Here is a 57,671-nt window from a genome sequence, read left to right as displayed (position 1 = left end):
ACTTTATGATGTAGATATTATAATGGTAACAGCCTATCAAACCTTTGAATATGCGCAGCAAGCGTTACGTATTGGAGTAAAGGACTATCTAACAAAGCCTGTTATTGCTAGTGAATTAAATGCTATTGTGGAGAAATATAAAGTATGGAGCTCTAACCATGATGCGATCCAAAGCGCTCTTTCCTATATTCATGAAAACTTTCATGAAAAACTGAGTTTAAATATTATTGCTGAAAAAATCCATTTGAACCCTAGTTATTTAAGTCGTAAGTTTTTGGAGGAGCAATCCATCGGCATTAATGAATATATTAATAATTATCGCCTAGAGATGGCCGTGAAGAAAATAAGTGAAAATCTGGATGCTAGTATGTCAGCAATTGCGGAGAGCTGTGGTTTTAATAGTCAACACTATTTTAGTGTAGCTTTTAAGAAAAAATATAATCAATCACCTCGTCAATACAAATCCTCTAAAACGAGTAAAGGTAATTGAAGATATGCTAAAGAAATTTTCATTGCTCGTACCATTTGCAAGTTTAAGCACAGCAGCAGGTGTCATCATACTTTTAGCGAGATGGATTAATGGTAATTTACTATTGTCCTCTCCTTCTGCCCTAATTTCGTATGGCTTTATGGCGGGCATTTGTTATACATTAGCGACAGCTATTTCATTTGTCATACTGGGCTCATTATTAAAAAAGAGTGATTACACACAAAACCAGCATACCCAAAGCTTTTTACTCTTTACGATACAGAAAAAATTGAGTGGTATAAATTTAAAAGTTATACGATTTTTTTACCTTTTAACAGGCATTGAACTTTGGTTAATACAATTAATAAGCATTAGTGTGTTATCTGAAATTATGTTAACCATACCAGTCCCTATCACCATTTTTTTATTTTTGGTGGGAATGTTACTTCTGGATCGCATGATGTCAGTGAAAAGTATATTGTGGCTAGAAATATTATTTATCATCGCTTTATTTTCTTTACTTATTTTTATCCCTATTTATTATTTTGTACAAAATGGTGCTAGCACCGTTTATGAAGGTATTCGCTTGTATCACCCTTATTTATTTTATTTTAAAAATAGTGAAATCCTGCTGTTCTATGTCATTATTCAACTAGCCGTTTTAGGACAAGTTCTCTTTGATAAATCCACATGGTATTTAATCGCCTTTATTAAGCCAAAAAAAGTACGTCGCAGCCTGTTTTCTTCAGGTGTGATTTTAGCTTTATTAACGCTATCCTTTACAGCAATTTTAATGATTGCTTTATACAGTGGCTCATTTGGTCAGTTTCAAATTCTAATTTTCACGTTTTTATATGAAGTACAGCCCGGGTTTCTGACATTTGCTTTCCTTGTCATTGTACTGTTGGCCATTGTCACAACCTTACTTGTAGATTTGCGGGCAACCAAACGATTTTTTGTGAAGAAAAGGCCCTATTACTTTTATTTAATTGGTCTACTCATCCTTTTATTTACCTTTTTCTTATCTATCGATTTAACGATTTTAGGAGTTATTTATTCTTTCGCATTTCTTCACATTACCATGCTACCATTTATGTTTATTCTTTTATTTACGAATCGTCATATTCATAAACATAACTGGCTTGTCATACTGTTTTCCATCATCATAGGGATCGGTGTTGGTTTAAGCTTCAATGCCCTTTACGGATTAGCAGCTAGCTTTATGATATCTAGTATTTATCAATTAATGCTACAAACAGAAACGGAAGATAAAAACGCCTGAATTCGCAAAATAGCGTGTTCAGGCGTTTGTCTTCTTTTAACTGATACAAATAATGAATATGCCAAATAATAGTAGACCAACAATGGCTGAACTAATGGAAATATAATGTCTTTTTTCTTCTCTACCATAGTAATAGTCAATGAAAATAGAACTGAAAACTATAACAGTTAGATAGCCTATTATTACGACGGTCAATAGGATCAACCCTTTCAGTACGAACAAACAGACCAAAACAATATTTACAATTTTAATGATCCAACTGACTCGCTGATGACCTTTATTAACATACCCTTTTGGAATGTTGAACTTTTTTCTCATTAATTTTTCGACAAAAAAATGACTAACGAATAAGACTACTAGAAATATAGATAAGCCCTTCATTCCAAAAGCTATATCATCTTCTTTTAGGGCAAGGTCTAAATAAGCCTTTGCCAAATCTTCATTATTTACTCGATAAAAGGATTTATTGTGATAATCCTCTATAACGATATATTCCTCGTTTAAAAATATTTTCATTTTAATTACTTGGCCATTTTCAAACTCTGCCCATACATCACGCATGGCTCCAAATCTAAATGGATTATCCCCATACATCTGTGTCACAGTGGCCTGCTGTAATAACTGTTGTAATAAATCCTTGTCATCATTCAGCTCAAATATTTTCTGGCCAATCGTCCATCCAGGTCTCCCTGCCATAAAGGTCTCCATATCCGCGTTGAAAATCATTGTATACCTTTTTATTGTTTCTTGCTGTGCTAACTCTACAAATGAAGTTTGTTTAGCTTGTTCGCCCCGTCCTAGTGGACCGAGTTCTATGATAAACAATAGCATAACAATCGTACCTAAAATAATTAATGGATATTGCCAGCGTCTTGTTGTAGGATTTACTCGGTGTACCTGTTGTGAAATATTTTTCTGTAATGACTGTGTAAATCGTGGCGTTGTGCCAAGCTCTTTATCCAACCTCTCCTTAAAAGCTGTCATCCATTAACACCTCCCAATCACTAGGGTTTAATTTAGACTGCAACATTTTCCTTGCTCGATGGAGCCTAGTTTTAACTGTATTTTCTGCACATAAAAGTATGTCAGCTATCTCTCGAACCTTTAATTCTTGATAATAATAAAGAATAATGACTTCTCTAAAAGTAATAGGTAAAGCAAATAATGCTATCGTTAATGTATTTTGCTCATCCTTCGCTAATAATGTCATTTCTGGTGTACGTTTATTTGCCCCTATATGTATTTTTTCAAATAATTCATGTCGCTTATTTTTCCAACTTCTTAAATAGTCATGACTTTTATGTACAGTGATTTTTACTAAATACGTCTTTAGAGAAGATCTTTGTTCGAAGCGATCCCGTTGACGATAATAGGCAAAAAATACATCTTGAACAATTTCCTCAGCTATCGCCCAGTCCTTTACATATAAATACGCCACTCGTAAACAATATTCTCCATGCTCCTCCATGACCTCCTCTAAATGCTCACTCACTGTAACACCTCCCATGTATATTCACTTTATAGTCGTAGTGAAGGGCCATTTGGTTTCCAAAAAAGAAATAATCTTTTCAAAAACTATGTTTCATTTAAACGATGGACATAATATTTCAAAAACATCACACAATAAAATGTGTTTCAACATTTGAAGGTGATGTTATTTTGAATAGATGTGAATAACTTATGCAAGAAGTAGTTTTGAGTTCATCCATTCAGGGAAATCATCATGTAAATAAGTATTATAAAGATTTGATTTAGTTGTTTTGATAGTGGATTTGTCCTTTTCGTATGCCAAGTCGCATACTTTTTTTCTTTTAACTCTTGAATAGCTAGTTAAAAAACTGTTATAGTGAGATTGTTTGTCTGACGTCTGACAAATTAAGTTCTTTGGTTGTTCTGCAAATTTTTAGATAGAACATAATGAACAAAAGAATATTTGTTGTCTTGAATTCAAACGCCCTAAATTATACTTATGGAGGAATTTATGAAATACTTAATATCCCTTTGTGGATTGCTACTTGTTTTTGGTTTAGCTCTGTTAATGAGTAAAAACAAAAAAGAAATAAAATATAAATATATATTGATTATGTTAATCATTCAATTTATATTAGCGGCTTTACTTCTAAATACAACGATTGGTTATGTTCTAATCAAAGGTATAACAAATGTATTTGATCATTTATTATCCTACGCAAATACAGGTATATCATTTGTTTTTGGTGGTTTAGCGAATGAAGGAGAATCCCCATTTTTCTTAGGTGTTTTATTACCAATTGTCTTTATATCTGTGCTAATTGGGATTTTACAGCATTTCAAAATCCTTCCTTTCCTCATGAGATGGATCGGTTATTTTTTAAGTAAAGTAAGTGGCATGGGAAAATTGGAGTCCTATAATGCTGTTGCTTCTGCAATGGTAGGTCAATCTGAGGTATTCATTACAGTCAAAAAACAACTAGACAAGGTCACTCCTCAGCGTATGTATACATTATGTGCATCCGCGATGTCGACCGTCTCGATGTCAGTTGTTGGCGCGTACATGACGATGATTGAACCAAAGTATGTCGTAACGGCGATTGTTTTAAACTTATTTGGTGGTTTTATAATTGTTTCCATCATTAATCCGTATACGGTAAAAGAAGAGGAAGATATCTTAACCATTGAAGATGAGCAGAAGCAAGCTTTCTTCCAAATGCTTGGTGAATATATTATGGATGGCTTTAAGGTAGCCATCATTGTTGGAGCCATGCTAATTGGTTTCGTAGCATTAATGGATTTAATCAATTCATTGTTTGATATGATTATCGGTGTTTCCTTCCAAGAAATATTAGGCTATATTTTTGCACCAATAGCTTTCCTAATGGGTATCCCATGGGCAGACGCTGTTTCAGCTGGTGGAATAATGGCCACTAAATTAGTAACGAATGAATTTGTTGCTATGATCAACCTTGGAGAAATTGAGAACACAATGAGCGAACGTACGCTAGGTATTATTTCAGTATTCCTAGTATCCTTTGCTAACTTTTCATCCATTGGTATTATTTCTGGGGCAGTCAAAGGGTTAAATGAAAGACAAGGAAATGTTGTTGCACGTTTCGGCTTAAAGTTGCTTTATGGAGCGACACTTGTAAGTATTTTAACGGCAATAATTGTTGGCTTGATTATTTAAATTGAATATGGGATTATTCTTAAAACTGCACTCGATGGTTGGGTGCAGTTTTTTTGTATTGTAACTTCCTATCATCTCACTTTGGCAAGACAAAATAGATATGTGGAAACGAGTATGCATTTAATTGTAATTTTATGGCAAAGGAAATTTACTTGTAGTATAAGTAAAGGTATGGGCACACGTGAACTGGAATAGCATAAAAAAGAACACTCATTTGTTTTAACTATTAAACAAATGAGTGTTCTTTCAGCTTTTCAACGTTCTGAATAATAGTTTAAAGAGGTTCTGCTCTTGAATGGGATCTATCCATTCCTTCACATCAAAAAATTTAACAATATTATTTAATGAAAAAGCGCAGAATACAATAGTACTAAAAAACTAAGTAGAGTGAAACTAAATAGAATTATTAGAGGTAATTTCTCTTTCCGTTCTTTGATTTGATTCATTCTAAGAAATAGTACAATACAAAGGGCGAGTGAAATACCAAAAAGAATAATAGGAACTATAGATAACAAAACTATTCTCCTTTTCTAATAATTAACATTGAGAACCTATCCAGAAAGGATCTGGATTTACTGTACCTGTCCATTTAATCCATAATCCACATTCCTTAACGCTTGATAGGTTTAAGGCGGTTGCCCCAATATCAATTAATCCTACTGCTATAATAGTAGCTAATCCAAGAGGAGGAGCAATAAAGGCTGCGATAGCAGCTCCAAGTGTAGCTATTCCCGCTCCAATTTGAATATAAGTTATTATCGTGGAAGCTTGACAGCTATTAAAGTAAGTATAGAATCCAACTGAAGTCTTTTCATACTTACTTTTACCGTTACATGCAGCTAATGGCTGTACAGAATTCATTAATTCTATGTCCTTTGAAGTAGTCTCAATTAAGTCTTCAGATACATTTTCTTTTCTAGCTGACTCTTCATCGAAATAAAAACTATTTTCATCATATATTACAAATGGCTGTATATCCAATGTATCCTTTATTATTTGATTATGTTCATTTACTTTTGATATTGCAAGCTTGATATCAGAATCTGTTGCACCTTGTTTTTTTGCTAAATTAATATCAATAGCAATATAGTCTCCATCAAAACCTATTGTTTTATCAAACTCATTATCTAATTCTAATACACTTGTAAGAATAGTTGATAAATTGTCTTTTTTTTCACCTTCTATTTGTGCCGCAGTTGCTGGAAACTGTGCTGTTATTGAAAACATTAAAATCATTGCAACGATTCCTGTAATAATTTTTTTCATTTTCAACCCATCCTTTTAATAATATGATTCCCAACACTTTGTGACAACCAATATCAAAAATAAACTATATTATTTCCATTTAGATACCCTCCTTCTAGTATATTAACACTTATAATATAACAAAAATTCACTAAAAAATACAAATATTTCTAATTATATACTAAATAAGCAATTATAAATAGATGGTTTCGACGTAGTGACCCCTAAAGCTGCTTGTAATTTCTAGGTTCTCGTGTTAAACGGGATCTTTGTCCCAACCAGCTTGAAACATGTTTATACAAGTAAGGGGAGAACAGTTTTGCAGCCGGGATCGAGTCCAATGGGCGCTACATTCTACCCCGACTAACGTTATAATAAGACCTATAACAAAAAGGCCAACTAGAAAAATCTGGATAACCTTATATTACGATCGGGTGCGATTGTTGAACTACATATAGCAAACTTTTTTAAAAGATAAAATCCATTTTAATCAATCTTTTTCACAATGGATTTTTTAATTTGCCGTAAAGTGTTGCTCTGTTCGATTTTAAAATACAAAAAGTGTTAAAAGAATTCCGTTTAATCATTGTATCTAAGGAGATTTTTAAAAATGAGAAGAAATAGTGAATGTGCCGAACCTGAAGATTTTTTAGTATTTCGTTATACTAATTTAAAAAGGACAAAACATATTAGTGATATAAAATATGTTTTGTCCTTTGATTTATTTATCTTTTTTAATTTAGGTTTTGATAACTAAGTTTTAGTAATGCACATTTGAAATTATGTCTCTTTATTTAACGACAATATTTACAAGTTTGCCTGGAATAACGATAACTTTTACTAAGTTCTTTCCAGCCATATATTCTTGTACTTTTTCATCTGCAAGCGCTATTTTTTCAATGTCTTCTTTTGAAGCATCTTTAGCTACGACGATTTTTGCACGAACTTTACCAGCAACTTGCACCGCTACTTCCACTTCATCATCTACAAGTTTTGACTCATCGTATGTTGGCCATTGCTCATACGAAAGTGTTCCTTCATGACCTAATAGCTTCCAAAGCTCTTCTGCGATATGTGGAGCCATTGGTGCCAACATTTTAACAAAGCCTTCCGCATAAGCTGTTGGGATTACTTCAGCTTTATAGCAATCGTTGATAAATACCATCATTTGTGAAATAGCCGTATTAAAGCGGATACCTTCATAATCCTCTGTCACTTTTTTCACTGTTTGGTGGTATGATTTTTCTAGTGTTGTATCATTAGACACTTGAATTTTCGCTGAAATCGTTCCATCCTCTTCATTGACAAGTAGACGCCAAATACGATCTAAGAAGCGACGTGCCCCATCTAAACCATTTGTAGACCAAGCTACAGAAGCCTCAAGTGGCCCCATGAACATTTCATAAAGACGTAATGTATCTGCACCATGTGACTCAATGATTTCGTCTGGGTTCACAACATTCCCCTTAGATTTAGACATTTTTTCATTACCTTCACCAAGAATCATACCTTGGTTAAATAATTTCTGGAATGGCTCTTTCGTATGAACAACGCCTAAATCATATAACACTTTATGCCAGAAGCGTGCGTATAGTAAATGCAATACAGCATGCTCTGCTCCACCAATATAAATATCAACTGGTAACCAGCGTTTTAGTAATTCTGGGTCTGCAATTGCTTCTGTATTGGTAGGATCGATATAGCGTAAGAAGTACCAGCTAGATCCTGCCCATTGCGGCATTGTATTTGTTTCACGGCGTCCTTTTTTACCTGTCTCTGGATCTACAACATTGACCCATTCTGAAATGTTTGCTAATGGTGATTCACCAGTGCCTGAAGGACGGATATTATCTGTTTTCGGTAGCATTAACGGTAATTCCGATTCTGGAACTGCTGTTATCCTACCATCTTCCCAATGGATCATTGGAATAGGCTCTCCCCAGTAACGCTGACGAGAGAATAGCCAGTCGCGCAGACGATAAGATATCTTCTTCTCTCCAACGCCTTTTTGCTCTAACCATTCAATAGCTTTAGCAATACCCTCTACTTTATTTAAGCCATTTAGGAAATCAGAGTTAATATGTTGCCCATCACCTGTAAATGCTTCTTTACTAATGTCCCCACCTTCAAGAACAGGAACAATGTCTAAGTTGAATGCTGATGCAAATTCATAGTCACGCTCATCATGTGCAGGAACCGCCATAATAGCACCTGTTCCATAAGACACTAATACATAGTCTGCAATCCAAATTGGCACTTTTTTACCGTTAATCGGATTTACTGCATAGGCACCTGTAAATACGCCAGTTTTTTCTTTTGCTAAATCTGTACGCTCTAAATCAGACTTCATTTTAACTTTTTCTAAATAAGTTTCAACCGCTTGACGCTGATCAGCTGTCGTTATTTGTTCCACTAATTTATGCTCAGGTGCAAGCACACAATATGTAGCGCCAAATAATGTATCAGGGCGAGTTGTGAACACGGTAAAGTTCTCATCAGTCCCATCGATACCAAATGTTACTTCTGCTCCTTCTGAACGTCCAATCCAGTTACGCTGCATATCTTTAATAGATTCTGGCCAATCAACTTCCTCTAAGTCATCAATTAAACGATCTGCATAGGCAGTAATTTTAAGCATCCATTGCTTCATTGGTCGACGTTCTACTGGATGCCCACCACGCTCTGATTTGCCATCAATTACTTCTTCATTCGCCAATACCGTACCAAGCGCTGGACACCAGTTAACAGCTACTTCATCCACATAAGCTAAACCTTTGTTATAAAGCTGAATAAAAATCCATTGTGTCCATTTATAATACTCTGGGTCAGTCGTGTTAATTTCACGATCCCAATCATAGCTGAAACCTAGCTCTTGAATTTGACGTTTAAATGTTGCAATATTTTTCGCTGTAAATTCCGCCGGATCATTGCCCGTATCAAGTGCATATTGCTCCGCTGGTAAACCAAACGCATCCCAGCCCATTGGATGTAATACATTATAGCCTTGCATACGTTTAAAGCGTGATAGAATATCTGTCGCCGTATATCCTTCTGGATGTCCTACGTGTAGTCCAGCGCCAGATGGATATGGGAACATATCTAATGCAAAGAATTTAGGCTTTTCTGTTTCATTTTCAGTTTTGAATGTTTTGTTATCAGCCCAATATTGCTGCCACTTTTTTTCAATTTGTTGATGATTAAAACTCATTTTTTTTCCTCCTTCAATGAATCTTGCTGCTCTTCATTAGAATTAACAAAATATTTAAAAAATAAAAAAACTCGCCCCTTCCTTATAGAAGGGACGAGAGAATTTGCACTCCCGCGGTACCACCCAAATTAGTGATTACACTCGGCTCAAGCTTCCTTAACGCGGAAGAAACGACACGCGCTATTTCACGCGGGCAGACTCAGTAGGCGAGTTCGATTTGCTTTCCTACTAGCTTTCACCAGCCGCTAGCTCTCTAAAAAGACCAACAAATCTACTATTCCTCATCACAGTCTTTACATGATATTGCATTTATTCTAATGGAAAGTATTGAAAAGCACAAGCCTTTGTTTACAGCTTACCCATTACTGAACAATTAATTCCTTTTTTTCCTCAGATTTAGAGAATTCTTTGCATTCATGAAAAGCAAAATGCTGACATCCAATACATCGATTTCTATCCAAATAGTTGAAGGCTCTTGTAATCGCTTCTCCTGTATGCTGATAAAAATGATGGGCTCCTATTTTATCGTAAAGGCCATTTTGCTGAAGGGCTATCTTTAAGTCATTCTGTACCCCTGTTACCAAAATGTTGCCACCCTGTGCTGTAAAATTGTCAATGATATTGCTAAAATATGCTTCACCCGTAGAGTCCATAAAGGGCACTTTCCCCATGCGTAATATCAAAACTCTAGATTGCTGTTGTAAAGTGCTTGCTATCGTTTGTTCAAATCTTTGTGCTGCACCAAAGAACAGTGGACCTTCAATAGTATACAAGCTAATTTGTGGACAATCATGCTGTTGGTGGACGACATGAGGCTGTACCTTCTCGCTTTTATTCGAATGGTCTGGTAGTACCTTTGTCACAACAAGCTTTTCACTCATTCGTTTTGCAAACAATAGCACGGCTAACACAAGCCCTATTTCTACAGCTAATGTAAGGCTAGTAAATACGGTTAATAAAAAGGTAATTAATAATACGAGCGAATCACCCGATTTCGATTTTATAATATGAGCAAAATGCTTACGTTCACTCATATTCCAGGCGACTACCATTAATACGGGTGCCATACTTGCTAAAGGTATATGGGAAGCATATGGTGCTAATAACAATAAGGTGATTAATACAAACACACCATGGATGATACCCGACATTGGGGATACTGCCCCTGTTTTAATGTTAGTTGCAGTACGAGCAATCGCTCCTGTCGCAGGTATTCCTCCAAACATCGGCGTTACGATATTGGCAATCCCTTGACCGATTAGCTCTCGATTACTATTATGCTTGCTATTCGTCATCCCGTCTGCCACGACTGCAGATAATAACGACTCGATACCTCCAAGCATCGCGATGACAAATGCAGGTCCAATAAGCTGTTGTAGGCGCTCGATTGTAATAGTAGGTATTGCGAAATTGGGTAATGTATTAGGTATTTGACCATAGGCTGTGGCAATCGTAGCCACTTGACCTGAAAAAAAGAAAGTCGCCACAAGAGTGGAGACTATAATCCCCACTAATGCACCGGGAACCTTTGGAAACAATTTAGGTGTCATCATTATTGTTATGAAACAAATGACTGCTGTTAAAATACTGAAAATATTAGTAGTCCCAATTTGCTTTCCTATCTCTTGAATATTCGCTATAAAATACTCATGTCTTGTCATATTGGTTAGTCCTAAAAAATTGGCAATTTGACCTGTAAAAATAATTACTGCTATACCTGCTGTAAAACCAATTGTTACAGGACGGGGAATAAATTTTATTAAGGTCCCTAGCTTAAAAACGCCCATTAAGCAAAGCAATACCCCCGCCATTAAACCTGCCAGTAATAAATCCTCATAGCCATACGTTAGGACAATTCCTAAAAGAATCGGCACAAAAGCCCCTGTAGGTCCTCCAATTTGATATTTTGATCCACCAAAAATGGAAATCAAAACACCTGCAATACAAGCCGTATAAATGCCATATTCAGGCTTTACACCTGATGCAATAGCAAAGGACATAGCAAGTGGAATAGCAACGATTCCAACAATGATTCCGGACAATAAATCCTTTTTAGCATGATGGACTGAATACCCTTCAAAACGTCCTGTAAACAGTGACTTCATAGATAAATCTTCCCTTCCCAATAATAAGCAAAGCATAACTTTTCCACATTATGGAGGTTACTTATTTTCTTCGTCACTATCATTACTTGTCATTTCCTCTAATCTTGAAATGGTATGAACTAAATGGTTATTAAAAATATCCTTGGCCACACCAAGTAATTCACCAATCATCGGATCGCTTAAAGAATAGTAAACTTTCTTGCCTTCTTTCACTCCATAAACGATATTTTTAGCGCGTAATACACTTAGCTGCTGAGAAACGGCGGATCCCTCTTTCTCTAAGCAATCTTGAATCTCATTGACACTCTTCTGACCTTCTACAAGAAGTTCCAGTATTCTAATACGCAATGGATGTGCTAACGCTTTAAAAAAATCTGCCTTAAACTGCTGCAATCCTTCTTCCATAAAATAAATCCCCCCATACAACTACATATTCAAATATTTGAATATGTATGATTGTAAGCCTATATTAATAATTTTTCAATATCCACTATGAAAAAAAGAGCAAACCAAGAGTGTAACACTCGATTTGCTCTTTACATTTATTCACTATGAATCTACTACTATGTTGTTCTTCTTGAGAGGATAATCATAAATAAGACATGGTATAATCGCGAACAGCACAATGACTACTAAAGTTAAAACGAGAGGAATCATGCCATATTGATCCACCATAATTCCGCCAAACAAAGGACCGATCATACGTCCACCAGTCGCAGCACTGTTAATAATACCCTGATAGAAGCCTTGTCGACCTTTTGGCGCAAGTTGATTTGCAATAGTTGGTAATGCTGGTGTATAAAACATTTCTCCGAAAGTTAAGACAAGCATGGCTACACCAAACATTTTAAAATCACTCGCAAACGCTATAATACCAAAGGATATGGCGATTAAGATGACACCAAAAACCAATTGACGTTTTAACTGATGCTCCCAACGTTTGATAAGCGGTGCAATGAGCGGCTGCCCTATCACAATTAGCAGACCGTTAATCGTCCATAGTAAACTATACTGCTTTAATCCTAAACCTAAATCTTGCGTATAGGATGAAATTGTTGCACTCCATTGCGAATAGGCTAGCCAACATAAAACGGAGGATGAACTAATAATTAATAAGGCATAGAATGGTGCCTTGTTAATGATTCGCTTACTTTCACCAACCACATTCTTCGGTGCAATACTCCCTACCTCTAAACGTTTAAATGTCAGCAAAGCAATAATAAAGAATAAAATATACATCCCTAAATTGACCTTAAACACGTAGTCAAATTGATAATCGGCCACGATACCTGCAAGTGCAGGACCTACAGCTACACCGACATTTTGAGCCAAATAGATGGCATTAAAGGCCTTGCGTCCACCCTCTGGCCAGGCTGCCCCAGCCAATGCAAACATACTAGGAAAAACAATCCCCCCACTAAAGCCTAATATCGTTAAAAACCATACATAATGCGGCCACCCGTGCCAAAGCGTTAAACCTATTAATGAAGCAATTGTTAAAAGGATTCCAAGCATGATGGCTTTATAGCCACCTATTCTATCAAATAGATAACCACCTAATAGATTGCCTAAAACACCTGCAGCAGAATTTAGCATCAGCACAAAGCCAGCCATCGCCAGCGTTTTCCCTAAATAATCATGCATATATATGGCATTTAAAGGCCATAAAAATGAGTTGCCTGTTGTGTTCACAAGCATTCCGATAATTAAAAACCAAACACGTTTTGGCATTTGATGTCCTCCATTATTTCGCGTCTCTAAATAGCTAGTTTATGCTGAAATACTTAAAAGTACAAGGAAAATAATTTTACCCTTTTTACAATTTATTAACGGCTATAAATAGCTATAATTCACTAGATCCAAGCGAAAATTGGAGCAACATCTTTCATGATATATCCTTACCCCATGACGGAACGAGATGCTCATGATAAAATAAGGCGTTAGAGGAGTGAAATAAATGACAGAAATAAATTTTCCTTTTCCTTCTGAAGGGAAAAGATACTATACATGGAACCGCTATTTACGCGATCAATTTGGTCACAAAGTATTTAAAGTAGCATTAGATGCTGGCTTTGATTGTCCAAACCGTGATGGTACGGTTGCCTTTGGCGGCTGTACATTTTGCAGCGCTGCAGGCTCAGGTGATTTTGCAGGCAACAAGGTTGATCCGATTGAAGTTCAATTTGCTGAAATTCGGGACAAAATGCACCAAAAATGGAAAGATGGCAAATATATGGCTTATTTTCAGGCCTATACGAATACACATGCCCCGCTCCCAGTGTTAAAGGAAAAATTCGAAGCTGCTTTGGCGCAGGAAGGTGTTATAGGTCTTTCTATTGCTACACGACCTGATTGTTTACCAGATGATGTTGTAGAATATTTAGCAGAATTAAACGAGCGTACGTACTTATGGATTGAGCTTGGTCTTCAAACCGTTCATGAAAAAACTGCCAATCTTATTAATCGCGCACATGATTATGCAACCTATGTGGAGGGTGTTGAAAAACTTCGGAAGCATGGTATTCGTGTTTGCTCACATATTATAAATGGTCTACCGCTTGAAGATTATGACATGATGATGGAAACTGCACGGGCAGTGGCAAAGCTAGATGTCCAAGGTATTAAAATCCACTTACTTCATTTATTAAAAGGCACACCAATGGTGAAGCAATATGAAAAAGGGATGCTTGAGTTTTTAGATCAGGATGTTTATACAAAACTAGTCGCTGATCAGCTAGAAATTTTACCACCTGATATGGTCATTCATCGCATTACAGGTGATGGACCTATAGATTTAATGATTGGTCCAATGTGGAGCGTTAATAAATGGGAAGTATTAAATGGCATTGATGCCGAATTGGAGCGCCGTGGTAGTTGGCAGGGGAAATTTTATAAGGCTGAGGTTGCTAAATGAAACTACAACGAGTTTTACAATATGCTCAGCAGCTATTAAAAGATAGTGTGGGAGATGGAGATACAGTTGTTGATGCCACTGCCGGCAATGGCCACGATACGCTGTTTTTAGCTCAGCAAGTCGGGGATGAAGGACAAGTTTATGCTTTTGATGTTCAAAAAGAAGCAGTCGACGCAACACTACATCGTCTACTAGACCATGGTTTAGAACATCGCGCCCTTGTTTTAAATAAAGGGCATGAAGAAGTAGCCAATTTCGTACACAAGCCAGTAGCCGCAGCCATCTTTAATCTCGGCTATTTGCCGGGTGGCAATCATGATATTATTACCAAGCCTAGTACAACGATTCAAGCTATTGAAGACTTGCTTAAGCTTTTAAAGGTTGGCGGTTTAATCATCCTTGTAATTTATCATGGTCACCCTGGTGGCAAAGAAGAGCGAGATACTGTAATAGACTTTGTCAGCCAACTTCCACAAAAATATGTCCATGTCTTAAAATACGAATTTCTCAATCAGCAAAATGACCCTCCATTCGTCATTGCATTAGAAAAGATGAAGGATTATCCTAATTTATAGACAATTTAAAAGGCTAACTAATAGTATAGTAGGAACTATTAGTTAGCCTTTCTCTTTACCTATTTATTTTTACGTTTTTCATTATAGTCTACCCAGAAATCTGCGCCTTTAATGCCTAGTTTACGAGGATCAAAGACAGGGTCTTTTCCTTCTTTTTTCTGCTTCTCGTAATCTTTTAAAGCAACGATAGCTGGTTTCATAATAATTAAAATGGCTAGAACGTTAATCCATACCATCAGACCAAGGCCTACATCTCCCATAGCCCAAGCGAGTCCAGACGTACGGATTGTGCCATAGAATGCTGCAATTAAAATCGCTATTTTCGCAATCCAAATGAAGACCTTTTCGGTACTACCTCTAAATAAATACGCCACATTTGTTTCAGCGATATAGTAATACGCCATAATCGTTGTAAAGGCAAAGAAGAATAGTGCGATAGCTACAAATGGTGCACCAAGTCCAGGTAAGGATGATTCAACTGCATATTGCGTATACGCAGCACCTTCCTGAATACTCTTAGCAAATGTCATTTGCTCATCACCCGTTAAGCCGCCTTTATTGAATTCCCCAACATGGATAAATGGATCTGTTCCTTCGGCTGCTTTTTCATCTTGTACATTATACATACCCGTAAATAAAATCATAAAGGCTGTAGCTGAACAAATTAATAAGGTATCAATGTATACTGACGCTGCTTGGACAATCCCTTGTTTAGCAGGGTGGGATACTTCTGCTGCGGCAGCAGGATGCGCCCCAGTCCCTTGACCAGCCTCATTTGAATAGATTCCTCGTTTCACACCCCAAGCAATTGCGGAGCCAATAATACCTCCAAATATTTCTTGTGCGCCAAATGCACTTGAGAAAATTAAAGCGAAGACAGATGGTACCTCTGAAATATTCATAGCGATAATAATAATAGCCATAATAATATAGGCTATCGCCATGAACGGTACAATTACCTGTGCAGCGTTGGCAATCGATTTAACGCCCCCAATAATGATAGCACCAAGTAAAACGACAATAATTAGTCCTGTAATCCAAGTTTCAATACCGAAAGCGTTTTCAACAGCCCCCGCAATGGCATTCGATTGCACACCTGGCATAAGTATTAACATAGCAATCAAAGCAGCTACAGCGAAAATCACTGCAAACCATTTTTGACCCATTCCTTTTTCTATGTAATAGGCCGGTCCACCACGATATTCAGTATCTTTCTCTTCTTTATAGATTTGTGCTAATGTTGACTCTACATATGCGGTTGCCGCACCAATAAAAGCAATTGCCCACATCCAAAAGACAGCACCAGGTCCACCCATCCCAATAGCTGTTGCAGTACCGGCAATATTCCCTGTACCTACACGTCCTGATAGTGCGATAGACATCGCTTGAAAGGAGGAAATCCCTTTTTCTGATTTCTCCCCCTTAAACATTAACACAAACATATCTTTAATAAGTCTTACTTGCAGGAATCTTGTAATGACTGAGAAAAAAAGCCCAATCAACAAGATACCGTAAATAAACCAAGGTCCCCATAATATGTCATTCAATTTGCCAACAACTACATCCATCTTACCCCTCCAATTTGAATTACCTTACTTTAAGTCACTATATTATTACACTTTTCAGAAAATTACAATATTATATTCAAGTAACAATATTTAAGTAAGAACCCTATTATTTGGAAGGTGTCAAAACTATTTTATTATATATCCAATCCGTCTAAGAGCATTATTGATAAAATCTCGAATATACATAAAAATCTCTTCACGCTCTACTTCATGAAATAAATTATGATAACAATTTGCCCATTCTTTAAATTGAAACTCGGTAAGCTCTTGTTGATGAAGCCAATTGCGCATTTGTCGAGTTTCCGTTATTTTATCTTTTTCAGCTGTCATAATTAACATAGGCATATTAGGAAATTCATGCTTAGGTAGCATAACTAAATTTTTCATCATCTGTTGAAGCTCCCGATACCATTTTACTGAAACAACAGACATAAATGGGATATCATCCTTCATTTCCTCTCTACCCTCAACACTGCGCGTTAATGTCTCAAATGTCACCTCATGCGTCAATTTAACATTTGCTGTTAAAGCACTCAAACTCGTTAAAGCATTTGATAATTTACCTGGTAAAAGCTTCAAATGTAGCCAGGGTGATGTCAAAATAATACCAGCACATTCATACTTTTTCTTTTGCATGGTATGAAGAACTAAAGTAGCGCCTAGTCCATGCCCAATTACAAAGGTTGGTAAATTATATGAAAAGGCATTCTCAATGAGATTTCTTGTATATTTATTGTACAATTTGAAGTCCTCATCATGGACACGCGCAAATCTTGCATTGATGCCATGATTCGGTAGATCCCCCATGACTATGTGGAAGCCTTCCATTCTTAATTTTTCTATAAGCCATGCATACCAACGGTGGTTTTCATAAGCACCATGAAGAATAGCAATCACAGCCTTTGCTTGTCCATCAGCTTCCCATTTCCACATTCACATAGTCCTCCTAAAAAATAATTACAATTTGATTATATCGAAATAACAGCACATTTTAATTTTATATTTCCTTAAAGTTGCGCATTTGATACGATAATACTATATCTACAGAAAGAAAAGAGGCGATTCTCATGATTTATCCATTTAAAGATAAAACACCAAAGATCGATCCATCTGTTTTTATTGCCGATTACGCAACTGTTACTGGAGACGTAACAATTGGAGCTGAAACAACTATTTGGTTTAATACCGTAATTCGTGGCGATGTTTCACCAACCATTATTGGTGAACGGGTAAGTATCCAAGATCTTTGCTGCTTACATCAAAGTCCTAGGTTTCCACTCATTATTGAAGATGAGGTCACAGTAGGACACCAAGTAACTTTACATAGCTGTACCATTCGAAAAAATGCCTTAATCGGTATGGGCTCCATTATTTTAGACGGAGCAGAGATTGGAGAGGGTGCATTTATTGGAGCCGGAAGTCTCGTGCCTCCTGGTAAAGTCATACCTCCAAATAGCTTAGCATTAGGTCGTCCAGCGAAAGTTGTCCGAGAATTAAACGCTGAGGATAAAAAGGATATGGAGCGTATCGTACGTGAATACGTAGAAAAAGGTCAGTATTATAAATCTCTACAAAAATAAAAGCTTATAAAGAATTCATTCATTATAAAAAATCCCTCGCTTTCCATGACCATTGTTCAAGGATACAGGCGAGGCATTTTTGCAAAAAAACAAAAGGGGCAGAAAAGCCCCTTTTGTTCATCATACATTAGAATAATTTTCTAACGACTTCAGCACTTTAGCACAATAGTTTACAGACGTGCTTTTACGCGTAATGCGTCAGCTTTATCAGTTTGTTCCCATGGTACATTTAAATCTGTACGACCGAAGTGACCATAGGCTGCAGTTTGTTTATAAATTGGACGACGAAGATCTAGCATCTTAATAATACCTGCTGGGCGTAAATCAAATAGCTCACGAACCCATTCTACGATTTCGCTTTCCTTCACTTTTCCTGTACCAAATGTATCAACAGCAATGGAAACAGGTTGTGCAACGCCTATTGCATACGCCAGTTGTACTTCCGCGCGTTCTGCTAAACCAGCTGCTACAATATTTTTAGCTACATAACGTGCCGCATAGGCAGCTGAACGGTCAACTTTTGTGGCATCCTTACCTGAGAACGCACCGCCACCATGTCGTGCATAACCACCGTATGTATCAACAATGATCTTACGGCCCGTTAAACCAGCATCTCCTTTTGGCCCACCAATGACGAAACGGCCAGTTGGATTGATAAAGTATTTTGTGTTTGAATCTAATAATTCGCTTGGCACAACAGGAGCAATCACGAATTGTTTTAGATCAGCCTGAATTTGTTCAAGTGTTGCTTCTTCATCATGCTGTGTTGAAATAACAATTGTATCGACACGCACAGGTACGTTATTGTCATCATACTCAATTGTTACTTGTGTTTTACCATCTGGACGTAAATAAGCTAGCTCACCAGATTTACGAACTTCCGTTAAACGACGTGCCAACTTATGAGCTAAGCTAATTGGTAATGGCATTAACTCAGGTGTTTCATTACATGCATAGCCAAACATTAAGCCTTGGTCCCCTGCACCAATCGCTTCAATATCTGCATCTGTCATAGAACCTTCACGTGCTTCTAAAGCTTGGTCAACACCTTGAGCAATATCTGGAGATTGCTCACCAATTGCTACAAGTACCGCTAAGTTTTCAGCATCAAAGCCATATTTTCCACGTGTATATCCGATTTCCGCTACCGTATCACGTACAATACCTTTGATATCTACATAAGTAGAAGTAGTAATTTCTCCCGCTACTAATACTAATCCTGTTGTTACAGTTGTTTCACACGCTACACGTGCATTTGGATCTTCTGCTAAAATAGCATCTAAAATGGCATCCGAAATCTGGTCACAAATTTTATCTGGATGTCCTTCTGTTACACTTTCTGATGTAAACAGTCGACGGTTTGTCATTTAGTTTTCCTCCTATTACTCTTACAAATAGTATTTGAATACGGTACTCATTACCCATGTCAAGTCCGCTCCTAAGGATTGAACTCTCAAGCCGCTGTTGTTGTCATTTCACTTTACGTGAAAAAATAACTGCTACTTTTAACACGAGGATTTCGAAAGATCCGTCATTATAATAAGGAAAGAACTACATATACTTACCTTTACATTGATTTTTAACAATAAAAAAATCCTTTACTCACGTTACTATACATGAGGAAAGGAATAATGACTTCGCTACCTTTCACTCTTATCGTTCAAGGGATTTTCCCTTGCATCAGGTTGGCACCAACGCATGACGTGAAATAGTTCATGCAGGTTGCCGGGTTTCACAGGGCCTGACCCTCCACCAGCTCGGGATAAGAGTATCCGTTCAATTTTCATGTTACTGAAAAGGTCGAACATTGTCAAATATTTTCTTATGTATTACTGTATAGAAAGGAAGGAACAAATAATCATCATAAAACTTTTCATTCTTGGGTGATGATGTAAATAGAAGAAAATTAATCCCTACAACATACCTAGCATCTTGTGGTAACATATGTGTGGCTCAAATTTTAGACAATTTACTGTAGCATTGAATGTTTTCTACTCGAAAAACATTATTTTTTGTCAGTTTATTGAAAAGTAATAAAAACTCTAAAATAATTTCTTAATTAGTATAGATTATTTAACCAATTGTGTTATACTATTTTTGAAATTAAGAAAAAATCCCTCTAAATCAAGGGAATACTATAAAAAAGGATGGTATTTAATCGATGAATTCAGTAGAAATTGCAAACGAACTGAAGGAATTATTAAGCGGCGGTAACATTAACGTTCAACTTTCAGTACCACAATTAGCAGAAAAAGCTACTTCTCGTGGTGAGGCAATGTTAACAGTAGATGGCGCAGTTCGTGCAGAAACTGGCAAATACACTGGTCGTTCACCTAAAGATAAATATACAGTAGAAGAAGAAAGCACAAAAGATCAAATTGACTGGGGTAAGGTCAATCAACCAATTTCCTCTGAAGTGTTCGATAACCTGTATGTAAAAGTAATAAAATATTTAAAAGAACAAGATGAATTATTTGTATTCAAAGGCTTTGCTGGTGCTGACAAAGATTCACAATTAAGCATCCAAGTTATTAATGAATACGCTTGGCACAACCTTTTCGCTCATCAATTATTTATCCGTCCAACTAAAGACGAATTAGCTTCGCATGTTGCAGACTTCACTGTCATCTCAGCTCCTAACTTTAAAGCAGATCCTGCGGTTGACGGTACTGCTTCTGAAACATTCATCATTGTATCACTTGAAAAGAAAATTATCTTAATTGGTGGTACTGAATATGCTGGTGAAATGAAAAAATCTATCTTCGGTATTATGAATTACTTACTACCACAACAAGGTATCCTTTCTATGCACTGTTCAGCAAACGTTGGTGAAGCTGGCGATGTAGCATTATTCTTCGGTCTATCTGGTACTGGTAAAACAACATTATCCGCTGATCCAGACCGTAAGCTTATCGGTGACGATGAACACGGCTGGTCTGATAATGGTGTATTCAATATTGAGGGTGGTTGCTATGCAAAAACGATCAACCTTTCTGCTGAGAAAGAACCAGAAATCTACAATGCAATCCGCTTCGGCTCTGTTTTAGAAAACGTAGCTGTTGATCCAGAAACTCGTATTTGTGATTATGATGATGGTTCATTAACAGAAAATACACGTGTAGCTTATCCGATTCAATACATCGAAAACATTGTTGATCCTTCTGTAGCAGGTCATCCAAAAACAATCATCTTCCTAACAGCTGATGCGTTTGGCGTATTACCTCCTATCAGTAAATTAACAAAAGAGCAAGCTATGTATCACTTCTTAAGTGGTTTCACTTCAAAACTTGCTGGAACTGAACGTGGTGTAACAGAGCCAGAACCAGTATTCTCTACATGCTTCGGTTCTCCGTTCCTTCCACTTCCTGCAACAGTTTATGCAGAAATGTTAGGTCAAAAAATTGACGAACATGGCGCACAAGTATTCCTAGTGAACACTGGTTGGACTGGTGGAGAATATGGTACTGGTAGCCGTATGAAACTTTCTTATACACGTACAATGGTACGCGCAGCTATCGATGGTAAATTAACAAATGTTGAAACGACACAAGATGCTGTATTTGGTTTACACATCCCAACAGCAGTTGAAGGTGTACCTTCACAAGTGTTAAATCCTCGTGAAGCATGGGCAGATAAAGCTGCATACGATGCAAAAGCTGCTGAACTTGCAGGCTTATTCAACGAAAACTTCAAGAAATTTGCAAACGTTTCTGAAGCCATCACTACACTTGGTGGCCCATTAAAATAACAACTAGAACAAGAAAAGGGAACGAGATAATTCGTTCTCTTTTTCTTTCCCATAAAACATAAATGAAGCTAATATAGGAGATACATATGAAAAGAAAATACAAATTACTAGTAGCAATCATTACTATATTATTGGCATTATTTACTGGTGCTGGTTTTTTTGCAGGCAACTACTTTTATAATCTGGCATTAAATCCGGATACTGATAAATCAGCTGTTCTAGATGCCCCCCATAATTTAATTGATAGCAATTCAAGTGAGGCTCAAGAGAAAGAGGATCGTGAGCAATGGTTTAACAAGCATTATGAGGAGAAGGCGATTCAATCCTATGATTCTCTTAATCTGCATGCATACGCTATCCAAAACAGCCAGCCCACGGACAAATGGGCAATTATTTTCCATGGCTATTCAAGTGATGGTACACAAATGACTAAGTATGCTAAACAATTTTATGATATGGGCTACCATGTGCTCATTCCCGATGCAAGAGGACATGGTCAAAGTGAAGGTGATTATATCGGCATGGGGTGGCATGATCGTTTGGATGTTGTTTCATGGATTGATGACATTGTAAACAGGAATAAAGATGCTGAAATTGTGCTATTTGGGGTTTCAATGGGAGGCGCCACTGTGATGATGGCTTCAGGCGAGGATTTGCCGTCAAATGTAAAGGCTATCATTGAGGATTGCGGCTATTCTTCCGTATGGGATGAATTTTCCTATCAATTACAAGCAATCTTTCACTTGCCTTCATTCCCAATTATGCAATTCTCTTCAGTCGTAACTAAACTAAAAGCAGGCTATATGCTGGGAGAAGCTAGTGCTGTTGATCAAGTGGCAAAATCAAAAACCCCTATGCTGTTTATTCATGGAGACAACGATACTTTTGTCCCTTCGACCATGTTGAATAACGTATATGAGGCAGCAAATGGTCCGAAGCAAAAATTACTTGTCGAAGGTGCTGGTCATGGCGAGGCGGAAAGCGTAGCTGGCGAGCTCTATTGGGAAACGATTCAGCTTTTCTTAGAAACTTATATGAAATAATAAAGTGCCCCGTCCTTTAAAACACCTATTCATCTCCAGATGATAGCTATTTAAGGAAGGGGCTTTAATAATTTCATTTTCTAGTGTTGCTTCATCCATTCACAAAGAGCACGTACGGTTTCACGATTTTTAGCTGGCGGGTATTGATGTGCATAATGAAGGTCATACCATGTCTCGTAAGTTTTATTAGCATCCTCTAAGAAAAATGCCAGTTGTCTAGCATGCTCTATATCCACATTCTCATCCTGATAGCCATGAATAATTAACACTGGAGCTGTTATATGCTCTACTTCAAACAAAGGTGTACGAGCATCATAGGCTTCCGGTACACGGTTTGGTGTTCCTCCGATAACGCGTTTCATCATCCGTCGCATATCTGTACGTTCCCAGTAAGTGGCCGTTGCATCAGAAACCCCAGCCCATGTCACAACGGAAGTAATATCCCTTCGTAAAATTGCTGTCCATAGAGCCATGATGCCTCCACGCGAAAAGCCAAAAACATGTATATTATCATTACAAAATTGCTTCAGTACATCGACTGCAAAAACAGCATCATAACGGTCTGCCCCTGCAAACTCATCTTTGCCCTCGCCACCTCTATTTCCACGATAATAGGGTGCAAAGACGATAAAGCCTTGAGCGGCAAATTGGGCAATACGTGAGGGTCTTACCATACCTATGCTTTGCATACCCCCTCTTAAATATAAAAAGCCATCATATGTACCCTCAGTCTTCGGCTCTGCTAGAAGTCCTTTTATCCGCAAACCCTGTGACATATAAGTGATTTCTGTTAATCGTATTGCTGGATTGGGTGAAGGATAGGCACGCTTTTCAACGATATCACCATTTTTTGTCATGTCGTTTCAACTCCTCCAGCATTTTCTTCATCCCTTCATCCTTCATATGAAAGCTCAAGTTTGGATGACGGGTAAATTCCTCATCAGATAACCAAAGCATACCGGATGTTTCTAAATCAAATTCAATGTCCTCCTGCCCAGCAAATTGTGCAGTAAAAACGGTTTTACAAAATAATATGTCATCATGAACCGCATATTCTGCAAACCATTGAAGATTTTTCACACGGACACCGGTTTCTTCAAATACTTCCCTTATAGCTGCATCCTCTAGCGTTTCGCCTTGCTCCAATTTGCCTCCTGGCACCTCGACACCACGTCGTTTATGAATAGTACATAGCCACTTATTTTGATGCTTTAAAAAAACAAGGACGTGTTTGGGTTCTACGGTAAATTCCCCTCTCGTAAAACTCAAATCTACGCGCAGGCCATGTAAATCTGTAAATGTTAACATATCTTCAACCTCACGTTCTTTCTTGCTGAATAACAGTAGTCATTTTTCATTGCCTTCACTTACAGGCATCGCGAATTCCTAATTTCTGTTTAGTTGGGATTGGATTTTTCACTAGGTACAAAATCATTTAATTCCCTCTAGCTTATCTAAGTTAACTATAGAATAATCATACAGAAACAAGCAACTTTAATATAGTGTAAGCAAGCAAAAAAGCGCGCTTCAAATGAAGACACGCTTTTCATTAAATGACTCGTTCACCATCGAAATAAACAACCGGATTTTTCACTACACAATCAATATGGACATCCGCTGCATTTGCTCCACCGAATGGGACATTGCTACCGAATGCGATATGGATTGTCCCATAGACCTTCTCATCTTCTAGTACATTCCCACATAACGTAGCACTTTTATTAGCTCCAATACCGAACTCTGCGATGATCCGACCATTCTCTTCGCCAAGTAATTCCAGCAATCGAGGACCATCAGGACCAATTGCTTCTACTAATCGTCCATTAGAAATTTTCAATAATAATGGTTCCTTTAAGACACCAATATTAGCAATAGAACCATCCACTAAAATTTCACCATTTGCAGATGACTCTATTGGCGCAATATAGGATTCACCGGAGGGAATATTACCATGCTCTCCTGCTTGGCGAATAACGCCAGTCGAACGAATGCCTAAACGGTTTTCTACACTAAATGTTAGCTCATGACCATCCTTAACAATTCGAATTCCTGCCGCCTTATCGAGAAGCTGGACATATTTTTCTACCATTTCCTCAATCTCTTGCGCATCTGCATGAAGCGCACCTTGTTCAAGCATCTCCAACGTAATACCTGGCATAGTCGCTACACGTCCACCTTTTTCACAGGCATTTTTACGAGCCGCTGTATGTGTCAAGGAGTGAGAGGTCAAACAAAGTGAGACATCAGCATTTGCCATCAGCGATGAAACTGCATGAATAGGCTCCTGCCCTGATTTTTCCAATAACGGCATAACCATAAGCATGGTATTAGCCGTTATTGTTAGTCCAGCCTCATAAAAGATTGTTGCTAAGTCTTGCTTTTGAACATCTGTCAAAATTAAAAGCGTTTCTGACGATTGAACATTTAAATGATCTTTTAATACCTTCAGTGCAATATCATGTAAATGCTGCATTGTAGCACCCCTTAATTAAAATTCAAATGATATCTACGAATGATTCCTTCTATTTCAGTTCTAGCCTCCATTAAAGGCCCTAAAAATTCTGGTACTCGTTGTTCAGTAAAACGGTAGATGGGGCCAGAAACAGTGATAGAGGCTACGACCTTTTCATCACTATTAAATATAGGCATAGCGAGTGCCAATACATCAACGGAATATTCACTGTTACTGAGCGCATAACCACAGCTACGTATTTTTTCAAGCTCCAACCGTATGTCATTTGCATTCGTCATCGTATTGGTCGTATAAGCGGTTAGCGGTTCATCAATAACTTTAGAAATTTGCTCATCACTTAGGAAAGCAAGCATAGAACGATAGGAAGCACCTACATAAAGCGGAGATCTACTTCCTCTTGAAACAGTAAACTTCACCTTATTCACTGGCTCTGCTTTTAATAAAGTTAACGCTTCCAATCCATTTAAAACTGTAAATATGGCGGTTTCACCAGTAACATCCTTTAAGTTATCAAGAACAGGCATACATAGCTGATCTATGTTTAATGAATCATACATATTCATACCAATTTCCCATAATGCAATACCCAAGGAGTACTTTTTGGTTACAGGATCCTTTGTAATAAACCCATTATTCTCAAATGTTTCGAGAATGCGATACAAATTTGTATGATTCATGTTCATCGCCATCGCTAACTCTCGACCACCCCATACTGGCTTTTCCTTTGTAAACATCTTTAAAACTGCAATTGATAAATTTAACGTCTTTAGCATATCTCTCATCCTTTTGATCTATTTATCTGTACAAGCGGCTGCAAATCCCTCTCTTAAGGGGGATTAATTGAAAGATTTAACAGCCGTCAGCACCTGATATCACTTTATCAAAAGTAAGAGAGTAGCTAATCTCTTACTTTTGATAGAGGAAATCAATCGCAGCAGTAATATATACTTTTGCACAGCGTACGATATCCTCAACACGCACTTTTTCATTATACCCGTGAATGCTTGGTAAATAGGCCGGCCCGTATTGTAAAACCGGAATATCATACTGTCTGAAATGTCGAGCATCACTGCTTGCCCATTGCATAACACCATAAGCTTCTAATCCTGTTACAAATGAAATATTATCCACAATCGATTGGCAAACGGGATTTTCAGCAGGTGTATAATTGGCTACACTTTTGAAACCAAAACGTCTGATCGAATACTCAATGTCTAAGCCATCTAATTTATTCTTCAGGATTTCTGTTACTTCCTCCTGTGTAATACCGAATGGTAAGCGACAATCGACCTGTACCTTACAATAATCTGGGATAACATTGGACTTCGTACCTCCCTCAATTGTACCAATATTTACAGTAATTTTCTCTAGTACTTCTTGATATTTCAGGCGGTCTTTCTCCACTTCACGCATATATTTTTTCGATACTTCTATTAGTGGCTGTACTTCTTCAGGAATGACAATATTCATATCCCATAATGTGCGAATTTCTTGAATAGCTCGGATTGCATCATTAATTGCATTACGACCCGCTAAAGGTGATAAGCTACCATGTCCAGGTTCCCCATGCACTTCTAATTCAAACCAGTAGGAGCCTTTTTGCCCAATTGTCGGATTTAATGGAGATGAAGGCTCTGCAATTAAACATCCATCACCCTTAACTAAACCTCGCTCCAACAACCAAGGAACACCAAATTCCCCACCAGTTTCTTCGTCAGGTACAATGGCTAATGTTAATTTTCCTGGCAATTCAATATTCAATTTCTTGAGTAGTTTTGTTGCAAAAATAATACCTGCTAAACCTGCTTTCATATCGCTTGCACCACGCCCAAGCATCCAACCATCATTCACTTCTCCAGAGAAAGGATCAAAATCCCATTTAGATAAGTCTCCAACAGGCACAACATCTGTATGTCCACAATAAACAAGTTCTTTGCCTTCATCATTTCCAATAGAAGCTACTAAATTAAACATTTTATCCGCGGCCTCATATTTTTGGTAAGCAATGCCTACATCATTTAGATAGTGCTCGATAAAGGCTGTTATTTCAGTCGTATCTCCTGGAGGATTCACACTTGGAATTTGAATGAGTTTCGAACAAAAATCAATTAACTCTTCTTGATGATTTTCCACTTCATCTACTAGTTGCATTTTTAGTGCTTGTAAGTCATTCATGTGCTTGTACCTCATTTCCTTTAGTTTGTAAATGCTTCATGCTACCGTATAAATTTTTCATATGTGTAAACTGCTTTTGATCAAAGAAAGAGCATTTATGAGCACCGTACGTTTTCGCCACTTCTAATACAAATCGAACAACATTCTCTACGTCTGTCACATGTGTTGCACCTGTTGCACAGCCTGCCACGATAGATTCGGTTGTAATTGCTACCCCTACAACAGGACTTGATGTCGCCACAGCAGGTTGTAAAATACTATTGATATGGAATAAACCATTCCCATATGGGGTAATGTCTTGCATTGTTAGCGGCAGTACAACTGGTGCAATACCTGCTGATTGTGTGTAAATTTGCAGCAAATCATCACTAATTTTTAATATGTAACCTTCTTTAACTGTTGGTGTAATGGCAAATCCTTTATGGTTACATACTTGGTTACCTTTTGTTGTATCAATCGAAAGAATAGCATCCATTGTTTCTTCCACTTCATTCTCGTTCATGACGCTAATATCGACTGGAGAATTCATAAATGGCACTGGCTCATGTGGTAAAGTGGGTGCAGTTGGACAAATATGAGTGGAGAAAATTACATCCCCCTCTAACTGGTCACCTTTTAAAGCCATATCAATCGCTTTTGCTGCGCCGGCCATACAGGCTAGTGCACCATCTCCATCCGATACAAAGCCCGTCATTTCAGGGCGTGCCCCGATACCGCCTAAGCGACCGATGATACCTAATGTAGGAGCATGGCCCCCTGAGGATTTACCATTTTTACCTTTCACTAGAACGCGGACAAAATCGGTTGAGCCATTTTCACCTTTAATAGTTTTAACTACTACATCTGCTGCTGGATTGATATTGTGTAAATACTCTTTCATCACCTCACCATTTACATACATACTATCCATTACCTCGTATAACTCCATAACATGCTTCAATGACATAATTAGTCCGCTCCTTTTTCTATCCAAAAATTTTATTCATTATGATTTATAAGGTTATATTGTAGATGCTTCTTGCTGAATAGCTTTCCATAAATGACATGATACTTGATGGGTTGCTGTCACCGTATCGAGTGTTGGTTGCTCTTCTGCACATTTGTCTGTGGCAAAACGACAACGTTTATGGAAAGCACAGCCACTCGGAGGATTCACGGGACTTGGAACATCCCCTGTTAAAATAATTCGTTCCTTTGTATCAAAAGGATTTTCCTTAGGGATAGCTGATAACAAAGCCTGTGTATAAGGGTGTTGAGGGTGATCATAAATTTCTTTATATGTGCCCATTTCAACAATTTTGCCTAAATACATCACTGCAATGCGATCACACATATAATTCACGACATTGAGATCATGTGAAATAAAAATATAGGTTAAACCAAAATCTTTCTGTAAATCTTTTAATAGATTGATGACTTGTGCCTGTACAGATACATCTAAGGCGGATACAGGTTCATCACAAACAACTATATCCGGTTGAAGTGCAAGCGCCCGTGCAATATTAATGCGTTGCCTTTGTCCTCCTGAAAACTCATGGGGATAGCGCTTTGCATGATAAGCACTCAACCCTACTGTTTCAAGTAGCTCCATGACACGCTTTTTACGTGATGATTCATCACCTATCCCATGTATCACTAATGGTTCAGCAATTAAATATTCAATCGTTTTACGAGGATCTAGTGATGCATAGGGATTTTGGAAAACCATTTGTATCGATTTTCGAGCAGAGCGAATATCCTTCGTATTTAAGCTTGCTAAATCGGTTCCCTTAAACTCAACGATACCCTCAGTTGGTGCTATTAATTGGTTGATTAAACGAGCAACCGTCGATTTCCCACAGCCCGATTCACCCACAATCCCAAGTGTTTCTCCTTTAAATAATTCAAAGCTTACTCCATCTACTGCTTTCACAAATTGTGTGGACTTTCTAAAAGGAATTGAGCTCTTAATAGGAAAATGCTTTTTTAAATTATTTACCTTTAAGATCAATTCATTGGGCTGTTGCATGAAAAACCCCCACCTTTCTAGCGACAATTTGATCTTTTGATTGCAAATGGCAGGCTACAAAATGATTGTCCTGAACTTCCACTAAATCGGGTATTGTACTATGGCATAGATCCGTTGCTAAAGGGCAGCGAGCTGCAAAATGACAACCACTTTGTGGCATGGTTAGATCGGGTGGACTTCCTGGGATGGCTGGCAACCTTTGCTGTCCTTGAGTCCCCATCGTAATCTGCGACTCTAATAAACCCCAAGTATAGGGGTGTAATGGTTTTTCATAGAGCTGCCTTGTTGTAGTCGACTCCACTGTACGACCTGCATACATGACATTCACTTTGTCACAAAGCTCCCAAACTACACCTAAATCATGCGTAATCATAATAATGGCCGTATCATGTTCTTGCTGTAATTTTTTCATCAAATCAAGAATTTGAGCCTGTACAGTTACATCCAATGCTGTAGTGGGCTCATCAGCAATAAGTAGCTTTGGATTACAAGCAAGCGCGATAGCAATCATGACACGTTGACGCATCCCACCTGAAAATTCATGAGGATACATTTTCAAACGCTTTTCCGGCTCCGGTATCCCTACCATTTTCAGCATATCCACAGCTTTTATTGCTGCATCCTTCTTGGATATATGCTCATGCGCTTGGATCACTTCTAAAATTTGATTGCCCACTGTTAAAACGGGATTTAGACTCGTAATAGGGTCTTGAAAAATCATCGACATTTCATTACCTCTGACATTCCGCATTTCCTTTTCTGAAATCCCTATTAAATCACGCCCATTAAAACGAATTACTCCGTTCGTTATTTTTCCTGGCGGAGATGGAATTAAACGCATGAGAGCAGTGGCAGTAACACTTTTTCCCGATCCAGACTCGCCAACAATTCCTAGCGTTTCCTTCTTATTTAATTGTAAATTAACTCCATTAACAGCTTTCATTGTAGAGCCACCACTCTTAAATTCTACTGTCAAGTTTTCTACATCTAGTAAACGTTCAGTCATGACGCCATCCCCTTTCATTAAACTTTCATTTTCGGATCTAATGCATCACGTAATCCATCTCCTAACAGGTTTATACCAAGGACTGTTAATAAAATACAGATACCTGAAAATGTCGCCATTTGAGGATTTAATACTAAAAAGTCTTTACCATCCTTTAAAATGCTACCCCATGAGGCTGTTGGAGGCTGTACCCCTAACCCTAAAAAGCTAAGTGCAGCCTCCGAAATAATAGCGCCTGCTGTACTCATCGTTCCATAGACAATCAATGGAGCTAAACAGTTGGGGAGTATATGACTAAAAATGATTCGTGAATGTGTCGCCCCTAAAGAATGCGTCACCTCAATAAACTCTTCTTCTTTTACACTTAAAACCTGACCACGAACAAGCCTAGCAAACCCCGGAATATTGGCTATACCAATAGCAACTATAACGTTTACAAGTCCTTGTCCTAATACTGTCATTAGCGTAATAGCTAATAAAATGAATGGAAAGGCGAAAAGGCCATCCATCGTGCGCATGATAATGGAATCACTACGCCCTCCAAAATATCCCGCAACAAGACCGAGTAATGTCCCAAACACAGCACCAAATAACACTGCTGCAATTCCGACAATCATAGATATTCGCGTTCCATAAACTAAACGACTAAACAAATCTCGACCATAGTTATCCGTTCCAAGCAAATGTCCTTCGGTATTCATGGGTAAAAATGATTTACCAACAGTCATTTCATTTGGTGGGTGGGTTGCAATTAATGGAGCGAAGATAGCAACAATGGCCATCAAGGTTACAATCACTAACCCAATAGTTGCTAATTTATTTTTAAGCAACTTTCGTAACAATGTATTTCTTTTTCTAGTTTCATTGACAACTGCTTGAGTCATTGTTATTTCTTCCCTCCATTCGATTCAAGATTGACCTTTGGATTCACAACCTTATACAACACATCAACGATTAAGTTAATAAGGACAAAGATAAAGGCAATGAAAATAACTGTACCTTGTACAACGACAAAGTCACGTTTATCTATCGCATCTACAATCAGTCGACCCATCCCAGGCCAGCTAAAAATCGTTTCTGTTAAAACGGCACCACCTAGTAAATTAGAAATTTGCATACCTAGTACCGTTAAGATTGGCGTTAAAGCATTTTTAAACGCATGCTTCCCAATAACCAAATATTCTTTTATGCCCTTAGAGCGTGCTGTTTTAATATAATCTTGTGAAATGACCTCTAGCATACTCGAACGTGTAATACGAGCGAAAGTCGCCATTGGAATTGTTGCTAAAGCAAAGGCTGGTAAAATTAAATGCTTTAAATATGACCAAAAACCTTCACTCATATTCCCCATTCCAGTCGCAGGGAACCAGCCAAGATTGACACTAAAGAATAAGACAAGCATGATTCCTAACCAAAAAATTGGCATGGATACTCCTACTAGTGACACAAGCATGACCACATAATCAATGATCGTATTTTGTTTTCTAGCTGCCAATATACCTGCTGGGATTCCAATTACGACAGCTATTAATAAGGCTGCTAGTGCAAGTACAACTGTATTTGGGAATCTTTCGATAATAAGTCCCAAAACAGACTCACTATAAGAATACGAATAACCCAAATTTAACTGCGCTAAGTCGCCTACATATGAAATAAATTGTGAAGGCATTGACTTATTTAATCCTAGTTCTTCTCTTAAATTCTCTACATCTTCCACACTAGCCTGGGGACCAAGCATGACAGAAGCCGGATCACCGGGAATCATTCGCGTAATAATAAATACGATGATACCCACTACTAACAGTGTTGGAATAAGGTTTACTAACCTTCTTAAAATAAATGAGCCCATCTTATTAAGACCTCCTTTTCATTATTAGAATCAGTGGTTCATATTGTGAATAACTAAATACTACACCTAGCGATAATTATTTGTAAATATATTTTTTCTGAATTTTTTTAATTTTATATTTACTTCCTGTTTACAAATGTGCTACTTTTATTTCGAACCTACCATTTTTGAATCAACGGTTCATATTGTGAAACAAAATAAAGGAGGCTAGCACGGATGAAGAAAATAAACGTAAAAAAATCTTTCCTACTTTTCTTTTTAACTTTAATGATTGCTGTTTTAGCTGCTTGTGGTGGTAATACAGAAAAAAATGACTCATCAGATGAAAAAGATGGAGAAGTGACTTCTGGAGGCTCATTAAATGTTGGTCTTTCAGCGAATGCCAAAACGTTTGACCCGATCAAATATACGGGGGTTTATGAATCACAGGTAATGCGTCAAATGGGTGATACTTTAGTTGTGTATAACAAAGATCTGTCGGATATTATCCCCTCTTTAGCAACGGAATGGAAAGTATCAGATGATATGTTAGTGTATACGTTCCAATTACGTGAGGGTGTAAAATTCCAAAAGGGACAATACCAAGATGGTCGTGAGATGACAGCTGAAGATGTGAAATATTCATTAGAACGTTCTGCTAAGGAATCGGCTATGAATCGGCTTAGTGGCGTGACAGAGGTTAAGGTACTATCTGATTATGAAGTAGAGATTCACTTAGCTACTCCTAATGCTGCCCTACTTGCTATGCTAACTGATGCTGGGAATATCATTATTCCAAAAGAAGAGATTGAAGGATGGGGCGATAAATTTTCTGAGCATTTCGTTGGTACCGGTCCATTCCAGCTAACTGAATGGAAAAAAGACCAGGAAGTAAAACTGGCACGCCATGAAAATTATTGGGGAGACAAGCCAAATCTCGACCATTTAACAATGAAATTTATATCCGACCAGAATATGATGACCAATGCATTACGTTCAGGTGATATTGATATCGCGATGGACGTAAAAGGCCAAAATCGAGAAATTATCAATCAAGATAGTAATCTTGAGCTGTTAACAAATCCGGGCTTATCCATTGTTTACCTGGATCTCAACAATAAAGTAGGTCCAACTGCTGACAAGCGTGTACGTGAAGCCATTTATATGGCAACAAATGTTGAGGAAATCATTTCAGGTGTTAATCAATGGGGTGGTGGTGATGTTTCCTATTTACCATTACCTCCAGGTTCTTGGGGCTATGATAAATCCTTAGTCGATATGGTACCGAAATATAATCCTGAAGAAGCTAAAAAATTATTAGCGGATGCCGGCTATGCTGACGGCTTCAAAACAGAAATTTACGTATCAGAGGCACGTGTTCCTTACGCAACGATTTTCCAAAGTCAATTGAAGAAAAATTTAAATATAGATGTTGAAATTAAAGTCCTTGAATGGGGTACTTACAGTGATACAGTAGCAAAGGGCAATGCTCCAATGAATATTGGTGGGTGGACTTGGTATCCAGATCCATATTTCTTCCTCTATCAATTATTCCACACAAATCAAATCGGAGCGTTAGGTAATGGTAAAGGCTACAGCAATCCAGAGGTTGATAAATTATTGGAGCGTGCTGTATCCGAAACAGTCGTACAAGAAGAACGAGCAAAATTATACCAAGAGGCATTAAAACTAATACTAGCGGATGTTCCTCGTATCGAATTAGAAGCAACGCAAACTGTTGCAGGCGTAAATAAACATGTACAGGGCTTTGAAGTTTCAGCTGATAACTCTGTTCAAATTGTTCATCCAAATGGTACGAACGTATCCATTTCAAAATAACTCAACTAGAAAAGTGGAGATTCTTGTCTCCGCTTTTCTCTTCATAAGGAGAGATCTGATCCGATGACTCGATATATAAATGGGCTTGTCTTTAACTCTGACACGCGTAGCTTTGATAAACAGTCATTCCAAGTGCAAGGAGAATATTTCGAACAAGCTACACATACTGCCGAGAATGAAATAAATTTAGATGGCTATTATATTACTCCTGGCCTTATCGATAGTTGTTCACAAATTGGTTTAGCTGAAATTGGCATTCGATGGGAAGGTGATGATAGCTATGAATTTGATTCGCACTTACAATATTCAGTTATTGATGGCATTTACCCCTTTGATGGTGCCTTTCAAAAGTCTGTCTCACATGGGGTTACAGCATCGCATATTGTTCCTTCTCCCAAAAGCTTAATTGGTGCCAAAACGGCTATCATTCATCATACACATACAACGGTAGATGAAATGATGATTGCAAAAGATGTTGCATATTCCTTTTCTATCGGGCACCAAGCAAAAAGTACATTTTTTGCTGAAAAGAAAAAGCCATTGACTCGTATGGGCATTGCTAAAATCTTAAGGGACACACTCCAACAAATTCAACAACAGGAACCTTCCATCCATAAAATTGTTGTACGGGCCCATAAAGCTGTCGATATTGAATTAATTCATCGACTACAACAAGAATTTAACAATGCTTTTGACTTTCATATTATTCATGGCACGGAAATTCCTCTTGTTGAAGAGACAGCTTTCCATACGGTTATTGCTGGGCCGACATTCCGTTATATTGAGCATAATGAGATGATGGAGCTTTCACCAAAGCTGTATCGTCAGCTATTCACTCAAACAATTCCATTTGTTTTTTGTACAGATCACCCAGTTAGTAGCACATCCCATCTAACATTAGAAGGTTGTTTAGCTGTAAGAGAAGGTATGTCACGCTCCGATGTTCTCTATACATTGACAACGGGCGCTGCTAACTTCCTTGGCATTGCCCATAAAACTGGTGCTATTCGTGATGGCCTTTATGCTGATTTTGTAATCTGGGATAAACATCCATTAAATTTAGATGCACAGGTTATCGCTACTTTTATTAAAGGGGAAAAAGTTTATGCAACGGAAGAAGGTATGTCAAAATGAACATTTATCATCATGCAACGTTTCTCACAGTTAATGAACAAAATGATATTTTTGAACAGCTATGGGTTGAAGACGGACGCATTGTTTATGTAGGGCCAGCCAAAGAAATCCCCCCTTATGCGCACTTAATCGATCTACAGGGAGCATATGTCACACCAGGATTAATTGATATCCATGCACATGTAGGAACATGGGCAGAAGTAACTGAAGATATTAATGATGCTAATGAATATAGCGAACCATTTACGCCGCTTATGCATGCTTTAGACAGTGTTGATATTCGCCATTTCTCCTTTCAACATGCCCTTGAAGGTGGCGTGACAACTGTACAAACTGGTCCGGGTAGTGCCAATGTTATTGGTGGTATTTGGAGTATCCTGAAAACAGCAGGTCCCACTCTCGCTTCTCGCGTCCTAGTAGAACGAAGTGGATTAAAAGGAGCCTTAGGGGAAAATCCAAAGAACGTCTTTGGCAATCAATATAAACGAAAGCCAATGACCCGTATGGCGATTGCTCAGCTGCTACGGGATGGCTTCCAACGGGCTAGTCTGCTGAATGAACAGGAGCAAGCTGAAGAGGTATCCCAAAATTCCGAATTACGACCATTTATTGAGGTACTCCGTGGAGAAATGCCCCTTCGTCTTCATTGCCATAGAGCAGATGATATTATGACCGCTATACGAATTGCCAAAGAATTTAATGTGAAGCTCCATTTAGAGCATTGTACAGAAGGCTATCTTATTATTGATGCAGTAAAAAATAGTGGATTCCATGCAACACTTGGTCCCTATATGTTAACCCCATCTAAATATGAAACCCGGCATTCTACACCAGCTATTGCTGCGATATTTAAGGAGCATAGTATTCCTTTTGCTATCATGACAGATCATCCCTTTGTACCCATTCAGTACTTAAAGTATTGCGCCTCTGAAGCAATTCGTTATGGGTTAGATGAACAAACAGCTTTAAAAAGCATTACGATACATGCCGCTAAGCTTGTACAGCTTGATCATCGAATTGGTAGTCTTGAGGAAGGTAAAGATGCTGATTTTGTTGTGTGGTCTCACCCTATTTTTGAAACCGAAGCGAAAGTACTACAAACATATGTAAACGGAGAAAAATATTTTGAAGCGGAGGAAGCACAATGGAACACTCAAAAATTGCCATTGTAACTATTGGTCAAGCTCCTCGTAAAGATATGGCGGAGGATATTCAGCATTTAAGACAAGATGGCCTCCATGTTCATGAATTTGGTGTCCTTGATTCCCTATCACCATCTGAAATTGCAGCGCTATCTCCCTCACAGGAAGACACTGATGTTTTAGTGACTCTCCTGACAAATGGTCAGCAGGTAAGGTTAAGTAAAGCAAAGCTCATGCCTTATATTCAGCAATGCCTTCATGATCTCCATGGCTTTACTTGGATTTTACTAATGTGTACAGGCGATTTTACCAATAAACTATCCTTTAAAAATCTTTTACTCCCGGATCGTATGATGACTAATTTAGTGAAAGGCCTTCATACGGAATTAACCATTGGTTTAATAGGCCCTGAGCCTGATCAACAAATAACGGTTGCAGAAAAATGGCAAAAAGCGCATTTTGACGTGAACTTCTCAGCAAGTTCACCTTATTACTTTAATGCACACGATTTATTAGCAAAGGCACAGCAATTAGAATATGAGGGTGCTGATTTGCTCATTCTTGATTGTATGGGCTATTCCACGCCGATGAAAAAAATGATTAAACATCAACTGAATATACCTGTCATCGTCCCACGTGAAGCTGTTTTTACTATATTAAAGGCAATATGTTAATATCCTCTACTGAGGTGATTGATTTTCACTGAGAGTGGCGACACTCAAAGTGAAAATCAATCCCCATTAGACTCTCTTATTGAAATAAGGTAGCTGCTCCACAAATGACTTCGTTTCCTCATCTCCATACTCATGAACTAATGCATAAATTTTCATCAATCTTAAATCAATTTCATCATTTTCTCTATCTAAGTGATATTGGATATACGGTAACTGTGCACGCCACGCATTGGAAATTTCTAGTAATTGCATTTGCTGAAAAATTTTCTCAAAAACATCTAATGCTTGTCGATCCACATTCAGTTCAAAATTCCAAGGCCCTGCATATGGATTCGTATAATAGGTTCTATTGGCAAGTGAAAAATATACACGCTGACGATCCATCATTACGATTCACTCCTTTTCCCATAGTATGGAGAGAATGATGTTGTTTTATTCTTTGGAATGTCAAACTTCCTTCACAATTAAAATGCCCATATCACTTATAATAAGTATGATGAACAAAGAACGGAGTGAGTATGATGAGTTTAACTACGCTCTTAATCGTCGCAATCATCATCGTTATTATTATCACTATTGCGACAGTTATCAGTGTCAACCGTGCCTATGCTTTTAAACATACCGTTGATGAAAAACCTAAACAAAGCTATCATCAAGAGGAGAACTAGCAAGTCATTCATTATTTATAAATTTTATTAATTGAATTTGGAGTGAAAGCAATGGGTGTACCATTACCAATTATTATTATGATTGCTATGATGATGTTAATGTTCGGTCTTTCTGTCATTTTCATTATCAAGAAAAAAAATACTATCTTTACGCAAACAATTGACGCAAAGCCAGAACAATTTACATCGCAACAAGAGGAAGAACAACGATGAAATATCCCTTTATTTGGCTCATTAAGTTTTACAGAAAATACATCTCACCTATGACGCCACCTACTTGTCGTTTCCATCCCACATGTTCTTCTTATGGCCTCGAAGCTTTTCAAAAGCATGGGGCGCTAAAAGGTTTTATTCTAACTATTACACGTATATCCAAATGCCATCCTTTTCATCCTGGTGGCTTTGATCCAGTGCCAGAAAAATGGCCTTCGAAAAAGAATTAATTTTCGGAGGTCATTTTTTCTTGTACTTTTTGAAGTTGTGCGTTATTATAATAACTGTTCTAAAAAATAAATCGTAATGGTTACTATTTAAGAAAGGGATTATATTATATGAAAAAAGTTTATGTATTATTGCTAGTCACAGTTCTTGCCCTGTTTACCGCTGCTTGCGGAGATCAATCATCTACTTCCCCAAAATCTTCTAATGAGACGGATAAATTAACAATTTATACTACTGTTTATCCTTTAAGCTATTTTGCACAGCGTATTGGCGGTGACTTTGTGGATGTTTCTTCTATTTATCCTGCGGGTGCTAATGAACATACATTTGAACCAACACAAAAGGATATGATGAAATTAGCAGATGCTACTATCTTTTTCTATATTGGCTTAGGACTTGAGGGCTTTGTTGAAAATGCTAAAAAGACTTTAGCCAATGAAGATGTCACAATGGTGGCAACTGCTGATGAGGTATCTGATGAAAAATTAGCTATCAGCACAGGTCATGTGCATGCTGAAGATGAACACCATGACCATGAGCATGCGACAACAGAAGAAGAACACGATCATGCAGAAGAAGATCACGGACATGACGACCATGAGCATGGAGATATCGACCCTCATGTTTGGCTGTCTCCAACAATTAGTCAGGATTTAGCACTTGCTATTAAAAACACGTTAGTTGAAAAAATGCCTGCACAAGAATCTACTTTTAATCAAAATTACGAGGCATTGGTAAAAGAATTACAAGATTTAGATGGTGAATTTAAAGCAATGGCTGATCAAGCACAAAATAAAACATTTTTTGTATCTCATGCAGCATTCGGCTATATTGCAGGTCAATACGGTCTAACACAAGTACCTATCGCTGGCTTAAATTCTCAAAATGAACCATCACAAAAAGAACTAACATCGATTGTTGATAAAGCTAATGAATTGCATATTCACTATATTTTATTTGAACAAAATGTCTCTTCTAAATTAGCAGAGGTCATTCAAAAAGAAGTTGGTGCAGAATCACTTGTATTGCATAATTTAAGTGTATTAACGGCCGACGATGAAAAAAATAAGGAAACTTACTTCACATTGATGAAGAAAAACATTCAAACATTAGATAAAGCTTTAAGCAGTCAATAATTGATTGAAAGAAGGAGGTGCCCCGAAACTGGATGGGACACCTCCTTTATTATGACGTATTTTTCTTGCGGCATTTGTTTTTCTGTTCGCTCAATCGATAGGAACCGCTTCGTTGTTTGGGACACTTGAATTTCTTTTGAATGAGGCACTAGGAAAGCCACCATACTTTCTACTAAAATCGTTGCCCATTCATTAACGTCAAAAGAATCTATAGTGTTTGAATCGTTCTGGTTTTGTGAAACAAATTTTGTAGGCTTTTCTATGAATGGTTTGTTGGCTAGCCTATTTTCGTCCATTATAGATATACCCTTATTTGGATTAAAACCTTCATGCAAAGGCGTTGTTACACTTTGTCTTTTTGTTACTTCCTGCATTTCAGAATATTTCTCACTTGTTGCAGCTGGAAAGCTTGCATAATCCCATGTATGATCCTGTGATAATTGGCGATCCGACACTAGGAAGTATTGATAACGTACTTCCCCCTTCCGGTCAGGTAATGGATCATCCCACGTCACATCGATATGATACCAATTATGATCAAGTTTCACTAATACCCAGGCATGGAGCTGCTCGCCCACTTTTCCAGGTACATATTGCACCTCAAAGCCCAGCATTTCTAGCATTCGAAAAAGCACTAATGCATATGCCTGACAGACTCCCTTATTTTCTGTCAGTAGCGTGTAAGGGGAATATTGACTTCCTTCTGTTTCTTTTGAATATTCCGCAGTTAGAACAATAAAATCATGTGCAGCCTGTAATTTTTGTATGTCGCTTAATCCTTGCATAGGTGCAATAATATCCGTCAATGTTTGCTCGACAATTGCTTCCTCTGTTTGTGAAAGATGATAGGTAAATGTAAAAGCAATAGCTATATTTTTGTTATAACCATCATACTTCCATTTAAAGCTAGAAATATTAGTATAAATATAAGAGTTTTGAATCGCACCTTTCGTAATGTCTGTTAGTTCATCTTTAATATCAGATATGTCACCAGTATAGTAAATAGAGAATTCCGTTGATAGCTGCATAACTTCTTTATTAATGAGAGATTGTAGTGTTTTAATTGAATCAGCAGTTGCTACATCATCTTTTTCATAGTTTGCAAAAACTTGCACATGACTCATTTGTAGAACAAATAATATAATGACAGCATTATATATATATTTCCTCATATGAGTCATTCTCCTTTACTAAATAGTTTATGCCTCTCCTTTTTTATTATGTTAATGAATGATTAATTTCATGCTAAAAGTTCAAATATTTACAAAATAAAAAGAAGCCTAGCGTACAAAAGGCTTCTTTTTTACGTGTATTTTATTGTAGTAATTTTCGTCTAAGCAGCTTATCTGCTCCGTTTCGTGGGAGACTGTTTGTTATAATAATTTCCTTTGGCAACTTATATTTAGCCAGCTTCTGTTGACAGAAAGCTTGTAAATGTTCGACAGATACTTGATCATTCAACACAACAAAAGCAACCGGTACTTGTCCCCATTGCTTATCATCGGCACCACATACACCCGCCTCCTTAACAGCTGGATGCATAAGCAGTACATTCTCTATTTCTGCGGGATATATATTTTCTCCACCAGAAATTATCAAATCTGCTCTGCGATCTATGACAAATAAATAACCATCTTCATCTAGATAGCCAATATCTCCCGTATACAACCAGCCATCTCGCGTGGCGCTTTTTTGTGCAAAACGGCCGATATAGCCAGGTGTAACATGGGGTCCTCTAATGCAAATTTCTCCTTCGCCTTGCGTGTTGGGTTCTACAATTTTGATTTGATTAAAAAATAAAGGCTTTCCGGCAGAGCCAATTTTCCGAATCGCATCCTCACTTGCTAATGTAGCTGTTTGTGAGGAGGTTTCCGTCATACCATATGTTTGAGCTACAGCTAAGTTTAACGTATGTGCTCGCGCTAAGTAGTCAGCTGGCACTGGTCCTCCACCAGCAAGCATTAATTTAAAACGGGAGGAAGCTTTAGCTTTATGTTGCTCCAACGTATGTAAAATTCTTTCCAACGTCACAGCTACAACTGACATATGCGTTACTTCACCATTCATAATATGATCCGTAATAGCTTCTACATCAAAATGATCATATAAATAGACTTGATTGCCATATAACAGTGAACGCACTAATATCGAAAATCCACTAATATGGAATAATGGAACAGCACATAGCCAAACATCGTCAGCCTGTAGGCCAATATTTAAAACCGAGGCCGTTGCACTAGCCTGATGGTTACCTACCGTTTGACGGACCCCCTTTGGAAAGCCTGTTGTCCCAGAGGTATACATAATTGTTGTTGTTTGATCCAAAGGCCATTCCTTTCCTATATCGAATGTACCTTCTTCCCCCTCTTCAATCGTTGAAAATAAATAATGAGCCGTATTTGCAGGCAACTTATTTACATCTTCATCCGCAATCAATACGGCAACTGCCTCAGAATCCGCTAACTGGTAGCCAAGTTCATCCTGTGACAACCTACGATTTAGCATAACCATCTCACATTGTAGATGCATGCAAGCATACATGGTAATTACAAGCTCTGGTTTACTTGGCCCCATGATGGCAATCCGATCACCCCGCTTTATACCCAGTCCCACTAATTGGCGAGCACGCTTACTAGATAAATCATTCAACTCTAAAAAAGTCCAACTTTGTTCTTTATAAGTTAATGCCTTACGTAACGGTGTTAAATAGGCACGCTGTATAATCCAATTCGGATACATATTTGTCACTCCAATCACCCTACATCTTAACGCTTTACCCTAGCGCTTGTCTATTCGTGATGCATTTGCTTTTAAAACGCTATAATTTTGTTTTATCCGTCACTTTTCTTCTATCCACCACTCCCAATTTCCCAGGCATACAAAAAAGCTCGTATCTCTAATAGATACGAGCTTTACAAGCACCCTAGCTAATAAATCAAGGGAATCTTGGGAATTGGCCAAAGTCTGGTTGACGTTTTTCTTTGAAAGCGTCGCGACCTTCTTTTGCTTCATCTGTTGTGTAGTAAAGAAGTGTAGCGTCACCAGCCATTTGTTGAAGACCTGCTAAGCCGTCTGTATCTGCATTCATCGCTGCTTTTAAGAAGCGCAATGCAGTTGGTGACATTTGTAGCATTTCTTCACACCATTGAACAGTTTCATCTTCTAATTGGTCATAAGGAACCACTGTATTAACTAAGCCCATATCAAGCGCTTGTTGTGCATCGTATTGACGGCAAAGGTACCAAATTTCACGAGCCTTTTTATGTCCAATAATACGAGCAAGATAGCCTGAGCCGTAACCAGCATCAAATGACCCTACTTTTGGACCTGTTTGTCCAAAGCGAGCGTTGTCAGCAGCAATTGTTAAATCACAAACAACATGTAATACGTGTCCTCCACCAATTGCATAGCCTGCAACCATTGCCACTACAGGTTTAGGAATTACACGGATTAAACGTTGTAAATCAAGAACGTTTAGACGTGGGATTTCATCGTCTCCTACGTAGCCACCATGACCACGAACTTTTTGATCTCCGCCTGAGCAGAAGGCATGTTCACCTTCACCTGTTAAAATAATTACACCGATATTTTTATCATCGCGTGCACGTGAAAATGCATCAATCATTTCCATAACCGTTTTTGGGCGGAATGCATTACGCACTTCTGGACGATTAATCGTAATTTTTGCGATTCCGTTATAGAACTCATACTTAATATCTTCATAAGTATGTAATGAAGTCCATTGACGTGTCATTGAATTGCCTCCTATATTCTAAATTCGTCTCGTTATTATCGAGGCGCTAACGTAACAAGTATAATATTACGTTATATACTCCTCTACTATTGTAGCAAACTCAGCGGGATTTTCCACATGAATTGCATGTCCAGCATCAATTACTGTCATATGCCTAACAGTTTTTAATAGCGCTTTCATTTCTAGTGCAATTTTACAAAATTTCTCATCTAATGAACCCGTAATCAGTAGCACAGGTATATCCAGTTGGTCCAAGTGGTGCCAATTTGAAGGCTGGGTTCCTGTTCCAACCCCTCTTAAGCTACCAGCCAATCCTTCTTCCCTCTGTGAAAGTCTTTCTGCACGAATAGCCTTTCGCACAGTGTCAGGAAGATGACGCTGTGATGCAAAAAGCGGTATATTCTCCCATGCATTCACAAAAGAGACTAACCCATTAGTGATGATTTTTTGTGCTAAAATGTCATCTCTCTCACTACGTTCACGTCTTTCCTCTATTGTTCGTAAACCGGGAGATGCACTTTCTAAAATAAGCTTTTGAATACGTTCAGGAAACGCAATGGCATAAGATAATGCAATTCTGCCTCCCATTGAATAGCCCAACAATGTAAACTTCTCCATATGGAGCTGACAAAACAATTCCTCTAAGTCCTGTAATTGTTCCTCTATTGAAAAACGCTTAGTTTGCTCTGGAGTAGCTGTTTGCCCATGCCCAATTAAATCAATCGCAATAACACGGACATCCGGAAGAGCTCGTGCCAGATTGCACCAGGTAGCCGTGCTTCCCGTAAATCCATGTAAAGCAACTAATGTATGGCTACCGTTTTCATTCCATATGTCCACATGGGTTTTAAGTCCTCGGATTAATAAGCTCTTCATGCTTTAAACTCCGCATTAATACGATTCCATAACGCTCGATGAGCCTGAACGTTCTCTGCTCTATCAGTAAATATTTCAATTAAGCGTAAAGGTCGTTTTTTGTCAGATGAAAACTTCTCTGATAATTCAGAGATAGTATCTACTCGTATATAATCCATATTATACATATGGGCAATATTATGGAATTCAAGTGCAGTCGGTGTGCCAAAAAGATCCTCGTAATGGGCTTCTACTGTTGATTGAGGTAAATATGAAAAAATACCTCCACCATCATTATTCATTACAATAATGGTTAAGTTACATTCTTGGTATCTAGAAGCAATCAGCCCATTCACATCATGTAGAAAGGCTAAATCACCAATCAATAAATAGGTTTCTCGGTCATTTCCTTCACTAAAGCCCAATGCTGTAGATACTACTCCATCAATCCCATTCGTCCCACGATTCGCAAAGAAACGTATATCCTTCGGTGTTGCTAATAAAAATGTATCAATATCACGCACTGGCATACTACTGCTAACGAATATATCGCTACCATCAGGAATCATTTTCAGTAAACGACTGACCATTGCACCTTCATCTTTTTCTATCTCTGAATACTGTTCAATATAAGTAGCAGCCAACTGATTGGCTTTTTGCCATTCGGCTAAGTATGCTTCCTCAAATGCCGTGTTAGTAATGGCTAATTGTGTTAACCATTGATCGATTTTTGCATGAATAAAATGTGTAGATACGCCAGTAGCATCTCTAAACATAGGATCTTCATCAATAATGACATAAGCATTTGGCTCTGTTTTTGTAATAAATTGCATGATAAATTTTGAAACAGGCTGTGCCCCTATACGTAAAACTGTATCCGGCTGAACAAGTGCCTTAAAATCCTCACTCTTCATAATGGCATCGTAGGTAGTCACGAGATATGGTAAGCAATCCTCTGGTACAGCTGCACGCATATTTGACAAGCTTTCTACTATGACTGGCCATTTCAACTGACGTACAAATTCCCAGACAAACGCTAGGTCCGTGCCAAGTGCTAATTCTCCAACAATAATAAAGCCTCTTTTAGTCGACGTTAAAATAGAGGAAAGTTCCTGCATAGCAGCGCTTGTTGGGATTAATTGTCCCATGCTGCTATGTTTAAATGTCATGGTTGGCAATTCATCCTGAAAATCAATTAATAAAGGCTCTCGGAAAGGAACATTCATATGCACTGGTCCAAAAGGTGCACTGGTAGCAATTGCTACTGCTCGTGCAATATGACGTTCGATAAAAGGCAATGTAGGAGCAGCGCCATCTGCTAATGGAAAATCTACACTCCATTTCACATGTGAACCATATAAATGAGGCTGATTAATTGCCTGCGGTGCACCTACCTCTCGTAATTCATGTGGTCGATCAGCCGTGATGACAATTAGCGGCACACGAGCATAGTTTGCCTCAACAATTGCAGGAAAGTAGTTTGCTGCTGCTGTACCGGATGTACATAAGAGAACAACAGGCTTAGCAGTAGCTTTCGCAAGCCCTAAAGCAAAGAAAGCAGCTGAGCGTTCATCTACTTGACGATACATTTTTATTTGTTTTGTGGAAGCGACCGCGTAGGCAAGAGGCGTTGAACGTGAGCCTGGACTAACGACAACAGTTTCTACCCCAGCTTGTACTAACGACGCGACCATTTTATAAACATAATCTGTTAGAATTTTCCGTTCACTCATGTAATTGTCCTCCTAGCGCACGAAGCATTGGACGGAATTTTACTAATGTTTCATCATATTCAGATTGTGGTTCTGAATCTGCTACAATTCCGCCACCGGCATATAAATAAGCCTTATCATGAAGCAATGCAGCTGACCGTATCGCGACTGCAAATTCTCCATTTCCCTCTGCATCTAACCAGCCAATTGGTGCAGCATACAAGCCTCGATTCATCGGTTCATACTTACGAATAGCTGCCAATGCCTCCATACGTGGTACGCCTCCTAATGCTGGAGTAGGATGTAAAGTTTTTGTGAGCTGTAATATCGTAGCATCCTTATTGAGCTGTCCTTCGATAGGTGTATATAAATGTTGAATATCTCGTATTTTTAATAGACGTGGACTTTCAGGAAGGGTGATATCCACACAATTTTTTCGGAATGTGTCTGCAATCATATCGACAACATATTGGTGTTCCCCTCCGTTTTTTGGATCCTGTAACAAGCTTTGTCCATAAGCCTCGTCTTCTTCTGCTGTTTTTCCTCTCTTAATTGAACCAGCAACACATGAAGAAAATGCTCGACCACCCTCCACTTTTACAAGGCGCTCAGGTGATGCTCCGAAGAACAATAGATTTTCATGCTCTAAGCCGAATAAATAACTTTCTGGTTGTTCATGGATAATTTGCGACAGCACTTGTGGAGCAGTTACTTGCTCTTTAAATTGCAGTGCAAGTGATCGTGCAATAACAACCTTATCCGCTTTCTTTTGCTTAATTAATGCTGTCACTTGGTCAATAGAAGCTAAATAAGGGTCTTTATAAGGCTCAAAGTAGCTTGATATTTCAGGCTTTGAATACGTTTTCACTTCCTTCACCTGTGCGGCATGAACTAAATGATCTCGCTCTTTTCTCAATGCCTCAAACTGAGCCTCACCATCCCGATCCTGTGTCAGAAGATGAATGCTCACATATGCCTTATCATCTCGTATGACAAGCTGAAAAGTCGCTAATGCAAAATAAGCCTCTGGAAAACCCGTCCATTCCCCAGCAACATTATTTTGTGGATCAAATGTAAAGCCCCCGAACAAAATAGGTTGGAGCTCGCTTTGTCCTTTCAGACAGTTCTTTGTTAAACCCTTCCATTCAGCTTCTACAGCATCAAAACGATCATTTTTTTTATTATTTTGAATGGTATGGGCATGTCCTAGCCCAACTAATGTCATTGTTTTTTCTCTATTTTGCCAATAAAATCGTTCACCTTTATAGCACTCTTCACCTGCTGCATAAAATGCTAATGCAGATAGGTGACTCACTTCCATTGTTTCCATATAAAAATGAAGGCTTTGGCCCAAAGAGTCCACTTCTACTTCTGTGGCTTGGTACCACTTCTGTTGCATGAAAATTACCTCCGTTGTTGCAGTGTACATAATAAATGATGGCGAAAATACATCATTTTTGGAGCTGGCAACCGTGTCATTCGTACTGTTGCTATCCACCCTATTTTTATTTTCAGTTCATAAATGCATGTTCTATTGTATCACTTTTTTTCATTTTACAGTATGTAATAAGCTGTGAACCTACCCATTTTCTCAATCTTCGTTTAAAATAAGAAGAGTCGACAACATTTGAAGGAGAGAAAGACCTTATGACCAAAGTCATTGAAGCTGATAGGGGTTTTAAAGTTTGGTGGCATTTAACACGTCCACATACTTTAACCGCTTCATTTGTTCCAGTATTCCTAGGAACAGCAATTGCACTAGCAATTGAAAAAGAAACAATTGATTTTGGACTATTTTTTGCTATGCTCATTGCAAGTATGCTTATTCAAGCAGCAACGAATATGTTCAATGAATATTATGATTACAAATTAGGATTAGATAACGAGCATTCTGTCGGAATTGGCGGAACGATTGTCCGTCATGGTGTACAACCAAAAACGATTATGATGATTGCGCTAAGCTTTTATGCTATTGCCGTGCTACTTGGCATTTACATATGTGCCTCCACATCATGGTGGTTAGCTGCTGTCGGACTAGTTTGTATGCTGATTGGTTTCTTATATACAGGTGGGCCATATCCAATCGCCTATTCACCTTTTGGAGAAATTATTTCTGGGGCAGTAATGGGGATGGGAATCGTTTTGATTGCTTTCTATATTCAAACGCTTACAGTAACATTGGATGCCGTCTTACTTTCCGTTCCAAGTATGATTTTAGTTGGTGCTATTATGCTATCCAATAATATTCGTGATATTGTTGGCGATACAGAAGGTGGACGCAAAACATTGGCTATTTTGGTAGGACGTGATAATGCAATCTCCGTGCTATCAGGATTTTTTATCGTTTCATACTTATGGGTGATCGCCCTTGTTGCAATTGATGGCATTACTTTTTGGGCTTTGATTATTTTCTTAAGTATCCCTAAACCATTACGTGCCATTCAAATATTCAGAGATAAAAAAGAAGCCAAAGAAGTGATGCCTGCGATGAAATATACAGCGCAAACGAATACAATCTTCGGCTTCCTATTAGGAATTGGTTTGTTAATGGATTATTTCTTTTAAAATGCGGCAGCCTTATCGGGTTGCTGCTTTTTTTACATACCGTATGAAATTTTGACTAGCGATGCCATGTACCTCTTCCTCTGAAAAGCGACTTCGTAATGCCTCTAATAAATTTTGAGCCTCTCCCGCATGAGCTAATCCTTTTACGGTCATATCTATGCCATCAAAATCTGAGCCCAACCCTATATGCTCGACACCTACTAAATTGGCTAAATGCTCCACATGATTTACCAATTGTTCTAGTGTTGCATCTTGACCACCAATAAAGAGTGGATAATAAACAACATGGATATGCCCTCCATGTTTTACAAGGGCCTTCGCTTGTGCATCAGTTAAATTGCGAGGATGATCACATAATGCTCGTGCATTACTATGACTAGCAATAATATGCTTTGCTAACGGTAACACATCCCAAAAGCTTTGTTCGTTTAAATGGGAGACATCAATAATAATATCACGGTCATTTAATAGTTGAATGACTTCTTTACCAAATGATTTCAATCCAAGACTTGCATCTTGTTCCGCTCCATGGGCAACAGCATTTTCTTCATTCCACGTTAAACCGACTAATTTGACACCTGCATCAAGTACAGCAATTAGCTTTGTTAAATCATCGCCAATTGCGCTACAACCTTCTAAGCTTAAGATAGCTCCTATTTCATGGGGAGCCAATTGTTCTAACTGTGCCCAATCTGTAATATGCACCATGCCCTCTGTTTGTAATACGTGGGTATGAAATGCTTCCATTTGGCGAATGACTTCAAGAAATTGTTGGTTTTGAGGGATTGCTGGGTCAATAAAGATGGCGAATACTTGAGCTTTAATTTGCCCTAACTGCAGTCTTTTTTGATTGACGTGTATACGCACATCCTCTGCAAAACTAGCCGCTTCAAGCGTTGTTAATTTCAAAAGTGCATCACAATGTAAATCAATAATGTTCATCTTCTCACCTCTACAGCTATTATACTGCTTTAGCAAGGAAAATACTTACTGATTTTTATCCTGTGGTGTATCAGAAGAACCAAATTCTTCAAGCTCTATAAAATCATCTGATCTTGGTGTTGAAGAAAGCACATCCTCCTCCACTGGTCGTAAATGATCCTCTTTCTTTTCCGCATGCTCAACACATGTCAGAGCTTGCGGCATAGCCTCTAAACGTCCAATTGGAATCTCTTTACCACAGACAGTACATTTGCCATATGTTCCGTCAGCCATTGCTTGAAGAGCTTCTTTTATTTCCTCTGCATTGTCGCCACGATGCTCATCAATAGCCATTTCTGTAAGCTGATCTGTTAAATCACTGGCATTATCAGCTGGATGATTATCATAATTTGATAGCTCTGTCGCTTGGGGACGCTCTGATTCATCTATTCGCTTTTCGATTTCTTGTAATTCTTGCTCCAATTGTCTTTTTAATTTTTGCATAACTTGTTGATCCAAAAAAATCTCCTCCTTATGCTTTCATTTTTTCCTAATTTATTGTTTCTAAAACATCAGCATAAGGAAGGTTTATTTATTTACTCGTATAAGCTACGATTGCATCGTGTAAAAACTGCGCAGCTCCCACTACACTACGCTCGTCGTAATAAGCGGTGAAACGTTCATCTGCTATATACATTTGAGCGAGTCCTGCATGTGCCTCTTTAGAATATTCTTTCCATGAAAAGCTCAACCATCGTTTATGGAGCTCTGCGACTTCCATTGCAATATCACTTGTTGCGTCTCCCAACTCCATTGCTTCTGTTAAACGTTCAAACATTTGCTGCTCCAATTGCTGCATTGCCTGAAATTGTTCCTCTGTCATATTCATGAGCTTAGCATTGGAAGCATCTACCGTTTTATCTCCATATTTGGAACGAATTTCTTGACCATATTTATTTTCATTATCCTCGATTAGCTTTTCTTTAAATCCATTAAATTTTTCTTCATTTGACATAGGTCTTTCCCCCTCAATTGATAATATCGTTTTTTCTACCGTCTGTAAGATCGTCTCAAGCTGTTCTTTACGTTTAAGCAGAGCAGCTTTGTGTGACTTTAGCGCCTCGGAATGTTGAAAATGAGGAGCTTGAATAATATCCTGAATAGTTGCTAGCTTCATATCCAATGCTCGGTAAAATAAAATCTGCTGCAGCAAATCGACTTCAGATTGACCGTAAAATCGATAGCCTGCCTCATTGGTTCTAGCTGGTTTTAGTAACCCAATTTCATCATAATACCGTAGAGTTCTCGTACTTACACCAGACAATTGGGCAAGCTCTTGAATTGTATATTCCATGTTTTCACCTCCATTACTGCTACTGTAAACTTTGACGCAACGTTAAGGTCAATAGGAAAAATAATTTTTTTCTCTTCCTATAATCATCCTGTCCGTTCATATAATTCCATAACTACCTATAAAACTATATTTTCCAACCGATATAAATAGTAAATATTTCACAGGAGGGTAATAGGATGAAATGTCCAAATTGTCAGCATGAGAATCTAAATGACAGTAAATTTTGCTCGGGTTGTGGTACTAAATTGACAAATACACCCTCAAAACAGGGTATCCCAACATGGGCCATTATCGTATTGTCCGTCTGTTTCATTGCAATTGGTGGGCTGGGCTATGCCTATTGGGATTTCTTCTCCAATAAAAAAAGTAATTCAGCCACTTACTCGGAAATAAATGACAATCAAAATTTAGAGACAAAGCAAGTTTCCTCTGAGGAACTGACGAAAAAGCAAGAAGCTCATGCACAGCAGGTTGATCGTGTCACTCTTATAAAGGAGATTCAGCAAAAGGTATTCACCATTCTAACTAACAATGCGCAAGGTTCCGGCTTCCTCTATAAAAAAGGGGGGTATGTTATTACTAATGCGCATGTTGTCCAAGGTGAAGTCGAAGTAATGGTTCGAAATTCTATGGGTCAAGAATCACCTGGTACAGTAGTCGGTATATCTGATCGTTATGATATAGCTTTAATACATGTTCCTAGCTATCAAGACACAGCACCATTAGGTATTGAAACATCAGAATCACCTATTGGCTTAGAAGTCATTGCCTTTGGAAGTCCACAAGGCTTTGAAAATTCAGCCTCCATTGGCTATATAACAGGCAATAAACGGGATATGAAGCTTGAAAATTTTATATACAAACAAATATATCAGGTCGATGCACAAATTGATAAAGGCAGTAGTGGTGGTCCTTTGGTGGATGTCAATACAGGAAATGTAATTGGGATTAACTCACTACTTTACACAACCGAAACAAGCACACACTTCGCCTTCTCTATCCCTCTATACAGTATGGTAGACCAATTTGATGGGTGGATTGCTCAGCCTCTTTCTGCAAATGAGGTTCGTTCTGTTGCTAATCTATACGAAAGCAGTGAACAACCTGCTAGTCATACAGAAACTACTACTGAAGCAGACAATTTGTTAGCAGGGCAATTCGTGCAAGCATTCCGCCTATACTATGAAATGGCCCTTAATGAAGGTGAATTTTATTGGATTGCCGATATGCTTGCACCTAGTAGTTCTGCTTATAAAGAACTAGAAAAATATATAAATGAAATTGCGTATCAGGGCAATTACTTCTATTTTACAAACAACGAAGTGCTTGATGTACAATATTCGAATGGCCAATACTATGTTGATATGAATGAAACTTTTGATTTCTATGATGCCCAAGGTAATTATCAATTTTACGATCGGTATAAGACGTATACTGTAATCACAGATGAATACGGTGCTTATAAAATTGCCACTATTAAAATTCACTAATATCATCTTTTCTTGTACGATGAAAGCCATCGAGAGTAATTTCTCGATGGCTTTCGTCTAAATTACTATTGATATTTTCCATGCCACATTATTTGTCGATAATTTTCTTTATCCGTGTCACCCTCTGTATTAATTAATAATACTCTCGCATCGCAATTTAACTGTAACGAATCTTTTAATTGTCTATAACGATCATTTGTCATGATTTCATAAAAACAACCAAATGGAGCTGCTCCCGATTCTCCTGCTACAATGCGTGTATCGGTGTTCAATGGATTACCAAGGATACGCATTCCTGTTGCCGCTACTTCTTCCCCACAGCTAATGCTTACTTTCGTATAGGCTTTTAACACCTGCCACGCCTGAGGATTTGGTTCGCCACACGCAAGCCCTGCCATTATCGTTTGCATGTCGCCACCAACAGTTACAAATTCATTGGTCCCCGCTTTAAAGCTTTTATAATAACAATTAGCTACATGCGGCTCCACTAAAACAATCGTCAGTTCCTGCTCATAGTATTGTCCTAAAAAGGCAACTACTGCTGCTGCAAAAGACCCTACTCCAGCCTGTAAAAACACATGAGTCGGTGCTTGTTCTAACTCTTCAACAGCCTCTTGTATTAGAGTTGTATAGCCCTGCATAATCCATAATGGGATTTCCTCATAGCCATCCCACATTGTATCCTGAATTAAAACCCAATCATGCTCTTCAGCTAGCTGTGAAGTATAACGAACAGTATTATCATAATTCATTGCGGTGATTTCACCATAGGCTCCCTCATTGATAATGTTTTGTAATCGTTCCTTGGCGCTACCAGCAGGCATATAGATTCTAGCTTGAAAACCTAGCTCTTGAGCTGCCCAAGCTACCCCTCGACCATGGTTCCCATCAGTTGTTGAAATAAACGTTAACTCACCCAACTGATCTTTTATTTCTGATGACTTTAATTGTTCAAAGGAAAGATCTTCAATATCTTTATTGAGCATATTGGCAACATATTGTGCGATAGCATAAACGCCTCCTAGTACTTTAAAGGCATTCAAACCAAATCGAAACGATTCATCTTTTATCCAGATTTTTTCTACATCCATATAGGACGCCAATGATGCTAATTGATGGAGTGGTGTCTTTTCAAACTTCTCATATGTACGTTGGAATTGACTAACTTTCTTGACTTGTTCTAGTGTAAAATTCGAAAGTAAGGCTGTTATTTGTTCATCATTATCTTGCCCTACATAATGTTGATTAGGAACCCATTTTAATTTTTCATTCATATCTATCCCCCCTCCCACATCTTAGTCTATCTCGCTAAAAAATACAAAACGCTCTTACGGAAATAAAAAAACTATACACTCATCTTATTTCGATGAATGTATAGCTTATCTATTAATTATTTCGCAAAGATTTCTTCTACCTGATCTAGCATAATATCAGCAGCTAGAATTCCTCCAGCTGTATTCCAAATGACATCATCTACTTTATGTGCATTACCTTTTTGGACAGCAGAAAGGTTTTTCCAAAGAGGATCTTGTGTCCACTCTTGTTCAGTTGCTAATGCTGAATCATCACCTGTTGGCATGTATGTGAAGTAGAAAATAACATCCCCATCCATTTGAGGAATTACTTCTTTCCCTACCTCTACAGCTAAGTTTCCTAGCTTTGCATTATCTTTAAATAAATCTGCTTGCGCTGGAACACGTTTAAATCCTAACGCATCAAAAATAATACCTGAGAATGAATCTGTGTAATAGATACGAGATTTATCTGCCATAAAGCGGACAAATGAAACTTCTTGGTTTGTTTGATCACCAAGTTTTTCTTTTAACGCTTGTAGCTTATCATCGTAAGCTGTTAACACTTCTTTACCTTTTGATTCTTGATTTACTGCTTTTGCGTATAACTCAAAGTTCTCTTTCCAATCACCACGTAGTGTTTCAGAGAACACGGTTGGCGCAATTTTGCTAAGTTTCGCATAATCTTTTTCTTGTCGTAATTTATTACCAATGATTAAATCTGGTTTTAATGAAGCAATTTTTTCTAAATTAATTTCATGTTCAATGCCGACTACTTCGACACCTTCCATCTGATCCTTAATATGATCATACCATGGATCACCTGTCCATGATTGTACCGCACCAACTGGCTTAATACCTAACGCTAAAAGCGCCTCTGTTCCTTCATTTGTTAAAACAACAATGCGCTTTGGTGTGTCTTTTACTTCAGTTGTTCCCATAGCATGTTCTACACTGTAAGTATTGCTTTCTTTTGAACTTTCTTCTTTCTTATCATCGTTAGAATTACCGCATGCTGCCAAAACAAAAATAGCAACAATAGCTAGCAAAACTAAGAGTTTTTGAAATTCTTTTTGCACCTTTTCTTCCCCCATTGTATATGATAAAATGTTTAAGCATAATTGACGAGAATGAAAATCAGTTTCATTTGTCTCTTAGAACGTTACTAATCTTATTGTATGAGCTTATCAGTGTCAATACATATTTTAATAATTATGAAAGAAAAGAGTATAGTTTAAACATGATTTTAAAAAATAATTATTCTAAAACGTTCGCTTTAATCGTAGGGGTTTTGCTACTACTTCTTTGCATGGGCATTAGTATTGTCTATGGCTATGCAAATACTTCTATTCAAACTACCCTTGAATCTTTTTTTCATTTTAACCATTCAAATGAGCATATCATTATTCAAAATGTTCGTATTCCAAGAGCACTTATAGCCAGTTGTGTTGGAGCATCGTTAGCGATTACGGGTGTACTTATGCAAACTTTAACGAAAAATCCTTTAGCTTCTCCTGGAATATTAGGGATAAATGCTGGAGCAGGGTTTGCCGTTGTCTTTGCCATGATTTTTTTCCATATTTCAGGTTTACAATCATTTGCATGGATCGCCTTTCTAGGTGCTGCCATCGCGGCACTAGCTGTTTATGCAATCAGTTTCTCCGGAAGAGATGCCGTAACACCCGTAAAAATTACTTTAGCAGGAGCTGCCATTAGTGCACTTTTTGCATCATTTACACAAGGGTTACTCGCTACAAATGAAGCAGAACTTGAGCAAGTATTGTTTTGGCTAGCTGGCTCTGTCCAAGGGCGAAAACTCGAAATTCTGCTCTCAGTTCTCCCATATTTAATCATCGGGTGGATAGCTGCTCTAATCATTTCCCCTAAAATGAATACTCTTGCGCTAGGAGATGATGTGGCTAGAGGACTTGGATTACGTATAGGGTTAATGAAAATAACTGTAGGTTTGATTGTTATTTTTTTAGCAGGGGGTGCTGTTGCTATCGCTGGCCCCATTGGTTTTATTGGCATTGTAGTTCCTCATTTTGCGCGTAAGTTTGTCGGCACAGATCATCGATGGCTTATTCCGATGGCTGCCATACTTGGAGGCATTTTATTATTGTTAGCAGATGTCGCAGCTCGATATATCATCATGCCACAAGAAGTACCAGTCGGAGTCATGACCGCAATGATTGGCGCGCCATTCTTTATTTACCTTGCGCGAAAAGGTGGAAAAAAATAATGAAAAACATACGAACAGTCCGTTTATTTCAGAAAAAAATATCTTTTTTATTAGATGTACAAGCTATGAAAAAATTACTAGTGATTAGCTTTTTAACACTCGCGGTTTTCTTTCTTAGCGCATCATTCGGTGATTCTTTTATTAGTCCTATTAAAGTTGTACAAACTCTCTTCGGCCAAGGCTCTGATTTTGATCAGTTGATCATTATTGATTTTCGAATGCCCCGAATTTTTATGGCTATGTTTACTGGCATGGCGCTAGCTGTAGCAGGGGCCGTTTTACAAGGAATCATTAAAAATCCACTGGCCTCTCCTGATATTATTGGAATATCTGCTGGGGGCGGTGCAGCTGTTGTTGGTTTCTTAGCCATTTTCAGTGATTCTAATCACTCTTTAACAGTCAGTATAGAATGGATGCCATTAGCAGGTTTTATTGGTGCGACTGTAGTTGGGTGTTTGGTGTACCTATTTGCATGGAAAGATGGTGTTACGCCCAATCGTCTTGTTTTAATCGGTATTAGTGTATCCGCATTGATGCAAGCCGTTACGACCATGCTAATGATTATTGGTCCAATCTATCAAGCAAGTGAAGCAAATAAGTGGATTACTGGGAGCGTCAAAAGCGCAGACTGGGATCAAGTTCAAATCGTTGTGCCCTTAATACTAATACTCCTACTTGTCACGTTCTTTACTACACGTCAGTTAAATGTACAAGAATTAGGTGATGATACAGCAGCAGGATTAGGACAATCCGTTCAAAAAACTCGTCTATATTTAATTCTTTTATGTTGCTGCTTAGTAGCAAGTGCCATTTCCTTTGCGGGGGCAATTGGATTTGTAGGGTTGATGGCCCCTCATATCGCACGTCGTATCGTTGGTTCATCGTTCGGAGTACTTGTGCCAACATCCGCAGCCATTGGAGCATTGCTCGTAATGGTTGCGGATATTATCGGTCGTACTGCGTTTAGCCCTTTAGAAGTGCCAGCTGGTGTCTTTACTGCTGCCATCGGTGCTCCTTATTTTATCTATTTATTATTTAGAAATCCTAATAAATAAAGGAGTCCATACAACATGACTGAATCCTTATTAACTAAATCCCTAACACTAAGTTATGGTGATTCCAATATTATCGAAGATCTCAATTTATCTATCCCTTTGAATGAAATTACTGTCTTAATTGGAGCGAACGGCTGTGGCAAATCTACACTTTTACGCTCTATTGCTCGATTATTAAAGCCCAAAAAAGGATCTGTGTTATTAGATGGCGAAGATATTTTTAAACTATCTACAAAGCAAGTAGCTAAAAACCTTTCTATACTTCCTCAATCACCAGTAGCACCAGAAGGCTTAACGGTCCTACAGCTCGTTAAACAAGGACGATTTCCTTATCAAAGTTGGCGCCAGCAATGGACGGAGAAGGACGAGGAAATTGTGCTAAACGCCTTAAAAGCAACAGGTACGGAGCAATTACGAGATAAACCAGTAGATGAGCTATCAGGTGGGCAACGTCAACGTGCATGGATTGCTATGACACTTGCTCAAGATACAGATATTATTCTTTTAGATGAGCCTACAACCTATTTAGATCTAACTCATCAAATAGAAGTGTTAGATTTATTATTTGAATTAAATCAACAGCAAAAGCGAACAATTATTATGGTCTTACATGATATAAACCTCGCTTGTCGTTATGCCGATCATATCATTACTGTGCGTGATCGAGGAGTTTATCGCCAAGGTAAGCCTGAAGAGATCATGACGACAGAATTAGTTAGCCATGTATTTGATCTTGAATGTCAAATGACATCAGATCCAATCTTTGGAACACCTTTATGTATTCCTTATGGTAAAGGACGAAATATTACGTAAGTCTTCAAAACACAACAAGCCTTCGCAGATTGATTATCTGGCGAAGGCTTTATTGTTACCTTTTCTTTTCAGTTCATAAAAAAAGTGCAGTAGATGTAAATTCATCTACTGCACTTAGTATGACCCGTACGGGATTCGAACCCGTGTTACCGCCGTGAAAGGGCGGTGTCTTAACCACTTGACCAACGGGCCAA

The 57,671-nt window shown here is 38.1% G+C and carries 53 protein-coding genes, 1 tRNA gene, 1 riboswitch and 1 other annotated feature (1 of these 56 running past the window's edge); of the genes, 21 read left to right on the top strand and 33 right to left on the bottom strand.

What is annotated here, in order from left to right:
- A protein-coding gene (locus KVT27_RS12220) for a response regulator transcription factor (RefSeq protein WP_036119703.1) crosses the window boundary here: on the top strand, positions 1 to 490 show its 3' portion. 209 nt of this gene lie to the left of the window's left edge; 490 of the gene's 699 nt are visible here — the last part of the coding sequence; the start codon falls outside the window, past its left edge; it ends in the stop codon at positions 488 to 490.
- A gap of 4 nt (positions 491 to 494) precedes the next feature.
- A complete protein-coding gene (locus KVT27_RS12215; protein ID WP_217581411.1) occupies positions 495 to 1,751 on the top strand; it encodes a permease in 1,257 nt (418 codons plus the stop codon).
- Between the two features lie 36 nt (positions 1,752 to 1,787).
- On the opposite strand, the gene KVT27_RS12210 is transcribed toward KVT27_RS12215, so the two are convergent.
- Together KVT27_RS12210 and KVT27_RS12205 are read right to left on the bottom strand one after the other, a co-directional pair.
- Positions 1,788 to 2,735, bottom strand: coding sequence for a DUF4181 domain-containing protein (locus KVT27_RS12210; RefSeq protein WP_036149472.1), 948 nt, complete (start codon positions 2,733 to 2,735; stop codon positions 1,788 to 1,790).
- On the bottom strand, positions 2,722 to 3,243 hold the full coding sequence (locus tag KVT27_RS12205; RefSeq protein WP_052059889.1) for a sigma-70 family RNA polymerase sigma factor: 522 nt from the start codon (positions 3,241 to 3,243) through the stop codon (positions 2,722 to 2,724). Before KVT27_RS12205 ends, KVT27_RS12210 begins: the two co-directional genes overlap by 14 nt.
- 489 nt (positions 3,244 to 3,732) lie before the next feature.
- Here KVT27_RS12205 and KVT27_RS12200 point away from each other — a divergent pair, with 489 nt between their 5' ends.
- Positions 3,733 to 4,914 carry a NupC/NupG family nucleoside CNT transporter gene (locus KVT27_RS12200; RefSeq protein WP_036119714.1) on the top strand — a complete coding sequence of 394 codons (1,182 nt, stop codon included), beginning with the start codon at positions 3,733 to 3,735 and terminating at the stop codon, positions 4,912 to 4,914.
- Positions 4,915 to 5,451: 537 nt separating this feature from the next.
- Here KVT27_RS12200 and KVT27_RS12195 read toward each other — a convergent pair.
- From KVT27_RS12195 to KVT27_RS12175, 5 genes are all read right to left on the bottom strand, one after another.
- A complete protein-coding gene (locus KVT27_RS12195) occupies positions 5,452 to 6,180 on the bottom strand; it encodes a hypothetical protein (protein ID WP_225316115.1) in 729 nt (242 codons plus the stop codon).
- Positions 6,181 to 6,949: 769 nt separating this feature from the next.
- Complete coding sequence (gene leuS, locus KVT27_RS12190) at positions 6,950 to 9,367, bottom strand: leucine--tRNA ligase (RefSeq protein ID WP_217581410.1); 2,418 nt, start codon at positions 9,365 to 9,367, stop codon at positions 6,950 to 6,952.
- An 86-nt stretch (positions 9,368 to 9,453) separates the two neighbouring features.
- Positions 9,454 to 9,664: a binding site (T-box leader), on the bottom strand.
- Positions 9,665 to 9,729: 65 nt separating this feature from the next.
- Positions 9,730 to 11,472, bottom strand: a complete 1,743-nt coding sequence (locus KVT27_RS12185) for a SulP family inorganic anion transporter (RefSeq protein WP_217581409.1) — start codon at positions 11,470 to 11,472, stop codon at positions 9,730 to 9,732.
- 57 nt (positions 11,473 to 11,529) lie between these two features.
- The gene (locus tag KVT27_RS12180; protein WP_008176651.1) at positions 11,530 to 11,877 is read right to left on the bottom strand and encodes an ArsR/SmtB family transcription factor; all 348 of its coding nucleotides are present in this window, start codon (positions 11,875 to 11,877) and stop codon (positions 11,530 to 11,532) included.
- A 144-nt stretch (positions 11,878 to 12,021) separates the two neighbouring features.
- Complete coding sequence (locus tag KVT27_RS12175; RefSeq protein ID WP_036119723.1) at positions 12,022 to 13,203, bottom strand: MDR family MFS transporter; 1,182 nt, start codon at positions 13,201 to 13,203, stop codon at positions 12,022 to 12,024.
- A 226-nt stretch (positions 13,204 to 13,429) separates the two neighbouring features.
- On the opposite strand from KVT27_RS12175, the gene mnmL reads away from it, so the two are divergent.
- Both mnmL and mnmM read left to right on the top strand, forming a co-directional pair.
- Positions 13,430 to 14,386, top strand: coding sequence for a tRNA modification radical SAM protein MnmL/YtqA (gene mnmL, locus KVT27_RS12170; protein ID WP_036149476.1), 957 nt, complete (start codon positions 13,430 to 13,432; stop codon positions 14,384 to 14,386).
- On the top strand, positions 14,383 to 14,961 hold the full coding sequence (gene mnmM, locus KVT27_RS12165; protein WP_036119729.1) for a tRNA 5-(aminomethyl)-2-thiouridylate-methyltransferase MnmM: 579 nt from the start codon (positions 14,383 to 14,385) through the stop codon (positions 14,959 to 14,961). Before mnmL ends, mnmM begins: the two co-directional genes overlap by 4 nt.
- A gap of 59 nt (positions 14,962 to 15,020) precedes the next feature.
- Here the strand turns inward: mnmM and KVT27_RS12160 are convergent, their stop codons facing one another.
- Both KVT27_RS12160 and KVT27_RS12155 read right to left on the bottom strand, forming a co-directional pair.
- Complete coding sequence (locus tag KVT27_RS12160) at positions 15,021 to 16,529, bottom strand: alanine/glycine:cation symporter family protein (RefSeq protein ID WP_008176644.1); 1,509 nt, start codon at positions 16,527 to 16,529, stop codon at positions 15,021 to 15,023.
- A 126-nt stretch (positions 16,530 to 16,655) separates the two neighbouring features.
- Positions 16,656 to 17,462 (bottom strand): alpha/beta hydrolase, encoded by an 807-nt coding sequence (locus KVT27_RS12155; RefSeq protein WP_036119732.1) that lies wholly within the window; start codon positions 17,460 to 17,462, stop codon positions 16,656 to 16,658.
- A 134-nt stretch (positions 17,463 to 17,596) separates the two neighbouring features.
- On the opposite strand from KVT27_RS12155, the gene KVT27_RS12150 reads away from it, so the two are divergent.
- A complete protein-coding gene (locus tag KVT27_RS12150) occupies positions 17,597 to 18,109 on the top strand; it encodes a gamma carbonic anhydrase (RefSeq protein WP_036119735.1) in 513 nt (170 codons plus the stop codon).
- A gap of 170 nt (positions 18,110 to 18,279) precedes the next feature.
- Here the strand turns inward: KVT27_RS12150 and metK are convergent, their stop codons facing one another.
- Positions 18,280 to 19,476 carry a methionine adenosyltransferase gene (gene metK / locus KVT27_RS12145; protein WP_036119737.1) on the bottom strand — a complete coding sequence of 399 codons (1,197 nt, stop codon included), beginning with the start codon at positions 19,474 to 19,476 and terminating at the stop codon, positions 18,280 to 18,282.
- A gap of 283 nt (positions 19,477 to 19,759) precedes the next feature.
- Positions 19,760 to 19,878: riboswitch (SAM riboswitch) on the bottom strand.
- Between the two features lie 392 nt (positions 19,879 to 20,270).
- Here metK and pckA point away from each other — a divergent pair.
- The gene (gene pckA, locus KVT27_RS12140) at positions 20,271 to 21,857 is read left to right on the top strand and encodes a phosphoenolpyruvate carboxykinase (ATP) (RefSeq protein WP_036119740.1); all 1,587 of its coding nucleotides are present in this window, start codon (positions 20,271 to 20,273) and stop codon (positions 21,855 to 21,857) included.
- A gap of 86 nt (positions 21,858 to 21,943) precedes the next feature.
- Positions 21,944 to 22,900: an alpha/beta hydrolase gene (locus KVT27_RS12135; protein ID WP_217581408.1), complete on the top strand. Its 957-nt coding sequence runs from the start codon at positions 21,944 to 21,946 to the stop codon at positions 22,898 to 22,900.
- A gap of 80 nt (positions 22,901 to 22,980) precedes the next feature.
- On the opposite strand, the gene KVT27_RS12130 is transcribed toward KVT27_RS12135, so the two are convergent.
- The 10 genes from KVT27_RS12130 to KVT27_RS12085 form a co-directional block, all read right to left on the bottom strand.
- Positions 22,981 to 23,757, bottom strand: a complete 777-nt coding sequence (locus KVT27_RS12130; RefSeq protein WP_008180377.1) for an alpha/beta hydrolase family protein — start codon at positions 23,755 to 23,757, stop codon at positions 22,981 to 22,983.
- Positions 23,741 to 24,208 (bottom strand): NUDIX domain-containing protein, encoded by a 468-nt coding sequence (locus tag KVT27_RS12125; RefSeq protein WP_217581407.1) that lies wholly within the window; start codon positions 24,206 to 24,208, stop codon positions 23,741 to 23,743. Before KVT27_RS12125 ends, KVT27_RS12130 begins: the two co-directional genes overlap by 17 nt.
- Positions 24,209 to 24,449: 241 nt before the next feature.
- Positions 24,450 to 25,373 (bottom strand): aminopeptidase, encoded by a 924-nt coding sequence (locus KVT27_RS12120; RefSeq protein WP_217581406.1) that lies wholly within the window; start codon positions 25,371 to 25,373, stop codon positions 24,450 to 24,452.
- 11 nt (positions 25,374 to 25,384) lie between these two features.
- Complete coding sequence (locus KVT27_RS12115) at positions 25,385 to 26,146, bottom strand: IclR family transcriptional regulator (protein WP_217581405.1); 762 nt, start codon at positions 26,144 to 26,146, stop codon at positions 25,385 to 25,387.
- A 133-nt stretch (positions 26,147 to 26,279) separates the two neighbouring features.
- Entirely contained in the window at positions 26,280 to 27,548 is a 1,269-nt protein-coding gene (locus KVT27_RS12110; protein WP_217581404.1) for a M20 family metallopeptidase, read from the bottom strand.
- Positions 27,541 to 28,494, bottom strand: coding sequence for a DUF1177 domain-containing protein (locus KVT27_RS12105; protein ID WP_036119755.1), 954 nt, complete (start codon positions 28,492 to 28,494; stop codon positions 27,541 to 27,543). Before KVT27_RS12105 ends, KVT27_RS12110 begins: the two co-directional genes overlap by 8 nt.
- 54 nt (positions 28,495 to 28,548) lie before the next feature.
- On the bottom strand, positions 28,549 to 29,556 hold the full coding sequence (locus tag KVT27_RS12100; protein WP_036119758.1) for an ABC transporter ATP-binding protein: 1,008 nt from the start codon (positions 29,554 to 29,556) through the stop codon (positions 28,549 to 28,551).
- Positions 29,540 to 30,562: an ABC transporter ATP-binding protein gene (locus KVT27_RS12095; protein WP_036119761.1), complete on the bottom strand. Its 1,023-nt coding sequence runs from the start codon at positions 30,560 to 30,562 to the stop codon at positions 29,540 to 29,542. The genes KVT27_RS12100 and KVT27_RS12095 overlap by 17 nt, the downstream gene beginning before the upstream one ends.
- 17 nt (positions 30,563 to 30,579) lie before the next feature.
- On the bottom strand, positions 30,580 to 31,446 hold the full coding sequence (locus KVT27_RS12090; protein ID WP_208705379.1) for an ABC transporter permease: 867 nt from the start codon (positions 31,444 to 31,446) through the stop codon (positions 30,580 to 30,582).
- A gap of 2 nt (positions 31,447 to 31,448) precedes the next feature.
- Positions 31,449 to 32,411, bottom strand: a complete 963-nt coding sequence (locus tag KVT27_RS12085; RefSeq protein ID WP_008180362.1) for an ABC transporter permease — start codon at positions 32,409 to 32,411, stop codon at positions 31,449 to 31,451.
- Between the two features lie 216 nt (positions 32,412 to 32,627).
- Between KVT27_RS12085 and KVT27_RS12080 the strand changes: the two genes are divergently transcribed.
- The 4 genes from KVT27_RS12080 to KVT27_RS12065 all read left to right on the top strand — a co-directional run bounded on the left by KVT27_RS12080 (position 32,628) and on the right by KVT27_RS12065 (position 37,179).
- The gene (locus tag KVT27_RS12080; protein ID WP_036119769.1) at positions 32,628 to 34,229 is read left to right on the top strand and encodes an ABC transporter substrate-binding protein; all 1,602 of its coding nucleotides are present in this window, start codon (positions 32,628 to 32,630) and stop codon (positions 34,227 to 34,229) included.
- Positions 34,230 to 34,292: 63 nt separating this feature from the next.
- Positions 34,293 to 35,363 (top strand): amidohydrolase family protein, encoded by a 1,071-nt coding sequence (locus KVT27_RS12075; protein WP_036119772.1) that lies wholly within the window; start codon positions 34,293 to 34,295, stop codon positions 35,361 to 35,363.
- Positions 35,360 to 36,535: an amidohydrolase gene (locus tag KVT27_RS12070; RefSeq protein WP_036119775.1), complete on the top strand. Its 1,176-nt coding sequence runs from the start codon at positions 35,360 to 35,362 to the stop codon at positions 36,533 to 36,535. The genes KVT27_RS12075 and KVT27_RS12070 overlap by 4 nt, the downstream gene beginning before the upstream one ends.
- Positions 36,508 to 37,179 (top strand): AroM family protein, encoded by a 672-nt coding sequence (locus KVT27_RS12065; RefSeq protein ID WP_036119777.1) that lies wholly within the window; start codon positions 36,508 to 36,510, stop codon positions 37,177 to 37,179. The genes KVT27_RS12070 and KVT27_RS12065 overlap by 28 nt, the downstream gene beginning before the upstream one ends.
- Before the next feature lie 66 nt (positions 37,180 to 37,245).
- On the opposite strand, the gene KVT27_RS12060 is transcribed toward KVT27_RS12065, so the two are convergent.
- Positions 37,246 to 37,563: a hypothetical protein gene (locus KVT27_RS12060; RefSeq protein ID WP_008180353.1), complete on the bottom strand. Its 318-nt coding sequence runs from the start codon at positions 37,561 to 37,563 to the stop codon at positions 37,246 to 37,248.
- 137 nt (positions 37,564 to 37,700) lie between these two features.
- Between KVT27_RS12060 and ytzI the strand changes: the two genes are divergently transcribed.
- From ytzI to KVT27_RS12040, 4 genes are all read left to right on the top strand, one after another.
- A complete protein-coding gene (ytzI, locus tag KVT27_RS12055; protein WP_094029594.1) occupies positions 37,701 to 37,847 on the top strand; it encodes a YtzI protein in 147 nt (48 codons plus the stop codon).
- A gap of 51 nt (positions 37,848 to 37,898) precedes the next feature.
- Entirely contained in the window at positions 37,899 to 38,060 is a 162-nt protein-coding gene (locus KVT27_RS12050; RefSeq protein WP_191967658.1) for a hypothetical protein, read from the top strand.
- A complete protein-coding gene (gene yidD / locus KVT27_RS12045; RefSeq protein ID WP_008180348.1) occupies positions 38,057 to 38,290 on the top strand; it encodes a membrane protein insertion efficiency factor YidD in 234 nt (77 codons plus the stop codon). Before KVT27_RS12050 ends, yidD begins: the two co-directional genes overlap by 4 nt.
- Before the next feature lie 108 nt (positions 38,291 to 38,398).
- Positions 38,399 to 39,424 (top strand): metal ABC transporter solute-binding protein, Zn/Mn family, encoded by a 1,026-nt coding sequence (locus KVT27_RS12040; protein WP_036119780.1) that lies wholly within the window; start codon positions 38,399 to 38,401, stop codon positions 39,422 to 39,424.
- Here KVT27_RS12040 and KVT27_RS12035 read toward each other — a convergent pair.
- The 6 genes from KVT27_RS12035 to KVT27_RS12010 all read right to left on the bottom strand — a co-directional run bounded on the left by KVT27_RS12035 (position 39,418) and on the right by KVT27_RS12010 (position 47,144).
- Positions 39,418 to 40,596, bottom strand: a complete 1,179-nt coding sequence (locus KVT27_RS12035) for a transglutaminase domain-containing protein (protein ID WP_036149487.1) — start codon at positions 40,594 to 40,596, stop codon at positions 39,418 to 39,420. The two genes, KVT27_RS12040 and KVT27_RS12035, sit on opposite strands and share 7 nt — an antisense overlap.
- A 142-nt stretch (positions 40,597 to 40,738) precedes the next feature.
- A complete protein-coding gene (locus tag KVT27_RS12030; RefSeq protein ID WP_036149489.1) occupies positions 40,739 to 42,163 on the bottom strand; it encodes an o-succinylbenzoate--CoA ligase in 1,425 nt (474 codons plus the stop codon).
- A gap of 196 nt (positions 42,164 to 42,359) precedes the next feature.
- Entirely contained in the window at positions 42,360 to 43,178 is an 819-nt protein-coding gene (gene menB / locus KVT27_RS12025) for a 1,4-dihydroxy-2-naphthoyl-CoA synthase (protein WP_008180343.1), read from the bottom strand.
- Between the two features lie 66 nt (positions 43,179 to 43,244).
- Positions 43,245 to 44,054, bottom strand: coding sequence for a 2-succinyl-6-hydroxy-2,4-cyclohexadiene-1-carboxylate synthase (gene menH, locus KVT27_RS12020; protein WP_217581403.1), 810 nt, complete (start codon positions 44,052 to 44,054; stop codon positions 43,245 to 43,247).
- A complete protein-coding gene (gene menD, locus KVT27_RS12015) occupies positions 44,051 to 45,766 on the bottom strand; it encodes a 2-succinyl-5-enolpyruvyl-6-hydroxy-3-cyclohexene-1-carboxylic-acid synthase (RefSeq protein ID WP_217581402.1) in 1,716 nt (571 codons plus the stop codon). Before menD ends, menH begins: the two co-directional genes overlap by 4 nt.
- Complete coding sequence (locus tag KVT27_RS12010; protein ID WP_217581401.1) at positions 45,759 to 47,144, bottom strand: isochorismate synthase; 1,386 nt, start codon at positions 47,142 to 47,144, stop codon at positions 45,759 to 45,761. Before KVT27_RS12010 ends, menD begins: the two co-directional genes overlap by 8 nt.
- Before the next feature lie 248 nt (positions 47,145 to 47,392).
- Here KVT27_RS12010 and KVT27_RS12005 point away from each other — a divergent pair, with 248 nt between their 5' ends.
- Complete coding sequence (locus tag KVT27_RS12005) at positions 47,393 to 48,310, top strand: 1,4-dihydroxy-2-naphthoate polyprenyltransferase (protein WP_036119796.1); 918 nt, start codon at positions 47,393 to 47,395, stop codon at positions 48,308 to 48,310.
- 12 nt (positions 48,311 to 48,322) lie between these two features.
- Here KVT27_RS12005 and KVT27_RS12000 read toward each other — a convergent pair whose 3' ends face one another.
- The 3 genes from KVT27_RS12000 to KVT27_RS11990 form a co-directional block, all read right to left on the bottom strand.
- Positions 48,323 to 49,252, bottom strand: coding sequence for a dipeptidase (locus tag KVT27_RS12000; RefSeq protein ID WP_150906984.1), 930 nt, complete (start codon positions 49,250 to 49,252; stop codon positions 48,323 to 48,325).
- A 45-nt stretch (positions 49,253 to 49,297) separates the two neighbouring features.
- Positions 49,298 to 49,750 carry a TraR/DksA C4-type zinc finger protein gene (locus tag KVT27_RS11995; RefSeq protein WP_036119801.1) on the bottom strand — a complete coding sequence of 151 codons (453 nt, stop codon included), beginning with the start codon at positions 49,748 to 49,750 and terminating at the stop codon, positions 49,298 to 49,300.
- Between the two features lie 73 nt (positions 49,751 to 49,823).
- Positions 49,824 to 50,585, bottom strand: coding sequence for a MerR family transcriptional regulator (locus tag KVT27_RS11990; protein WP_036119804.1), 762 nt, complete (start codon positions 50,583 to 50,585; stop codon positions 49,824 to 49,826).
- Positions 50,586 to 50,761: 176 nt separating this feature from the next.
- On the opposite strand from KVT27_RS11990, the gene KVT27_RS11985 reads away from it, so the two are divergent.
- The gene (locus tag KVT27_RS11985) at positions 50,762 to 52,075 is read left to right on the top strand and encodes a trypsin-like peptidase domain-containing protein (protein WP_036149499.1); all 1,314 of its coding nucleotides are present in this window, start codon (positions 50,762 to 50,764) and stop codon (positions 52,073 to 52,075) included.
- A gap of 65 nt (positions 52,076 to 52,140) precedes the next feature.
- Here the strand turns inward: KVT27_RS11985 and KVT27_RS11980 are convergent, their stop codons facing one another.
- Entirely contained in the window at positions 52,141 to 53,349 is a 1,209-nt protein-coding gene (locus KVT27_RS11980; protein WP_217581400.1) for a diaminopropionate ammonia-lyase, read from the bottom strand.
- 116 nt (positions 53,350 to 53,465) lie between these two features.
- Complete coding sequence (locus KVT27_RS11975; protein WP_036119813.1) at positions 53,466 to 54,461, bottom strand: ABC transporter substrate-binding protein; 996 nt, start codon at positions 54,459 to 54,461, stop codon at positions 53,466 to 53,468.
- Between the two features lie 146 nt (positions 54,462 to 54,607).
- On the opposite strand from KVT27_RS11975, the gene KVT27_RS11970 reads away from it, so the two are divergent.
- The 3 genes from KVT27_RS11970 to KVT27_RS11960 are packed head-to-tail and all read left to right on the top strand — an operon-like array spanning position 54,608 to position 57,477.
- Complete coding sequence (locus tag KVT27_RS11970; RefSeq protein ID WP_036149501.1) at positions 54,608 to 55,609, top strand: FecCD family ABC transporter permease; 1,002 nt, start codon at positions 54,608 to 54,610, stop codon at positions 55,607 to 55,609.
- The gene (locus KVT27_RS11965) at positions 55,609 to 56,664 is read left to right on the top strand and encodes a FecCD family ABC transporter permease (RefSeq protein WP_042737434.1); all 1,056 of its coding nucleotides are present in this window, start codon (positions 55,609 to 55,611) and stop codon (positions 56,662 to 56,664) included. Before KVT27_RS11970 ends, KVT27_RS11965 begins: the two co-directional genes overlap by 1 nt.
- Before the next feature lie 15 nt (positions 56,665 to 56,679).
- Positions 56,680 to 57,477 carry an ABC transporter ATP-binding protein gene (locus tag KVT27_RS11960; RefSeq protein WP_036119819.1) on the top strand — a complete coding sequence of 266 codons (798 nt, stop codon included), beginning with the start codon at positions 56,680 to 56,682 and terminating at the stop codon, positions 57,475 to 57,477.
- A 120-nt stretch (positions 57,478 to 57,597) separates the two neighbouring features.
- Here KVT27_RS11960 and KVT27_RS11955 read toward each other — a convergent pair.
- Positions 57,598 to 57,669 (bottom strand) — tRNA-Glu (locus KVT27_RS11955).
- Positions 57,670 to 57,671: the final 2 nt, after the last annotated feature.

The sequence above is a fragment of the Lysinibacillus sp. GbtcB16 genome (assembly GCF_019091145.1).
Taxonomy (GTDB): Bacteria; Bacillota; Bacilli; order Bacillales_A; family Planococcaceae; genus Lysinibacillus; species Lysinibacillus fusiformis.
The sequence above is the reverse complement of the archived record's forward strand: the minus strand, read 5'-3'. Positions and strand labels throughout refer to the sequence as shown.

Excerpts from the sequence above, each read along its gene's own strand:
- KVT27_RS12150 (WP_036119735.1), top strand. The coding sequence starts at position 17,597 with ATGATTTATCCATTTAAAGATAAAACACCAAAGATCGATCCATCTGTT.
- KVT27_RS12085 (WP_008180362.1), bottom strand. The coding sequence starts at position 32,411 with ATGGGCTCATTTATTTTAAGAAGGTTAGTAAACCTTATTCCAACACTG.
- KVT27_RS12100 (WP_036119758.1), bottom strand. The coding sequence starts at position 29,556 with ATGCAACAGCCCAATGAATTGATCTTAAAGGTAAATAATTTAAAAAAG.
- KVT27_RS12080 (WP_036119769.1), top strand. The coding sequence starts at position 32,628 with ATGAAGAAAATAAACGTAAAAAAATCTTTCCTACTTTTCTTTTTAACT.
- KVT27_RS12095 (WP_036119761.1), bottom strand. The coding sequence starts at position 30,562 with ATGACTGAACGTTTACTAGATGTAGAAAACTTGACAGTAGAATTTAAG.
- KVT27_RS12090 (WP_208705379.1), bottom strand. The coding sequence starts at position 31,446 with ATGACTCAAGCAGTTGTCAATGAAACTAGAAAAAGAAATACATTGTTA.
- KVT27_RS12070 (WP_036119775.1), top strand. The coding sequence starts at position 35,360 with ATGAACATTTATCATCATGCAACGTTTCTCACAGTTAATGAACAAAAT.
- KVT27_RS12135 (WP_217581408.1), top strand. The coding sequence starts at position 21,944 with ATGAAAAGAAAATACAAATTACTAGTAGCAATCATTACTATATTATTG.
- KVT27_RS12175 (WP_036119723.1), bottom strand. The coding sequence starts at position 13,203 with ATGCCAAAACGTGTTTGGTTTTTAATTATCGGAATGCTTGTGAACACA.
- KVT27_RS12185 (WP_217581409.1), bottom strand. The coding sequence starts at position 11,472 with ATGAAGTCACTGTTTACAGGACGTTTTGAAGGGTATTCAGTCCATCAT.
- KVT27_RS12065 (WP_036119777.1), top strand. The coding sequence starts at position 36,508 with ATGGAACACTCAAAAATTGCCATTGTAACTATTGGTCAAGCTCCTCGT.
- KVT27_RS12105 (WP_036119755.1), bottom strand. The coding sequence starts at position 28,494 with ATGTCATTGAAGCATGTTATGGAGTTATACGAGGTAATGGATAGTATG.
- KVT27_RS12000 (WP_150906984.1), bottom strand. The coding sequence starts at position 49,252 with ATGAACATTATTGATTTACATTGTGATGCACTTTTGAAATTAACAACG.
- KVT27_RS12035 (WP_036149487.1), bottom strand. The coding sequence starts at position 40,596 with ATGAGGAAATATATATATAATGCTGTCATTATATTATTTGTTCTACAA.
- KVT27_RS12200 (WP_036119714.1), top strand. The coding sequence starts at position 3,733 with ATGAAATACTTAATATCCCTTTGTGGATTGCTACTTGTTTTTGGTTTA.
- KVT27_RS12060 (WP_008180353.1), bottom strand. The coding sequence starts at position 37,563 with ATGGATCGTCAGCGTGTATATTTTTCACTTGCCAATAGAACCTATTAT.
- KVT27_RS11960 (WP_036119819.1), top strand. The coding sequence starts at position 56,680 with ATGACTGAATCCTTATTAACTAAATCCCTAACACTAAGTTATGGTGAT.
- menH (WP_217581403.1), bottom strand. The coding sequence starts at position 44,054 with ATGAAGAGCTTATTAATCCGAGGACTTAAAACCCATGTGGACATATGG.
- KVT27_RS12075 (WP_036119772.1), top strand. The coding sequence starts at position 34,293 with ATGACTCGATATATAAATGGGCTTGTCTTTAACTCTGACACGCGTAGC.
- KVT27_RS12110 (WP_217581404.1), bottom strand. The coding sequence starts at position 27,548 with ATGAATGACTTACAAGCACTAAAAATGCAACTAGTAGATGAAGTGGAA.
- pckA (WP_036119740.1), top strand. The coding sequence starts at position 20,271 with ATGAATTCAGTAGAAATTGCAAACGAACTGAAGGAATTATTAAGCGGC.
- KVT27_RS12040 (WP_036119780.1), top strand. The coding sequence starts at position 38,399 with ATGAAAAAAGTTTATGTATTATTGCTAGTCACAGTTCTTGCCCTGTTT.
- KVT27_RS12160 (WP_008176644.1), bottom strand. The coding sequence starts at position 16,529 with ATGGATGTAGTTGTTGGCAAATTGAATGACATATTATGGGGACCTTGG.
- KVT27_RS12195 (WP_225316115.1), bottom strand. The coding sequence starts at position 6,180 with ATGAAAAAAATTATTACAGGAATCGTTGCAATGATTTTAATGTTTTCA.
- KVT27_RS11975 (WP_036119813.1), bottom strand. The coding sequence starts at position 54,461 with ATGGGGGAAGAAAAGGTGCAAAAAGAATTTCAAAAACTCTTAGTTTTG.
- KVT27_RS12050 (WP_191967658.1), top strand. The coding sequence starts at position 37,899 with ATGGGTGTACCATTACCAATTATTATTATGATTGCTATGATGATGTTA.
- KVT27_RS12215 (WP_217581411.1), top strand. The coding sequence starts at position 495 with ATGCTAAAGAAATTTTCATTGCTCGTACCATTTGCAAGTTTAAGCACA.
- KVT27_RS11985 (WP_036149499.1), top strand. The coding sequence starts at position 50,762 with ATGAAATGTCCAAATTGTCAGCATGAGAATCTAAATGACAGTAAATTT.
- KVT27_RS11990 (WP_036119804.1), bottom strand. The coding sequence starts at position 50,585 with ATGGAATATACAATTCAAGAGCTTGCCCAATTGTCTGGTGTAAGTACG.
- KVT27_RS12030 (WP_036149489.1), bottom strand. The coding sequence starts at position 42,163 with ATGTATCCGAATTGGATTATACAGCGTGCCTATTTAACACCGTTACGT.
- KVT27_RS11965 (WP_042737434.1), top strand. The coding sequence starts at position 55,609 with ATGAAAAACATACGAACAGTCCGTTTATTTCAGAAAAAAATATCTTTT.
- leuS (WP_217581410.1), bottom strand. The coding sequence starts at position 9,367 with ATGAGTTTTAATCATCAACAAATTGAAAAAAAGTGGCAGCAATATTGG.
- KVT27_RS12005 (WP_036119796.1), top strand. The coding sequence starts at position 47,393 with ATGACCAAAGTCATTGAAGCTGATAGGGGTTTTAAAGTTTGGTGGCAT.
- KVT27_RS12010 (WP_217581401.1), bottom strand. The coding sequence starts at position 47,144 with ATGCAACAGAAGTGGTACCAAGCCACAGAAGTAGAAGTGGACTCTTTG.
- mnmM (WP_036119729.1), top strand. The coding sequence starts at position 14,383 with ATGAAACTACAACGAGTTTTACAATATGCTCAGCAGCTATTAAAAGAT.
- KVT27_RS11970 (WP_036149501.1), top strand. The coding sequence starts at position 54,608 with ATGATTTTAAAAAATAATTATTCTAAAACGTTCGCTTTAATCGTAGGG.
- menB (WP_008180343.1), bottom strand. The coding sequence starts at position 43,178 with ATGACACGTCAATGGACTTCATTACATACTTATGAAGATATTAAGTAT.
- KVT27_RS12155 (WP_036119732.1), bottom strand. The coding sequence starts at position 17,462 with ATGTGGAAATGGGAAGCTGATGGACAAGCAAAGGCTGTGATTGCTATT.
- KVT27_RS12115 (WP_217581405.1), bottom strand. The coding sequence starts at position 26,146 with ATGCTAAAGACGTTAAATTTATCAATTGCAGTTTTAAAGATGTTTACA.
- menD (WP_217581402.1), bottom strand. The coding sequence starts at position 45,766 with ATGAGTGAACGGAAAATTCTAACAGATTATGTTTATAAAATGGTCGCG.
- KVT27_RS11980 (WP_217581400.1), bottom strand. The coding sequence starts at position 53,349 with ATGAATGAAAAATTAAAATGGGTTCCTAATCAACATTATGTAGGGCAA.
- metK (WP_036119737.1), bottom strand. The coding sequence starts at position 19,476 with ATGACAAACCGTCGACTGTTTACATCAGAAAGTGTAACAGAAGGACAT.
- yidD (WP_008180348.1), top strand. The coding sequence starts at position 38,057 with ATGAAATATCCCTTTATTTGGCTCATTAAGTTTTACAGAAAATACATC.
- KVT27_RS12120 (WP_217581406.1), bottom strand. The coding sequence starts at position 25,373 with ATGCAGCATTTACATGATATTGCACTGAAGGTATTAAAAGATCATTTA.
- ytzI (WP_094029594.1), top strand. The coding sequence starts at position 37,701 with ATGAGTTTAACTACGCTCTTAATCGTCGCAATCATCATCGTTATTATT.
- KVT27_RS12130 (WP_008180377.1), bottom strand. The coding sequence starts at position 23,757 with ATGACAAAAAATGGTGATATCGTTGAAAAGCGTGCCTATCCTTCACCC.
- KVT27_RS12125 (WP_217581407.1), bottom strand. The coding sequence starts at position 24,208 with ATGTTAACATTTACAGATTTACATGGCCTGCGCGTAGATTTGAGTTTT.
- KVT27_RS12210 (WP_036149472.1), bottom strand. The coding sequence starts at position 2,735 with ATGACAGCTTTTAAGGAGAGGTTGGATAAAGAGCTTGGCACAACGCCA.
- mnmL (WP_036149476.1), top strand. The coding sequence starts at position 13,430 with ATGACAGAAATAAATTTTCCTTTTCCTTCTGAAGGGAAAAGATACTAT.
- KVT27_RS12180 (WP_008176651.1), bottom strand. The coding sequence starts at position 11,877 with ATGGAAGAAGGATTGCAGCAGTTTAAGGCAGATTTTTTTAAAGCGTTA.